Raw genomic sequence first — 56035 nt, 5'->3', positions numbered from 1 at the left:
CCAATCAAGGCATAACAAGGGAGCGTAAGCCGGTCTTCTTTTAACCAGCCTTTTAAAATCGGGTTCATCCAGGTGATCCGATACTCTTTCGTCACGAGCGCCAGCCCCGCGCCAATCCCGTTCACCACGACATTGAGCCTTTCCTTCTCCTGCTCAAGCAATCTTGATTTTTCGAGCAGCTCCTTGCTCATGTCGTTAAAGGAATCGGCGAGTTTCCCGAGTTCATCGGTACGCCTCATTTTCACAGGACTGATTTTACGTCCCTGCTTCAAATTGTTCATTTCCCGGTCAATCGAAACGATCGGCCTTGTAAAATAAAGGCCCGCCCATACACTGATCAGGCTCACCGTCAAAATCAGGAGGGCGACAGCACCTATGCCGCTTTGCAATATCCTGTTAATAGGAGCAAACGCAGTCGTTTTCGGTTGCTCCATCACGAGAATCCAGTTCAATTCTTTAATTTTCGCTGTCACGCCAATTTCATCATGGCCTCCAGAAGGCTGTTTATGCCAGATTTTGCTGTAATCCTGATGGGCGATGACACGGTCTTTATCATCAACCAGATAGATATAGGAAGAATGATCCTGGCGCATTGAAGATATTTTCCCGATGATTTTTTGGAGCTGGACTACTACCCCAATCGCTTTCTTTGTGCCATTTTCATAAAATGGGATCGCCAGTTTCATGACCGGCTGGCCATACTGGTTGAAGTCTACCTGGCCATATACCTTATCGCGGGTCTGCAGCTGGAACCACATATCATCCGCGAACCAGCGCTCCATGCTTCCAGCGATATTGAGATCATATCGGGACACCCGTTGCTCTACAAAACCTTTATCATCCGCGATCACAACCTCCTCGACAGATTCGCTTTGCTGCAAAAGCTCATATAAAGCACTTTGCTTTTTATCTAATAGATTGAGAGATGCAAGGACCTGGATCCGCTGAAATGTCTGGCTGAATTCAAATTCAATCTCACGGGACAAATTCTCAAGCACAAGATCCTGTTTTTCCATGATCCGCGTTTCCAAATCCGCTTTTACAAAAGAATAATAAAATAAGCTGATGAGCAGCAGTGGAATGGTCGACATGGCCACTCCAAACACAAGGACCTTATTCCGGATTGTCTGCGATTGCATAAAATCAGTCATTGCTTTCATTGACTTCGGCCTCCTTGCACTTCGGGATGGATCAGCTCCGCCAACTTCAGCAAATCGTCATTATATTTGACGCCAAGTGCGTCCTTTGTCTGCTGGTTGATGACAAAACGGATGCCATCCGGCAGTTCGACCGGAAGTTCTCCCGGCTTGTTTCCCTGAAGGATCAAGCTGACAAATCTTGCCGCCTGGTAGCCTTGTGAATGAAAGCTGGATCCGTAGCTTGCCAGGAGCCCCTTTTCCGCTTCAAAATCATATAATCCCATAGCAGGAATTTTTTTCTCTTCGGTCAGCCTGACAATGTCATCTGTCAGCGATTCGATCCTGAAACTGGGGAGGATCAGGATCGCCTCCTCATCTTTAACCGTTTTCCACAATGTTTCCAGGCATTCCTTCGAGCTTGCATCACATGGGGATATCTCCACGCCAAGTGCCTGGGCAGCAATCCTTGTTTCTTTAAGGCTTAAGTTGCTGACGTCAATCTTGCTGTCATATATGACATGCACCTTTTCAATTTTCGGAACCAGTGATGTCAGCATTTCAAGTCGTTTTCCAGAAATACTGGCATGATAGTTATTGATTCCGGTAAAAATCCCGCCAGGTGACTTGTAATCCTTTATCAAGCCCAATTCCTTCGGTGCAGCAATACCTGCAAAAACAACAGGAATTTTGATTTTCTCCTTATCCAACTTTTCCTTTAGACGCAGGGATTCGATCCCTCCAAGCGTAACAATTAAATCTGGCTCACTTTTTAGTAGATCATCGATTTGCTTATCAAGCAGCTTTTCATCATCATCCGCATTCTTCACTGTAAAATGGATCTCCTTGCCGCTGTAACCGAGATCCTTAAGCCCTTTTTCCAGGCCAGTGAACTTTTCATGGCGATTTTCCCCGATCATCAGGACCCCAATTTCCGCAGGACCATCGCCCTTGAACCCAAGAAAAGCATATATAATAGCCGAAACGGCAACTGTCGTCAGGAAAAAGAAATACCACTTTGTTTTCACGTTTCGCGCCTCCATTTTCCGTATTCACTTTCACTATAACGGAAAAAGCAATGTAGCCATCTTGCAAAATAGGATAATTTTATGAACAACAAAAAAGGTCCTCCTCTATTAGAGGAGAACCTGATTTCAAGCTTTTACTTTTTTTCGACAGCATGTCCGCCGAATTCGTTCCTTAATGCAGCAACAACCTTGCCTGTGAAGGTATCATCTTCAAGTGAACGGTAGCGCATCATCAGTGACAGCGCGATGACTGGAGCTGCTGTTTGCAGGTCTAGTGCGGTTTCGACTGTCCATTTTCCTTCGCCTGATGAATGCATGACGCCTTTTATGCTTTCAAGCTTTGGCTCTTTTGAGAATGCGTTTTCCATCAGTTCCATCAGCCAGCTGCGGATGACAGAGCCGTGGTTCCAGACGCGTGAAACTTCTTTGTAATCGTAATCGAACTGGCTCTTCTCAAGGATTTCGAAGCCCTCTGCGATTGCCTGCATCATTCCGTATTCGATACCGTTGTGAACCATCTTCAGGAAGTGGCCGCTTCCAACCTTCCCTGTGTAAAGATAGCCTTTTTCAATTGAAATGTCCTTGAAGATTGGCTCAACATGGGCAAAAACCTCTGCGTCGCCGCCGATCATTGTGCAGGCTCCATTGCGTGCGCCTTCCATTCCGCCGCTTGTTCCCACGTCCATAAAGTGGATGCCGGCAGCAGAAAGCTTTTCTGCACGTCTTAACGTATCCTTATAGTTGGAGTTTCCGCCATCAATCAGGATGTCGCCTTCTTCAAGGTAGGGCGTGAACTTCTCGATTACCTGGTCGATCAAATCACCAGCAGGAATCATCAGCCAGATAACGCGCGGCTTTGGCAGCATATCCGCCATTGCCTGATAGTCTGCTGCAATTTCAGCGCCTTCTGCTTTGATTTTCTGCATTGCTTCTTCATTTATATCATTCGCCACAACCTCATGGCCGTTTTCCATAAGATTCAATACCAAGTTATAGCCCATTTTACCAAGGCCAACCATTCCTAGTTTCACTTCGATGCACTCCTTTTTATGTAACTCTTTTCGTGCAGATTCTGCATAAGAAGAGAGCTTGAATATAATATGATAGTATCAAATATTTTTTCATATGTATATAAAATCGAAGAAAATAATTTTCGCGAGTTAATATCTTTTAATGGAAATCGCTTCCCTGATTTTCTGCAGATTTCCTAAAGTCTGTTCCTGCCTGCGCACTGATACTGCCACATGGAGCACATCAATCAGGCTCAATTGGACGAGTCTGGATGCGAGTGCCTCAGACCGGAAAAGTGTCTCGCGTGATGTTGTGTAGAGAACATAATCCGCTTCCTTTGACAGTGGTGACTTATAATGTCCGGTGATTGCGATGGTCGCTGCCCCATTAGCTTTTGCTATTTTTAACGCTTCTATGACATCTTTATTGCTCCCGCTATGCGAAATGCCGATAGCAGCCTGACCGGGTCCAAGCAGCGCGGCAGAAATGATTTGCTGGTGTCCATCACAATAGGAATTGCAATGGATGCCTGTCCGCAGGAATTTATGATAGGCATCCAGCGCAATGGCAGATGAGCCGCCTGATCCGTAAAAATCAATTTTCGAAGCTTGGACAAGAACATCGATAATCTTCTCAAGAACTTTGGCATCCAAAAGGTTTAGCGTTTCCTTCATGGCCTCGATATGCCCGGCGAACACTTTTTCCGCAAGCGTTACGACCTCATCCTCTTCTTTTATTTCTTCATGGATATTCTTGATCGGTTCCACGAGTTCACTAGCCAGGGCAATCTTGAAGGCTTGATATCCTCTGAATCCAAGCCGTTTGCAAAAGCGGAAAATGGTTGCTTCGGCAACAGAGGCATACTCCGCAAACTCGGTGATCGAGAGGTGGATGATTTCCTGGGTGTTCTTTAATATATAATCTGCGACCGCCTTCTCCTTTGATGAAAGCGATGAGTAGATAGCTTTAATTTTAACGATGACATTTTGTCCATTCAGTTCACTGGCCATGTTTTTGCCCCCTTTTTTAACCACTTTATTTTACCAAAAGATTTTCATCATTATTTAAGCAGGATGAAAATTTTTTTCACACTTCGCAAAAAGAAAGGACCGAATTTTGGTTCAGCCCCATACATTTTTTAATCCTGATCCGTTAAGATAATCGGACCATCCTTTGTGATTGCGATTGTGTGCTCATACTGGGCAGATAGGGTTCCGTCAACCGTTCTTGCTGTCCACCCGTTTGAGTCCATTTTCGTCGGCCATTCTCCGACATTGACCATCGGTTCGATGGTGAACACCATGCCTTCCTTGAGTCTTGGCCCCTTGCCTGGCAAGCCATAGTGAGGGATTTCCGGCTTTTCGTGAATGACCGAGCCGATCCCATGGCCAATGAACTCGCGGACAACTGAAAATCCTTCTGCTTCAACATATGATTGGATCGCATGGCCAATATCGCCAACCCGATTACCCGGTACGGAAGCAGCAATCCCGCGGTATAAGGCCTCTTTCGTCACATCCAACAGCTTTTGCGACTGTTCGCTGATTTCTCCTACAGCATAGCTCCAGGCCGAATCAGCAAGGGCACCGTTCAGGTTGACGACCATGTCGATCGTCACAATGTCGCCCTCTTTCAAAGCCTCTTTCCGCGGAAAACCGTGGCAAACCTCATCATTGATGCTTGCGCATGTTGCATATTGATAATTCCGGTAGCCTTTTTGCTCTGGTGTGGCTCCATGCTTTTTCAGATAATCCTCAACAAATTGGTCAATTTCCCAGGTCGTCACCCCTGGCTTGATGATCTTGCGAAGCTCTTTATGCACAGAAGCAAGCAATTTTCCAGCTTCCTTCATGTTCTCAATCTCTCGAGCCGATTTCAAAACAATCATTCCGTCATCTCCCTGATTCATTTCACCCTCTATATTATCTTATACGTAAAATTTCGCAAAATGAACCAGTTCCTCACAAGGTAAAAGCAAATAGGCTTAGTTTACTGGATGACTACCACAGAAAATCCACTTTAAACGGTTTTATCAAATCTCTGCAATCACTTTTTATAGCAAGAAACTAATTTTATAGCGAGTTTCACCTTTTTATAGCGACTTTCTCGTTTATATAGCGAGTTTCACCTTTTTATAGCGACTTTTTCTTTTATATAGCGAGTTTCCTCTTTTTATAGCGACTTTTTCTTTTATATAGCGAGTTTCACCTTTTTATAGCGACGACTTTTCTTTATATAGCAAGTTTCACCTTTTTATAGCGACTTTTTCTTTTATATAGCGAGTTTCACCTTTTTATAGCGACTTTTTCTTTTATATAGCGAGTTTCCTCTTTTTATAGCGACTTTTCCGTTTATATAGCGAGTTTCACCTTTTATAGTGACTTTCTCGTTTATATAGCGAGTTTCATTTTTTTCCAGTTTGCACACACAATAAAAAAACCCTTCTGCCTAAGCAATAGGGTTCTCAATCCATACTATTCCAGCACTTTAAGTGCTTCGCGATTGAACGCTGGAATATCCTTCGGTTCTCTGCTTGTCACCAGCTGGTTGCAGCAGACGACGACTTCCTTGTCCTGGTATTTCGCACCGGCGTATTCCATGTCGACACGAATGGATTTATAGCCTGTCGCACTTCTGCCTTCAAGTGTCTTGGCTGTCAATAACAGCTGCGGACCATGACATATTGCGAATACGGGTTTTTTCTCATCCATAAAGTACTTGGCGAATTGGACGAATCGTTCATCCTCGCGCAGCTGGTCTGGAGAAAAGCCGCCAGGTATGAATAATGCATCAAAATCTTCCGGCTTGACGTTGTCAATGCTTTCATCAATCTTGACTTCGGCTTTTCCCTGCTTGCCTTTTACCGTCTTCCCCTTTTCTTTTTCGATCGTCATAACCTCATGTCCGGCTTCTGTAAATGCACGAGAAGGCTCGAGATATTCTGCGTCTTCAAATAAGTCTGTTATTAAACAGGCAATTTTCTTACCCATTGATTCAACATCTCCTTTAATAAATTCTCCACTATTAAATCTTCCCTGTCTGGAGAGGACAAAACATCAATAAACACTTCCACTTTTTACAATAAAATTATGTAAATAGACCCATCTTAAGTTGAAAGCAAAAAAAAGATTTTATATTTGCGTAATTCGTCTATAATTTATTTAGGACATCTTTAGGGAGAGAAGGAGCACCATGAAATTTGGTTATATCAATGTAATGGAGGAAGTGGTTTCGACTCTTGTCAATGTGTTGATGATGAGCCCCGATTACCAGACTTTCTGCAATTGCCAGAAGTGCCGTAATGATATCATCGCCATCAGCCTGAACACTCTTCCAAGCCACTATGTCACTACGGAAGATGGCCGAAAGATGGTTTATGAACAGCTAAACACTCAGGAGAACAGGGCCTGGATCAATAAACGGATCATCAGTGCCATCCATCTAGTCGGAAAATATCCGAAACATTAATAAAAGCTGCCTAATGACAGCCTGGTCGCCCAGGCCTGTCAACGGCAGCTCTTTTTTATATATTCTGTGTATCCATACGTCTGGCGAAATCCACGAACCGGAACTTGTCGGGACGATGCCTTGACTCGGTATACTGGAAAAGTGTCGCATCATCGAAATAAATATAGTTTTTCACGATGACAATCGCATGGAATCCTTCCATATCCAGAAGCTCCCGATCCTCTTCACTCGGTTCCTCAACCGTGAATTCCTTTTTGGCAAAACTGATTTTTTTATCCAGTTCCTGCTCAATATATTCAAAAATCGAATTCTCGCATTTTTGGCGTGACAGGCCTGGCACATGCCTTTCGACGATAAAATCCTTATCGAGGATGACCCGTTCTTCATCAATATGCCTGACTCTCTTCACCTTCCAGACCATCTCATCATTGTCAACATTCAGTTCCCTCGCGATATCCGCTCCTGCCTGTTCGAGATCAAACCCATCCACAGTCGTCTTTGCTTTTCCGCCCATATTTTTCGCGAGTTCTTTAAAACTGATTAGCCCGGAAATCGGAAACTGGTGCCTTTTCAAATCGAGCACGAGTGAGCCTTTGCCGCGGATTTTTTGGATAAAGCCATTTTGTGCGAGAAGATTCAGGGCTTTGCGAATTGTTTCGCGTGATGTCTGATACATTTCGGCAAATTCATTTTCAGATGGCAAAATTGTTTTGGCGTGGTAATGCCCCTCCTGGATTTGTTTGGCGATTTCTTCATAGATCAATAAATACTTTTTCTGCATATCATCACCCGTACCTTGTCTGATTGCTACCATTTTACCTTTTTTTCGAATAAAAGAATATTATAGACTATCCTGTTTACTTTTTATAAAAATTCACCGTTAACCGCCGATAACTATAGAGACTATTTTTTTCCCAACCTTTTATTAAAAAAAACACCACAAAAATTGAGAAGATTGTTTATAATTGTTCTGTAAGGTGTTCTTAATATGGAACTATTTTATCAGATTTGTTATGATATAACTATAAATTGACAAGGTGTGTGGATACTGTGATTGGTGAACGCGTCAAAAAACTTAGACAAGAGAAAAGAATGTCCCTATCCGAGTTGGCTGAGCAAGCTGGCGTCGCAAAGTCCTATTTAAGCTCTTTGGAACGGAATCTGCAAACGAATCCTTCCATTCAATTTCTTGAGAAGATCGCTGGAGTCCTGAATGTCCCGGTTGATCAATTGATCCATGAACAAGTCGATAAAGAAAATATTGATTCTGACTGGGTTAATCTTGTGAAAGAAGCAATGGATTCCGGAATCAGCAAAGACCAGTTCCGTGAATTTCTCGAGTTCAACAAATGGAAACTCAATAATAAATAATCACAAGGGACAGCCATTTCGCTGTCCCTTTTTTGTAAAATAAAAAGCACCTCTGTAAGGAGCTGCCCGAGTATATAACGATTATCTTTATGTATCCTTTACTCCTGCCTATTGGTCATTAAAAATTTCCTGATTTCTTCTTTATTTATTCCCATCTCCAATGCTTCCATGATCAGCTGCATCCATTCTGTATCCAATTCTTCGAAAATTACCTGTTCTTTAATCAAGTTCTTCCCCCCAAAATACAGTTAGTATCCCAGGCGGCCCGGCCATCATAGTACTTTTGTACCTTAGATCCGTGACTTTGCGTCCTGGTTTTTCAACCAGTTTGCCTTTATCTGTACCTTTTTGCTTAATCGTTTACTCCCAATGTCATTGTACCTTGTTCTATATATTTAACATGTAAATATTTGTCGGCGAATTTCTGGAACTATCCTTCTTTTTCTTCCAAACAATTACAAATTTATGAATTAAAACATTATTTTTCTGAAAATTTAAATCTTTTTACTAGTATTTTTTGTCGCATCCTATCCTTAAATGTTGAACTCTTTTTTTACATTCACCCCCATAAATCTGAAGATAAGCCTTTGGACTGTGAAGTTTTTGGATAGGTTTGCCTTTTCCCGCGATGCTTTAGGACTACTTTTTCAAGGCTGATGGCATTGAAAAACGGGTACCTTGTTAAATCATTGCCACACACCGGACATAGCCATTCACCCTGTTCACTGCTGCTAAACGAGGGACGATTGCATCGATCGCAGTTTTTTCTGTACATTGCCATTTGCCTCCTTAACTCGGTACTACTACACTCCATTCGAGTATAGTTCAGAGGAACCATTTTTGAAAAAGTCCATAATAAGGCGAATTTTCTTAAAAAAGAACAATAATCGTTCTTTTTTAAGAAATTCCTTCCATTCTCATACTATTTCGTATTTTTTAAAGAATCTATTTGTTCGTTATAATGAATACAGTTGATTTTAAGGAGATAACTAGATGAAGGTTGGAGAGAAGATTAAAAGATTAAGATTGGAAAGAAACTATTCTATTACTGAACTTTCTCAAAAAGCGAATGTTTCCAAGTCATACCTCAGTTATATCGAAAGAGGCATTCAAGAAAATCCTTCGCTCCAGGTTTTATCACGACTTGCCCACAATCTGGATACGTCTGTGGAGAACCTGATGGGCCAGCAAACAAAAAGGATTGATTCGATCCCCGTTGATGAGGAATGGATCGGACTTGTTGACGAAGCAATAAAAAATGGGATCAGCAAAGAAGATTTTTCTTATTACCTTGATTTCATGAAATTCAAGAACCGTATTGATAAAGAAAAGTAGCGAGTATTATAAAATACAAATTAAGAATGCATCTTAGACCAAAATACCAAAAAAAACAGCCTTAATGGCTGATTCTCTGTTTGGAAAGGCTGGCGGCAATCTTCGCTCCCACCCTGGCGTTATTTTTGACAAGCGCGATATTAGCAACAAGGCTCTTTCCCTCGGTCAGTTCTTTAACCTTACCCAGCAGGAATGGGGTCAAATGCTTGCCGTCTATATGCTTTTTCTTCGCTTCTGCCAGTGCTTTTTCGATTACGTCAGCTATGAAACTTTCTTCCATTGCATCACCTTCAGGGATCGGATTGGCAACGACGATTCCACCATTGAGCCCAAGATCCCATTTAGTTTTGATCATATCCGCGACAGCCTCGGGAGTATCGAGGCGGAAGTTTACATTATACGGGCTCGTCCGTGTATAGAACGCTGGCAATGAATCGGTACCATAGCCTACAACAGGTACACCATGGGTTTCAAGATACTCTAGAGTCAATCCCAGGTCCAGAATCGACTTGGCGCCTGCACATACTACTGCTACATTTGTTTTTGCCAGTTCTTGCAGGTCGGCAGAAATATCCATCGTTGTTCCCGCTTCACGATGTACACCGCCAATTCCTCCTGTCACAAATACCTCTAGATTTGCCAGTTCTGCGCAGATCATTGTGGCTGCCACTGTTGTTGCTCCATTTTTACCGGTTGATAACAGATACGCGAGGTCCCGTCTGCTGGTTTTTTCTACATTCTTGCTTTTGCCCAGGTACTTCAGTTCTTCATCCGAGAGCCCGATCTTAATTTTACCATCAAGAATGGCAATGGTTGCAGGAACCGCCCCATTATCACGGATGATCTGCTCTACCTCCCTTGCTGTCTGGACATTCTGTGGATAAGGCATCCCATGTGATATAATCGTAGATTCCAGAGCAACGATCGGTCTGCCCGCGTTCTTCGCTTCTATTACTTCCTGTGAAAAATCAAGCCACTTCTCCAGCATGTTGTACCTCGCTTATTTAAAGTTTTGTTTGAAAGTTTCGAGTAACTGTTTATTATTCAAGATGGGGTTCACTGTTTCGATCGACTGTAAGGTAATAATCGAACAGGCCATCCCGATCTTACAGGCATCCTCAGTCGGGATTCCATTAAGATGGGCATAGATGATCCCGGCGACGAGCGAATCACCCGCTCCAGTCACATCGATGACAGAGATCGCTGGGGGTATCAGGACTCCAGCTTCACCTTTTCTTGTAAAATAGATCAATCCTTTATCTCCGCGACTGATGACAACCTTTTCGACACCTTTATGTATGATGATCTCTGCAGCCCTGAAAAAGTCGCCTTCGTTTTCAATTGTGATGCCCGAAATCGCTTCCGCTTCCTCCTTATTGGCAATCAGCCAGGTAACCCCCAGCAGGTTGTCAGGCAATTTCCTCGCTTTCGGCGATGAAACAGGTGTGATACAAAGCTCTATGTTTTCCTTGCGGCATCGCTCGATAATCCGCTCCAGCACATCTGCCGGAAAATTGGTGTCCAGCATGATGAAATCCGCTGAAGCAAAATAACCCCATTTGGGATCGATGAATGCTGGAGTGATAGAATCATAGACTGACATCTCGGCTAAAGCGACAGTCATTTCCCCATCATGGTCCAGGACTGCCGTATAGGTCCCAGTAGACTGACCATTGAGGAACTCGGACGGAGCGACATCGACGAACGCCCTTGTGTATTCCATCAGCCAGTGTCCTTCATGGTCATCGCCCACAACTGTCAGCACACTGACATTATTCCCGAGTCTCCCCAGATTCTCCGCAATATTCCTGGCAACCCCGCCGCAAGACTTTGAGCTCTCAGCCGGATTCGAAGTGCCGAGTTCCAGCACACCTTTCGCCCATATCTTTCGGTCTATATTTGCACCGCCTACACATAACACTTGGCGTCTCTCTGGCAACATATAGGCTCTCCCCAAAATTTTCCCTTGCTTTGTTAAGGAGGAGATATAGCCGGCAACTGCATCTTTCGGCACATCCGTCTTAGCGGCAAGATCATTCAGTGAAATGTACGGATCCTCTATTATCAATTTTAAAATAAGAGCCTCTACATCGTTCATGTCGAGCACCTCGCTATTTCCAAAATATAGCTATCATTTAAATCTTATACTTTTGTCCAAATATACTCAAGACTATTAAAATTCAGTTAAATTATCACAAAGACATGAATAGTGATATTCCCGCACTTTTTGAATTCCTGTCATAAAATCGTCAAAAAAAACCGGTGTATCTCACTTTTTCCCCACGTTTTTTTCGCATTTTAATCACAACTCCCTGATAGGATTATATTCGATCAAAGGAGGAGATTGTATGAAGAAATTCCTTGCTGTCATGATGGCAATAATGTTGATGACAATCGTTTCAGCCTGCGGTAATGACTCTGCCAAAAACGAGCCAAAAGATGACCAGGATACCGCAGCTAAAGAAATGAAACATGAAGAGAATGAAGCAGATGATCACGCAGACGGCCCACATGAGCCAGGCGCTGACGATGTCTGTGCTTTCTGCAATATGAAGGTATATCCTGAAAAAGATCCGATGGGCGTTTTCACGGCACAGGCGAAAACCAAAGACGGTGACTATGTGTTCTTTGATGATTCTGGATGTCTGTTGAATACACCCAGACGCGATGAAGTTGAATTCGAGGAAAAATGGGTGCGTGACTACCTGACATCAGAATGGATTGATGCAGATGCCGCCATACCTGTTAAAGCCGAGATTAAAACACCGATGAAATACGGATATGCTTTCTTCAAAGATCAGGGAAGCGCCGAAAAATTCATCGCAGAAAACAGCGATAAAAACGCAATGATGGCTTCATGGGAGCAAATCGACCAGATGGCGAATGAAAGATATATGAAGAAAATGAAGATGAATTCGGGCAGCCTGAATAAAGATAATGAAAACGATATGGAAGACATGAATAAAGATAGCGAAAACAATATGGAAGACAGCAGCAAAAAAGAAAGCGGTCATTGATAAGTTTTTTCCGATGCTTCAAAAAGGAATAACAGCTCACGTTTCGATAAGAAAGCCTTGATAAAACGAAGAAAACTCCCGGTACCATTTTACCGGGAGTTTTCTTATTCACCAGTGCCGCTAGTGGAACGGAGGAATGCTAATTGAAAAATACTTTTTCCAATGGAAGGTAGCTGCCGTTCTGATGGATAAGTGAATCGACGGCATCACAGACCTTCATCTTCCCTTCTTCCATGAAGGCAGCCCGGTCAGCCAATTCCTCTACAAGACTGAGAATATGGGTAGTGAAAAAAATCGTTTTTCCCTGCCGCTTCTCTTCCTGAATAATTTCCTTGAAGCGTAACACCCAGAGTGGATCAAGCCCATTAGTCGGTTCGTCGAGAATCCTTAATGGAACATCAGGGAGCAGTGCCTGCGCCAGGGAAAGCCGCTGCTGCATGCCTTTTGAATATTGTTTGATCTGCATATGACGCACTTCAAATAAACCGACCTGCTGAAGTGCTTCATTCACTCTTTCATCACTGATGCCTCTTAATCTCGCAAAAAATGTCAACACTTCAAGAGCAGTCAATTGGCGCGGGAATAACATTTCATCTGGCATATACGAAAACAGTTCTTTAAAATCATGGTTTCGCGGGTCGATTTCACTCCCTTCGAGAAAAACCTTCCCACTGGTCGGCTTCATGATGCCTGTCAGCATTTTAATCAACGTACTTTTTCCCGCACCGTTTCCGCCACAAAGAGCGAAGATTTCCGGCTTGTTGATGGAAAAACTGATATCTTTAACCTTTTTTGTCTCACTGTAATGCTTGGCCAGTGCTTCAATCCTGATCCATTCCTCATTCATCTGCAACACCCCTTTTCAGCCTGCGCACCGAAAAAACCACCGGCAAAACCATCCAGAGCAAGACAGCAAGAATAAACAGCATTTTTCCCATCATGCCATCCGCCCAGATCGTCAAATCATATAATCGCGGGCCAAATACCGATGCGCCATCAAGCGATAGGATCGACTGGACCCGGATCAGTTCTATCGGGTTCAGGAAAATCGACACTGTCAACATAGGCAGCAGCCATTGCTTCATTAGGAGCATGCTTAAACCCATAATGATAAATTCATAGAACAGGACCAGGAATGCCCAGACAATCAAACTGATGCCAAGCGCCTGGAATCGCGATTTGGCAATGGTCCCAATCACCATCGCCAGTGACAGACAAATCGCCGCAAGCAATATGGAGTAGAGATAAAATAATAACAGCAGTGATATAGAAACACCCGCGCCTAAAAAGAAAATCACCAGCAGTGCTGCTCCATATCCAAATGTCAGCACAGACCAGATGGCGACAAACAAACCTGTATATTTTCCGAGGATCACACTCCAGGGCGATACAGGATACGTCAGAAGCAGCATCAGCCACCGATCCTCCTTTTCACCAGACAGGAACAGGCTCCCAATTAAAAGTGAAAGCAGGGGGATCAGCAATAAATTGATATTCAGGAGGCTCGCTGTCATCCGGTTAAATCCATCGAAGCCTGAGCCTCCGGTGTTCCCGAGGAACGCAACCATGACGGCAAGAGATGAGAACAGCAAGCCAAAGCCTGCCAGCCAGTGGCTTCTCATCAACAGGGTCATCTGCCGCCTGGCAATATGCATCATTGCTCCCAGCTCCACTCATGTTTTTCTAACTCTTTATAATTCAGCACTTCTCCCACGCCCTGTTTTTTCACATATTGTTCAGCACTCTCCTTGTCCTTGAAGCTTACCACTCCATTTGCCATCGGTGTCCAGAAATCAGGATGGTAGGCATGGAAAGCGTTTTGAAGTTCCACCCATTCACCTGTATCCACATCTCGCACATATTTTTTGGCTGCCTTTTCATCCTGAAGATCTGCTTCCCTCTCAAGGAACTCATCCATACAGCCTATATCATCAAACTTATATACTTCCCCATCAGCGGCAACGACCTCAGTGGCATAGTGCTCATGGGCGAGACCCATATTGCAGACTTCGCACACATCAATTTCCGGGTTGATTTCCTCCGGCTCCATCACATTGTTGCTGCAGCCAGCAGCGGTCGCTGAAAGGAGCAGTAATAAACCAAGCTTCTTGATCATCTGAATTTCCTTCCTTTCACTATGACTAATAACGATATCGCAATAAATACCATTCCGATCACTCCGGACATCCACTGGTCCCCATTCTGCTGTGCAGCAGAGAGTTTGATTTCTGCCGGTTCTATCAGCGGACGCGCATCATAGACCTCTGCCGATCCAAAGCTTGGAAATAAGGATTCCGCCTTTGTCCACAGCTTGACAGACGGGCTTTCGAAAAAGAATTGCCAGTACGGTTGTTTACGAAGAATACGGTCATATAAAGAGCCAGCCTTATAGGCCTCTTCGCCAATGCCATCATCCGAAAGGTCAAAACTGCGGTAATCATCCCAGTAGTTTCCCTTCAAGCCATCATCCAGCCTCATGTCTTCTCCCGAAATCCTGGACTGGACCACATTGCCGATAAAATTGTTTTCAGCAAAAAGATTGTTTTTATTTTTTCCCACGAATTCAAGCCCAACCTGGTTGGCCGCAATCAGGTTCCTGTTTATTGATAGATTCACTCCGTTTTCCAGGGACAGTCCTGTGCTGTTCCGAAACATTTCATTGTGCTCAACCAGGACATTCTTCGTTTCATAAATGAGTATGCCAAAACCCCGGACATGAAAGTGATCGGTTACCCTGTTTTCAATGAATGTGATGTCTGCCGAATCCATCACCATGAACCCGGTCACATTCTTTTCGATATGGTTCCCCACTGCAGAAATGTCTTCACTGAACATGAAATGCATTCCATATCGTGAATCGCTGACATGATTTCCTGTTACTTTGACATGTTCCGTAAAATCATAGTAAATACCATCCTGGACAGCAGCAATTTCATTCTCCTTCAGCAAATGGCCGCTGCCCTTGAACATGTGGATCCCGTTTCCACGCTTCGAAAAATGGGATTCATAACTTGTTATGCTATTTTTCAGCACCCGATTATCCTTGCTGTTCGCTATATAAATTCCATTATGGGCATCTTTCAATGTATTGTTTTCAATAATATTTCCATCAGCTTTCTTAATGAAAATCCCGCTGTCTTCCTGCCCTGAACCGCTGTTTTGTATCGTCAGTCCTTTAACGGTGACACCAGGTGCGGTGATTTCGATGACATTGCCTTTTCCCCCGCCATCAATTATTGCCCCTTGTTCTCCTTTCAGTGTCATTCGCTTATTGATCACAATATTTTCCTTATAGGTGCCTGGAAAGATTGTGAGGATGTCTCCTGCTTCCGCCTGGTCAAGCACCCTTTGGATCGATTGGCCTTCCTCCACCTTAAAATCTTCGGCGCTGGCATCAACAGGCATAAGCCAAAGAAGCAAAAGTATGATAAACCAAAATGGCCCTGGCAGCCTGTGCATACTGTCGCCCCCTCCCGGAAAGTTTCTCTTTTAAAATTAGCAAATAAATGTGATGAAATCTTGAAATATTTGTTGGGAAACGTTGAAGTCCATACGGAGTCTTAAGAGAGGATATATAACGCAATGACAGATTCGGACTATAAATTCAGAATAATCAAAAATCAAATGTGTCTATTTTGTGACAAATGCAATATAATGTAAGTAATATGTATATCTAATTAATTCGAGGAGGTAATGGGCATGACGATTGTTCATATACTGAACTTCTCCATTCCGATTGTCATGATGCTAGTGATTGGCGTCGCCGTTGATAAAATGTGCCAGCCAGACCCACCTGGCAAGGAAGCCGAGTAATGAATTGACCGGCTTCTTTTTTTCGCCAGTTTTTTCCAAATCTCTATAAAAAAGAAATTCTCGCTATATAAATATGTTTTTCGCTATATAAATTATTTTCCCGCTATATATTTAGGGTTTCCGCTTTATTAATTATTTTTACCTATATAACATTCTGTTCGGATGATCCCTTTCCTAAAAAAACGCAAAAAGAACAAGATTCTCGATCGAATCTTGCTCTTTTTGCTAGTTTTCAATAGCAGGGGGTATTTTTTTTACAAAAATTCTGTTGCCCTGGACGAAAAACAGGATACTGCCAAGCACAGCCAGGGATATGAACATAAATAATATGGTTCCGCCTGCTTCCTTCAATAAATATCCGCCCGCAATCGGTCCAAGGAAATGGCCGATTCTCCGAAATTGTGCCGCTCCGAAATAGGTGCCCCTCAGCTCATCCGTTGCAAGCTGATCGACCAGATAACTGCTTGATGGGAAGATGAGTATCTCTCCAACTGTAATAAAAACAATTGCCGTAATGCCTGTGACCCAGCCAGTTACAAAGCTAAACGTCAGCATTCCCAATGACAGGAAGACCGCACCTGCCATCATCACCTGCATCGTTTTGAACCTTTCCGCAAAGTGGCTGATTGGCATTTGCAGCAGAACGACCAGAACTGCATTGATGGACAGCATCACTGAATAGACAAATACACCGTTTGCAATCGACGATTCAAGATATTGCGGCACAGTGGATTCCATTTGTGAATACCCAAAATTAATGATGATCGTTCCCAATATCAAATATCTCAATGCCTTATCTTTGCTGATGATTTTTAAGGAACTGGCAATCGTTACTTTGCTTGCCCCTCCACCTGCCGGGTTGCCCAGATCGTATTTCTTCATCATCAGTGCCAGGATCAAAACATAGATGAAATACATAATCCCCGTCACCATGAAAGCTGATTTGGCAGAAACCACTGCCAGATAGGCACCAAGCAATGGACCGACTGATGCTCCGATATTGATGGCCGTATATCTGAGTGAAAAGGCCCTCATCCGCTTGCTTTTTTCCGTCAAATCGGCAATCAGTGCCTGGCTGGTCGGTTCGAAGAATGATCCGCTCAAGCCATTCAATGCATTTAAAATAATGAACCAGCCCGGTGTCTCAGCGATCATGAAGCCAAAATAGACAAGCGACATCGCGAACAACGAACCGATCATGACTGGCTTACGGCCATATCTGTCTGACAAATGGCCGCCCAGAAAGCCGCCGATCACACCAGACAACGGGCTGATTCCAATCGTCAACCCAATCAATACAGGATGCAAATCCAGATTCCTAGAAAGGTAGATGGCCAGGAACGGCAGTGTTGCAAACGCGGATCCCCTCGCAAGGACAGTACCGCTCAGCAGCACCCAGACAATCGGATGGAATTGGCGGTAATAGTTTTTTAGTTTATTCATTTCTTTTTACCTCGGAAAGTTAGATTCCTAAATCATAGCAAATATCCAATATTATGAAAATACCCAAATTAAAAAACCGCCGCCATTCGTCTGGCAGCGGTATTGTCTATTAACTTGGATTATTGCTTGTACGCGGAAGGATTAGGATTTCTACCCTGCGGTTCCTTGCCTTGCCTTCTGCTGTGTCATTCGCTGCGACTGGCTGGAACTCGCCAAATCCTTTTGCGCTGAACCAGCGAGGGTCGAGCTGTTCATTTTTCAAAATAATTTTCATGAATTCCACTGCCCTCATTACGCTCAGTTCCCAGTTCGATTCATATCTCGCAGTCCTGATTGGCACATTATCTGTATGTCCGCTGATGATGATATTCCGTGGGGGCTCCATGATCAGCAGGTCCGCGATTTCATTTGCGATGTTGATATCTGATGAACGAACTTCTGCCCTGCCCGACTCAAACAGGACATTGTCACGGATTGTCAGCAGCAGTCCTTCATCCGTCAGCTTTGTATTCAGCTTGTCTGTCAGCTTTTTCTCAGCTATATAAGAGTTGACCTTCTCTTGGAGGGCCATAAGCTCCATCTGGTCTTTGGCGGCATCAGCCTTGTCTTCATCATTCTTTTCGACGTCTTCCTTGCGTTCATCAGGCGATTCCATCTGGCCTTCTGGCATCGGGCTCTGGAATTCAAATACCCCTGTCCCTCCGGAGAAAACATCATTGAACGCTTTCGACATCTGCTGGAACTTGACGGCATCGACCGAACTCATGGCGAACAGGACGATGAACAATGCAAGCAGGAGCGTAAGCAGGTCCGCATACGGGATCAGCCAGGACTCATCCATGTGTTCCTCATGATGCTTCTTTTTCCTTTTCTTACTCATCCTGAGTCACGACGCTTTCTTCAAGTATCAGCTTCCGTTCACCAGCTGGCAGGTAGGAAGCAAGCTTCTGCTCGATTACGCGCGGCGCTTCCCCTTCAAGGATTGAAAGAATGCCTTCAATCATCATGTATTTCACTTGTGCTTCCTGCTTTGATTTGCGCTTCAATTTATTGGCGAATGGGTGCCATAACACATACCCAGTGAAAATCCCCAACAACGTCGCAACGAACGCAGCACTGATTGCCCTGCCAAGCTCATCGGTATTGTCCATATGACTCAGTGCAGCAATCAGACCAACTACTGCCCCAAGAACCCCGAGAGTCGGCGCATAAGTACCTGCCTGGGTGAAAATGGCCGCACCTGACAAATGGCGTTCTTCCATCGCTTCAACCTCTTCCGTTAACACGTCCCTGATGTAATCGGCACTCTGTCCATCCACAGCAAGCGATAAGCCATTTTTCAAAAATTCATCTTCAATCTCACTTGTTTTTGCTTCGAGCGCAAGCAGGCCTTCCTTTCTGGCAAGCTGGGCCCATTCAGAAAACAGGCGGATCAATGACGGTAAATCAGTACTTTCCTGTTCCTTGAAGAGGATTTTAAACAGCTTGGGCACTTTCTTCAGTTCTTTCGCCGGAAAAGCGATTGACACCGCCGCAACAGTACCCACAATTATGATTAAGAACGCTGCCGGATTCACGAGCGCATTGACGCTTACACCCTTCAATACCATCCCGACTCCGACTGCAATGATCGCTAATATGACACCAATGATCGACGACTTATCCATGTACGACTCCCCTGTCTGCTTTACTTCTATTTCTGTCTCTAGCTCTAAACTGTCATAGTATCTCTTTTTATTTCGACACATTTTTATAAATCTTAAGTGATTTAGCGATCAAAAATAATTTTTAGCCAAGCGTTTAAAATTGAAGATTTCTATGCCGATATAACATAAGCAAAGACAATTGATTAGTTGAGGAGGATTTTACGTGGAGGCTATTGAAAATCTCCGCAGGCAGGATACAAGAAAAAAGAACGTTTTGATGCTAAGTACCTATTCGGTATCCTTGATTGCGACTTCTGCCTATACACTGATTGAAAAAGAACCATTCATTAAAACGATGGTTTATGTAAGTGAATTATCATTTTTCATCCTGTTTTTCCTGATTTTGCAGCTATGGCTTAAGAAAGAGGCTCTCTTCCCTTATGCCGCATTTGCGGCTATTTTCACCCACCATTTCATCTATATCGGAATGTTTGGCGGCAATGGGGCATTCTTGCTGGTACTGATATTCCTTGCTGTCTTCTCAGCCATCCATTTCAACCTGAAAATCTTCATTACCGGTTACAGCCTCGGCTTGGTTGCGGTCATCATGAACAATTTGCTGGCCAAAGAAAACCAGGACTTTTTAAGCAGCACCTTCGCCGCCATCGTGCTCTGCTATGTGTTGATGGGTGCAGTATTGTTTGTGCTGATCCGCCTGAACAGGAATTCCTTTCATTCCCTGGAATCCTTCCTGGCTGAATCCGAAAATGAAAAAGTACGGAAAGAGCAGCACAGTGCCTTGCTGCATAGCGAACTGCTCGTCGTGACTGAGAGTCTTGGTAAAATAAATGAACAAATCCAGACCCATCTGTCTTCACAAACAGAAATGAAAATCGCCGTCAATGAAATTTCTGCCGGAAGCCAGGTTCAGACTGAACAAATCAATCAGATTTCTGAGAATGCAGAGCTGACAAAGCAAAGAATGGATGAAATGTCGGAAATGTCTGTTCTGCTCTCAGATAATACTCTACAGGCTGCCAAAGCGACAGAAAGCGGTTCTGGAAAAATAAGCGAGCTCCAGGGTGATATGAAAGAGCTTGCTGCTTCAATTTCCGAATTGAGCCAGACATTCTCGATGCTGACGAAGAAAATCGAAGAAACCAATGGCTTCATCGTCAACATCCGCAACATCACTGAGCAAACAAATTTGCTTGCCTTGAATGCTTCGATTGAAGCGGCGCGGGCTGGCGAGGCTGGCAAAGGCTTCTCCGTCGTGGCCAATGAAATTCGCAAGCTTGCGGAAATGACGAAGGAAACCGCCATCCAGATTACCGAAAACCTTACTTCTGTAAATGAAACTAACTCGGCTGCACTGGAAAAAATGAATGACAGCAGTGAAAAACTGGCGGATAGCCGCACTGCTGTGGAGGAAGTTTCTGGTTTCTTCGCAGATGTCAGTTGTACCTTGCAAGTGCTGACAAATCAATTCAGCCAATTCGAATTGATGGTTGGCGATGTCCAGAATCAGACAGGCGATGTCGAAGCTTCAACACGTGAGCTGGCTGCAATCATCGAGCAGGCAACTGCCGGCCTTGAAGAGATGAACGCCACGATCGAAACATTGAACGATGATAACCAGACAATTGCCGCCTACGTCAGCCAGACAGCCGCTGCAGCTGAAAAAATCGAGAAACTTGGTGCGTAAGATACCTTACAGGCATCTTATCCTGCTGAAAAATTATCTCTAATAATCAAAACCACCAGTGTGAACTGGTGGTTTGCTCTGCGGCTGAAAGCCTCTCTTACCGGCCTTGGCCTTAAAGGCCCGCTGAAAGGGTTTCCCTTCTGCACCACATTCACTCACCAATTCTAAAGAATTTCTTTATTTATTCTTATTTTTTTGTCCTGTGAAAGGATCAAACTCTTCGAACAATGTTAACTGGTCAGCTTGATAGTCTTCCACGAGCTGATTTCGAATGTATTCTTGTATTTGCTTTTTGTTTCTGCCTACTGTATCAACATAGAAGCCTCGGCACCAAAATTTCCGGTTTCCATACCGGTATTTTAAATTGGCATGTCGATCGAAAATCATGAGGCTGCTCTTTCCTTTCAAGTAACCCATGAATTGAGACACACTCAATTTCGGCGGGATACTAACTAACATATGAATGTGGTCCGGACAGGCATTAGCTTCATGGATCACAACACCTTTTCGTTCACATAAATCTCTGATAATTTGGCCTATACTCTTTTTATATTTTCCATAAATGATTTGTCTTCTGTATTTTGGGGCAAATACTATGTGATACTTACAATTCCATGTTGTATGTGCTAAACTGTTCATGTCCTTCATAGGGCATACCTCCTTCTACGGTGAGATGAAGTGGTCGGGAAACCAACTTTATCCTACCATGAAGTGAGGTTTTTTTATTACTACCACGCTATAAGCTCTCTGGAACCCCCGGCATAGCCAGGGGTTTTCTAACACAGTAAATAAGATGGCCAGGTTGGATTTCTCCACCTGGCCATTTATTTATAATAGTTTCTTTTCAATTTTCCGTTCGTAATTTTTAAAGATAGAAGAATTTGTCCTGGCACCCCTGCTGGACATGATTTTATTGTACTTGAGCAACTTGGCGCTGAGTTCCTGGTTCAGCCTGTTTTTCTCTTCGGGATTTTCACAAGTTCGGATCAAGTCCTCGATTGACATCACTTCCTGCCTAAGCCTCTGTTCTTCTGGTGAAAAACCAGCGTTTTTCAGCATCTTGTACGCCATTCTAAGGTGTTCCGGCACAGCTGACAAATCTTCCAGAATCAGCGGTTTTCCGTAGCCTGGCAGATTTTCGAACTCTCCATCTTTATAAGCACGCTTGATACGATCCTCAGAAACCACTATTGAAAAATCCATCTGAACCACTCCAGTCCATTAAATTCATCATAACTACTATTAGTATATTACTTTCATCCATTTTTTTCTAATTTAAATATTTGGAAATAATATTTTATCGCGTTAATGGTTTAAAGAGACAGCAAGCAGGCTATTAAATAGTAAAAAATTACACATCAAGGGGTGTTATTGAATGAATGTTGGGGGAATTGGATTCACTCTGGTTTCGGCTGCCTTTTTCATGGGTCTGGTAGCCTGGTATTCTTATATAAAAACGAAAGGGGAGGTCAGTGATTCAGCCGGTTATTTCCTCGCTGGACGCGGCCTGACAGGCGGTTTCATTGCCGGTTCCCTGCTGCTTACCAACCTGTCAGCTGAACAACTGGTCGGCTTGAATGGCCAGGCTTACCGCACCAATATGTCAAACATGGCCTGGGAGGTTACAGCTGCCTTCGCGATCATTCTCATGGCTACCTACCTTCTGCCGAAATACCTCAGGGGCAACTTCACTACCCTTCCCGAGTTTTTGAGCAAGCGGTTTGATGAAGGCGTAAGGCAATACACTGTCCTCCTGTTCATGCTCGGATACATACTCGTGACTGCACCTTCCATGCTGTATTCTGGTGCCCTGGCTGTGCTGCAGCTTTTCAACGTTCCTGAACTATTTGGCATTTCTTATGAAGCATCGGTTTGGATTGTCATCTGGATCATTGGCATCATCGGTGCCATCTATGCAATTTTCGGCGGACTGAAAGCAGTTGCAATTTCCGATACTTTAAATGGCGTCGGCTTGATCATCATCGGACTGCTTGTTCCGATCCTTGGTCTGATCGCATTGGGAGACGGCAGTATCGGCGATGGCATGAAGCAAATCGCCACGACCGACACTGAAAAAATGAACTCCATCGGGACAAAGCAGGATTCCGTGCCTTTTGGGACCATTTTTACCGGTATGATTTTTGCCAATCTATTCTACTGGGCTTCAAACCAGTATGTCATCCAGAGAACCCTTGGCGCAAAGAACCTTGCTGAGGGACAGAAAGGTGTATTAATCTCCGGGTTTTATAAGCTGCTTGTGCCACTTACAATGATGATTCCCGGTGTTATCGCTTTCCATATGTATGGAGGCGGCTTGAAATCGGTGGATCTCGCCTATCCGGCATTGATTTCCGATGTCCTTCCGAAGTGGATGTCAGGCTTTTTCCTGGCCGTCCTCCTCGGAGCAGTCCTGAGCTCGTTCAACTCATTACTAAACAGTGCTGCCACAATGTTCGCACTCGATATCTATAAAGCGCGCTTTAATCGAGAAGCAGATGATGCAAAATTGATTTCCGTAAGCAAAATTTCCGGCACGCTTCTGGCAGTCATTTCATTATGTATTGCACCATTGTTGATGAACGCGCCTGAGGGCTTATGGGATCTGATCAGGAGATTCACAGGCTTTTTCAATATCCCGATCATCGCCATCCTGCTTGTCGGCATCTTCTCAAAACGAATACCAGCACTGGCAGCAAAAGCTGTGATCATCTTCCATGTCATCACATACTATATGCTTGTCTGGGGAACCCAGCATCTTTTCGATTATGCAGTGCCAATCCACTTCATCCATATATACGCAATCCTGTTCGTGGCTGAAGTCGCCATCATGGTCGGAATTGGAATCTGGAAGCCAAGAGCGACACCATATACCTTCCGATCAGAAGCAGCTGTTGACATGGTTCCATGGAAATACACATTGCCAGTATCCATAATCCTGCTTGCATTCGTTGCCATCACCTATATTGTGTTCTCACCGATCGGATTAGCCTACGACGGCGGTTATGTATCCACAGCATTTTGGCCAGTCATCGCTGGTATCGTCATAGTCACAGCGATTCTATCCTATGCTGCCATAAAAAAATGGAACAGATCCTACGCCAGATACCTGAAAAAAGAAAATACGGTTATTGAAAGAAATATCAGCACCAATGCAAATTTAAAAAGTACGGTTACGGACTTAACATAGAAATGTGACCTATTAGAGTGAATTCTAATAGGTCTTATTTTTGCTGTATTGAACGCTCTGTTCATGTATATTTCATTGGATATTTTGAGGTGAGTCTTTCTCTGAAATGTTCATGAACCCCCTTTTATTAGACATTTTGGAACGGAGCTTTGTTTGAAATGCCTAAGAAACTGCTTTTATTAGACATTTCGGAACGGAACTTGGTCTGAAATGTCCAGGAAACTGCTTTTCTTAGTCATTTTGGAACGGAACTTTGTTTGAACTGTCCAGGAAACTGCTTTTCTTAGACATTTCGGAACGGAACTTGGTCTGAAATGTCCAGGAAACTGCTTTTATTAGACATTTTGAAGCCAAACTTAGCTTGAAATGTCCAGGAAACTGCTTTTATTAGACATTTCGGAACGGAACTTGGTCTGAAATGTCCAGGAAACTGCTTTTCTTAGTCATTTTGGAACGGAACTTTGTTTGAACTGTCCAGAAAACTCTTTAACCCGAATGCCCAAAGAATCCCTGCTTAAATCGCTCCTTCAAAAAGAAGGCGTCTGGCAACCCAGACGCCCTTTCTTATTGGTATCCTTTCGCATTCTCTTTTAAGATTTTGTCTTTGAACAATGTGTAACTCCATGATTGGTAGGCAAGGATGATTGGCACGAAGATGATTGCGACAATGAACATGATCGTCAGGTTGAGCTTGCTTCCGGCGGCGTCAAATAGACTGACACTGTAGGTGCTGTCTATTCTTGATGGCAGCATGTTCGGGAACATCCCGATGAATCCGAACGCCATTTTTGTGAATATGGTTAAGCAGACTGAAGTGAACGCATAGCCGATTTTCTTTTTAAAGATAAAGTAAGCCGATGAAAGCATCGCGGCCAAGGCGAGAATTGGTACAATCCAGAGAACTGGATGCTCCGAGTAGTTATCCAGCAATGGAGTCCGGTTCACTGTTGCCAGGAAGAATAGTGACAGCATTGCTGGCGCCACTCCTGCCAACACACGCGAAATCCTGTAAGCCCGCACTGCCGTTTGTCCTGATGTTTTTAACTGGATCCATAATGACCCGGATAAAAGGAACAGCGAAACAAACAGGAATCCTCCCAAAATCCCATATCCATTGAGAAGGCTGAACAAATTCCCTTCGTAGCCATTTGCCCCGATCATCAGGCCGCGATACAAATTGGCGAAAGTGACTCCAAACAAGAAGGCGATCAGGAAGCTTCCGGCAAAAAAGCTCCATTTGCAGGCTGCCTGCCAGATTGGGTTGTCATCCTTATGCATGAATTCGAGCCCGACGGCCCTTATGAACAGGGCAATCAAGACGAGAAATAACGGTGTGTATAAAAAGCTGAACATGTCGGCATAGACGGATGGGAATGCGGCGAAGGTCGCACCTCCGGCTGTAATCAGCCAGACCTCGTTCCCGCCCCAGAACGGTCCGACTGCTTCCTGTAGCTGGTTTCTTTCCTGGCGGTTTTTAGCTGTGAAGGGCAATAGCATCCCTGTTCCGAGCGTGTATCCATCAAGGATGAAATAAACGGTCCAGATCAAGCCCCAAAGACCAAACCAAATAATCGCGAGTGTATCATGAGACATGCTTCACGCCTCCTTCAAGACCATATTGGGCCTCTGATTCCGGCCCTTTTTTCGCATACTTTATGATCAAATAGACATCTGCAATCAGGAGAACCGTGTAAAAAATGACGAGCGCTGCCAGTGAGAAGACCACTTGTGATACAGCAATCGGAGACACACCCTCTGTTGTCTTCATCAATCCATAAACCACCCACGGCTGCCGTCCCGCCTCTGCCACCATCCACCCAGCGTTAATTGCAAGGTATGGAAGGAGCACGGAGTAAAGGACGAGTTTCAAATATCGAGGGGAGCTCTCGAGCTTATTTTTCCGGTGCAAATACAATCCATACCATGATACAGCCAGGAAAAAGACGCCGAGCGCGACCATCACCCTGAAGGCGTAAAATACCAATTCAACATTCGGCCGTTCATCCTTCGCTATATCATTCAGGCCCGTTACCTCGCCATCGAAGGAATTCGTGTAAAAAAAGCTGCCAAGTTTAGGAATGCTGATTGCTTCAAACGCATTCCGCTCATTTTCCTGGTCAGGAATCTGTATAAGATGGAAAGGCATGTCCTTCTGGGTTTCCCAGACTGCTTCCATCGCCGCTCCTTTAGCCGGCTGCATCTTTGCCGCGAATACCCCGGATTGGTGGCCGATGAATGGAGTCAGCGTGGCAGAGAACAGTGCCATTGCCAGCCCGTATTTGAAAGACTTTTTATAGAACCCTGTTTCATTTTTCCTCAGTAAATGATAGGCACTGATGGCCATCATGAAAAACGCGCCAACGATATAGGCACTGACGACTGTATGTACGAACATATACCATGCATAAGGATTGGTAACGAGCTCCGTAAAGCTGTTCAGCTCTACACGGCCATTTTTCAGGACATAGCCTACAGGATTTTGCATGAACCCATTGGCAGTGATGATCCATAGTGCAGAGATATTCGTGCCGAGCGCAACCATCCAGATTGAGATAGCCCGCATTTTTGGCGAAAACTTGTCCTTGCCGAACAGCCAGATGCCCATGAAGGTCGATTCAAGAAAAAAAGCGGCCAGTGCTTCAATCGCGAGCGGCGAACCGAAAATGTCCCCCATATACTTCGAATACTCGGACCAGTTCGTCCCAAATTGGAACTCCATTGTAATGCCGGTGATGACTCCAAGAACAAAGTTGATCGCAAACAGCTTTCCCCAGTAATCCGCCATCCGTTTATACGTCTGGTCAAGGGTGCGAGCATACTTGGTCTCCATGATGGCTACAAGAATGACCAGTCCAAGCGTCAGCGGTACAAACAAGAAATGATAAAACACGGTGACAGCAAACTGAATCCGGCTTAATATCAGGACCTCATCCATTTTGATTCCTCCAAAATTCATTAGTTTGTGAAAAGATTAACATAGTCGTAATTCTATTTTAAAAAAACTTTGTGAGTGATATCGAAGATTTTTGTAGATATTTTGTGACATCTTTCCTATATTTTGTGATGCGCGTCACAGACATAAAAAACAGGCCCTGTATTAAGGACCTGCACTCATTAAATATTTCCGATATTCGAGGGATTTGTACTGACTCCAGGCTGCCCGGGCACCCAGTTCGCCGGTACGCCTTTCCCTGTTTGCTTCGCATATTCCAGTGCCTGGAGAATTCTCAGATGTTCCGGGAGATTCCTCCCCACGTTTCTTGGATAAGTCAACTTGGCTCTGATAATGCCTTCGGGATCGATAAAAACTGAAGTCCTGAAGCAGGCACCTGTCGTTTCATCCAGCACCCTGTAGGCACGGCTGATGACCTGTGTCCTGTCACTGACCATCGGGAACGTCACATTTTTCAGTAATGGTGAAGTTTCTTTAAAGACGCGATGGCTGTAAACACTGTCCGTGCTGATGGACATCAGTTCTGCACCAATCGACTTTATATATGGATAAATAGCGGCGACCGCCGCCAGCTCTGTCGGTCAGACAAAAGTGAAATCGCTCGGATAGAAAAATAAAATGACCCAATTCCCACGATAATCCTCCAGATTGATTTTCTTGATATCACCATTGATCAAGGCATCTGCCGTAAATAATGGTGCCTGGTCGTCACGGTTTGCACAAAAAACAGTCGGGCATTCCACTAAATCTTTGGCATACACTTTTTCATCCATTCCAGCGCCCTCCTTTCATAAAATTTGTATCTATACAATCATATGCCGTTCATTTTTTATAAGGCTCTTTTCTCAAACTTTATTGCTATTGACTTCATATTGGGATTGAATGAGCTAGTTTTCTACACAAAATTAAAGCTCGTTATGAGAAAAGAGCTTGCACACTTAAAAACGAACTGCAAAATGGCTTTATAGCACGTTAAAATCGGCTTTAGGATTTTAACATAAATCTTTACGAAAACAGCCTCTATATTTCAGGTTCCCTCAGGAAAAACTACATGAGACAAGAAAGGAGGGTTCACGAATGGGCAGAGGAAAAGAATTCAACCATAAGAAAAAAGGCCATCCAGGAGACTTGCCTGCAGATGCACTGAAAGCAAAACGTCCTGAAACCGAAGCACAGGAAGACGAGGAATTCCTGGTTGTCCAGGAAGCTTTCAAAAATCGGATTGAGGAAGATGAAGTATAAGTTATTCCTGAACCTGGCCAATAGCCGGGTTCTTTTTGTGAAACTTTTTCCACCGAACATCGTATAGTTATCCATACACAATCTTTTCACAGTCAGCACATAAAATTCGGGGAGGAATAAACATGATCGTAAGCACTACATCGACACTGCAAGGCAAGGAAGTTGAACAATACATGGGGGTTGTTTCTGGAGAAGCGATAATGGGCGCGAATGTCGTGCGCGACTTTTTGGCAAGTGTCACCGATGTGATTGGCGGCAGGAGTTCTGCATATGAGAACAAACTGGCGGAAGGCCGTGAAATCGCGCTTCGCGAAATGGAGGACAAAGCACGCCGCCTGGGAGCAAATGCCGTTATCGGTGTAGACCTTGATTTTGAGACCTTGCGTGAAGGCATGATGATGTGCATCGCAACAGGGACAGCCGTCAGGATTAAGGAATAAGGTTGTTGGGCTTCGTTTTCAAGAACCATTGTTTAAAATAAGGTATAAGGTTTATGTGCATCACTTCAGATAAAGGACCAGGCACACTGCCTGGTCCTTTTTATGATTCTTTTTTAAAATTAGCGATTACCAGTCCGTTTCCGACTACTGAGTCATGTTGGTGCACAAAGCCAAGTTTTTCATAAAGCTTGATGGCAGGCGTATTGGCGGCCCCGGTGGAGACAAGGATTTCTTGGCAGTCCTGGCGCTCAATCTCGGCCAGCAGCTTCCCGGCAATTCCCCTGCGGAAAGAGTCTGGGTGGACCATCATCCGATGAATATCCAGTACCTTCCCTTCCTTCTTAAAGGAAACCGCCCCTGCCAGCACACCTTCAATATAATAACCCATAAATGTTTCACCGCAATTCTGCAGTTGTTCGAATGTTTCTTTTAACGGAGGGATCTCGTCCGTGCCAATCAGATCCGCTTCAATCCTGTACGACTTTTTCTGAAGATCAAGAACTTCAGCAGCTGCCATGACGTCATTTAGTTCTATTTCCCTAATGATTGGCAGGATTCCATAGTCCTTGATTTTGTTTATTATCAATTCCGGCCTCCCCTGGAGTGAAGGCAGATTGTCCAATGCAAAAAAGCGCAGCTCCTTGCTTTCGCCATCGAGCATCTGCAGCTCTCCGCCCCAATCAGTACAGGCATACAAGGCAATCGCATTATAAATTTCATCGCCATTCGGATATTGAAAGTAATATTCCTTACCAGCGATAACATCCAAAAACTTCAATGTATTCAGGCGCAATCCCGTTTCCTCATATAGTTCTCTGCGGGCTGTCACTTCAAAACTCTCGCCAGGTTCCATCGCACCCCCTGGAATCCCCCACCTGCCAGTATCAGCGCGAAGCTGCAGTAATACTTCAAACTCCCTATTAAAAACAAGTACCGCAGAACCAGCCAGGATGAATGGACGGCTGCCGATCAAGGTACGGATTTCTTTAATATAATCGCTCATGGTTCCCTCCATTACAAAAAATCGCTTTTTTCTATTATACTAAGTAAAGCATAAGCAAAACTGTTTTGTTTTGAAAGGAGCAATCATGAAATCATTAGTCCTTGCAGAAAAACCAAGTGTTGCCCGCGAACTGGCGCGTGTGCTTGGCTGCAATAAAACGCATAAAAGTTATTTTGAAGGAAATCAATACATCGTCACCTGGGCACTTGGACACTTGATCGAATTGAAGATGCCGGAGAACTATGATCCGAAGTATAAAGTCTGGAAGCTTGAAGAACTCCCAATCATCCCTGAAAAAATGGGGCTGAAGGTCATCAAGCAGACGAGCCACCAATTCAAGGCGATTGAACATCTTGCTGAGCGCAAGGATGTAGGTGAATTCATCATCGCGACCGATGCCGGGCGTGAAGGTGAGCTTGTCGCAAGATGGATCCTTCAGCGCATCAACTGGCGCAAGCCGATCAAGCGTTTGTGGATCTCGTCCCAGACAGACCGCGCCATAAAGGAAGGTTTTAAAAACCTGAAGCCTGGCAAGCAGTATGAAGATCTGTACGAGTCGGCTGTCTGCCGTGCCGAGGCTGACTGGCTAATCGGCTTGAATGTCTCCAGGGCTTTAACAACCAAATATAAGGATCCATTATCTGCAGGGCGGGTCCAGACTCCAACACTCGCAATGGTCCTTGAACGCGAGGATGAAATCAATAAATTCGTTCCGAAGGATTACTGGACCATCCAGGCAAAGGTTGGATCTCTAAATGCTGAGTGGGACCATAAAGGCGAAAAGCGTATTTTTTCACAGGAAAAAGCAAACCAAATTCAAAAGAAGCTATCCAATAAGAATGCAGCGTTGAAGTCACTCGATCGCAAACAGAAATCCGAACCGCAGCCGCTGCCATATGACCTGACAGAATTACAGCGTGACGCCAATAAACGCTTCGGCTTCTCGGCAAAGAAAACATCCAATGTGCTTCAGGGTTTGTATGAGCAGCACAAGCTCGTCACCTATCCGCGGACAGACTCGCGCTATTTGACGACCGATATGGAAGCCACGATGCTCGACCGCCTTCAGGGAATCATGTCAGGTTACCGGGATGAAGCGAAACCGGCAGTCGCTCAAAAAGGCAAAGTCGAGGCACGCCGGGTCTTCAATAATGGAAAAGTTACCGACCACCATGCCATCATCCCGACAGAGGAACGGCTTCATCTGGCAGATTTGTCACCTGATGAGCGGAAGCTGTACGACTTGATTGTCCGCCGGTTCCTGGCTTTATTTTATCCAGCTTACCAATACGAGGTTGTCCATGCCAGCTTCGAGGTCGAGGGAGAAACATTATCTGCCCGCGAAACGAACATCCTTGAGATCGGCTTTAAAAAGGTACTTGGAAAAGATGAGGATGACGCCGCTACTCAATCCCTTGGCCATCTGGAAAAAGGTAAAAGCTACAATGTCGGCCAGGTGACTGTGAACAAAAAGAAGACTGAGCCGCCTTTGCGTTTGTCTGAATCAGATATTCTTTCAAAGATGGAGAAATTCGGCCTCGGTACGCCGGCAACAAGGGCAGAAATCATCGAACGCCTGATTTCATCAGAGGTAGTCGAGCGCCAGAACGGCCGCCTCTTCTCAACGCGGAAAGGGAAACAGCTTCTTGATCTTGTCAACGAGGAACTGACCTCCCCTGAACTCACCGCGAAATGGGAGAAAGAACTGGAGGAGATTGCCCGCGGCAAAGGCGATCCAAAGGCATTCAAAAAACGGATACGTGAACAAACCTCCCTCCTTGTTTCCGAGATCAAGAAAAGCGACAAAACCTATCGTGCCCATAACCTGACTGGCTCAAAATGCCCTGAATGCGGAGAATTCATGAAGGAACGCAAGACAAAAGAAGGACGCATCCTTGTCTGCTCAAGCCCTGAATGCAACTTCCGCAAGCATAAGGACCCTAAGCTGTCCCAGCGCCGCTGCCCGCAATGCCACAAGCGGATGGAAATCCATAACGGCAAGGCAGGCGCCTACTTCCAATGCCGACGCTGCAATGTCGTCGAAAAAGCTGAGGATAAGAAAAAAGGCGTAACGAAGCGCGAGGAACGCAAGCTGAAGGAAAAATACGCTCCATCCCAGGAAAACTTCGGCACAAGCCTTGGAGATCTGCTGAAAGCAGCACTTGAGGATAAGGAATAGTCTTAGAGCAGCACCCCAGACCATCATCTGGCGGTGCTGTTTTTATGGAAGCGAAGGATGTGACTTGTAAAAAATTCCTTGGGAGTAGTATGATATTCGTTAGTTGTCATTAAAATCGAAAAGCGCAAGCTCCTCGAGGGCCAGGCGCTAAGAAAAGCTTATATTTTAAAAGGAAACTAAGGAGCAGCATCATGAGAATAAGAGATTGGGACCGGAACCTGAAGATTCGCCTGTTTGGCGAAGCGTTGATGAATATTACATTTTGGATGTTTTTCCCGTTTTTAACGATTTATTTTGCCGAAAGCTTTGGGAAGGACAAGGCTGGATTCCTGCTGATTTTTTCCCAGTTGTTCTCGGTGTTCGCCAATTTGCTTGGGGGCTATACCGCAGACAGATTCGGCCGCAAGAGGATGATGGTGATATCAGCATTCGGACAGGGCATCGCGTTCCTTATTTTTGCCTACGCGGTCTCACCGTGGTACACCTCACCAATGCTTGGTTTTATCTGTTTCGCGCTTGTTGGCGTATTCGGCTCCATCTACTGGCCGGCGAGCCAGGCGATGGTCGCCGACGTCGTCCCTGAAAAAGACCGCAGCAGTGTGTTCGCGATTTTTTATACACAAATCAATATTGCCGTCGTTGTCGGCCCGATATTGGGGGCAATTTTTTACGTGAAATACCGATTTGAATTGATGATTGCCGTGGCGATTATCTCGATCCTGCTTGCGCTTGTCCTGGCAAAATGGACGCGTGAAACGGTGCCTGCTTCCGCGAAGCAGGCACGTGCGGAAAATGGGAAATGGTATGATTTCCTCAAAGAACAAATTGCTGACTACAAGGTCATAATTCAGGACAAAGTTTTCCTCATGTTCATCATCGCCGGGATTTTAGCAGCACAGACTTTCATGCAGCTCGATTTGTTATTCCCTGTTTATACAAAAGAAATGGTGAATAATCAAACCGTTTTAGAATTTGGCAGCAAGGTGTTCACCGTGAATGGCGAGCAGGCCTTTGGCTTGATTCTTTCCGAGAACGGATTGCTTGTCGCTCTCTTCACCGTCGCTGTGACAAAGTGGGTGACGCGCTTCCCTGAACGGAATGTATTTGTGTTATCTTCATTTGTTTATGCCGTCTCCATCCTGATGTTCGGCGCGACACACTGGATCTGGGGGTTGATTTTAGCAATGGCGGTCTTCACACTGGCTGAGCTGATGACGGCCGGTTTGCAGCAAACCTTCATTTCGAATCTGGCACCCGAAAAAATGCGCGGCCAATATTTCGCAGCAGCTTCGTTGCGCTATACCATCGGCCGGACGATTGCACCAATCAGCATCCCGCTCACCGTGTGGATCGGTTATGGCTGGACCTTCACCATCCTGAGCATCCTCGCTGTTTTAAGCGCGGTGCTGTTCTGGGTGATGTTCCGAATGTATGAGAACAGGAAGGCAGCCGATGTTTAGGAAGTCTAATCTTCTGAAACAACCCATGCAGGGAACTTGGCCTGCATGGGTTTTTCATGACGGAGATTACAAGCATATTTGTAGTTGCTAACAAGCTCTCCCATTGTCTTCAAAAGTCGAATATCTTAAGTTTCTTTTTTTTGGTGAAATCGGTACAATATAAAAGAAGATTCAGAAAAGGGGCGAAATATATGAGTGATTTCCAAACGAACTTAGAAAAATATGCGGACCTTGCTGTCAAGGTTGGCGTGAACATCCAGAAAGACCAGACGCTTGTAATCAATACGACGATTGACTCTGCTGAGTTTGTCCGTCTTGTTGTTAAAAAGGCATATGATGCAGGTGCTAAAAACGTTGTCGTGAACTGGAATGATGATGTTGTAAACAGGACAAAATACGATCTTGCGCCTGATGAAGCATTCAACGAATATCCTGAATGGCGCGCACGTGAAATGGAAGACCTGGCTGAAAATGGTGCAGCATTCATGTCAATCGTGTCTTCAAGTCCTGACCTGTTGAAAGGTGTTAAGTCCGAGCGCATCGCAAACTTCCAGAAAGCTGCTGGAACAGCACTTTCAAAATACCGCAAATACATACAATCTGATAAAGTCAGCTGGACAGTTGTTGCTGCTCCTTCTGAAGGATGGGCAAAAATGGTGTTCCCTGAGGATACTCCTGAAACTGCTGTCCAAAAGCTTTGGGAAGCAATTTTCAAGGCAGTCCGCGTAGATACTCCGGATCCGGTGGCTGCATGGAAACAGCACGACTCTTCCCTTCATGAAAAAGTTGACTACCTGAACAGCAAGCGTTACAAGAAGCTTCACTACAAAGCACCTGGCACAGACCTGACAGTCGAGCTTCCAGAAAAACATATCTGGGTTGGCGCCGGCAGTGTGAACGAGCAAGGTCACGAATTCATGGCCAACATGCCGACTGAAGAAGTCTTCTCTGTTCCATCAAAAACAGGCGTGAACGGTTATGTTTCTAGCACAAAGCCACTTAGCTACGGCGGAAACATCATTGACAACTTCAAGCTTACTTTTGAAAACGGAAAAATCGTCGGCGTCGAGGCAGAAGAAGGCGAAGAAATCCTCAAGCAGCTAGTCGCGACAGACGAAGGTTCACACTATCTTGGTGAAGTTGCCCTTGTACCATTCAACTCGCCAATCTCTCAATCAAATGTACTGTTCTTCAACACATTATTTGACGAGAACGCATCCAACCACTTCGCAATAGGAAGCGCTTATGCTTTCTGTGTAGAAGGCGGCAAGACGATGTCTTCCGAAGAACTGGCTGAAAACGGCCTGAACGAAAGCATCACCCACGTCGATTTCATGATCGGTTCTGATAAAATGGATATCGACGGCATCACAGCCGATGGTACAGCTGAACCAGTATTCCGCAATGGTGACTGGGCACTGTAAGATTGTGATTAATATTCAAGGTAACAGCCGGACATTTTTGTTCGGCTGTTTTTTGTGAGGACTTTCCGGACTTCGGCTCTGCTTCGGACAGCTTTCCTGCTCTTGCCCTCCAACCTGTCCGAACTTGACTCTGTTTCGGACAGCTATCCTTCTTTCCTCACCAAACCTGGCAAAATCATGGGCTTTTCTTGACAGCTTTAACCCTCTTCCCATCAAACCTGTCTAAATCACGCTCTTTTCTTGATAGCTTTAATCCTCTTCGCATCAAACCTGTCAAAATTACATGCTTTTCTTGACAGCTTTTCCTCTACTCAGTCAAACCTGTCAAAATTACATGCTTTTCTTGACAGCTTTTCCTCTTTTCTCATCAAACTTGGCAAAATCATGGGCTTTTCTTGACAGCTTTAACCCTCTTCCCATCAAACCTGTCAAAATTACATGCTTTTCTTGACAGCTTTTCCTCTTTTCCCATCAAACCTGTCAAAATCATGGGCTTTTCTTGACAGCTTTAACCCTCTTCCCATCAAACCTGTCAAAATTACATGCTTTTCTTGACAGCTTTTCCTCTTTTCTCATCAAACCTGGCAAAATCATGGGCTTTTCTTGACAGCTTTAACCCTCTTCCCATCAAACCTGTCAAAATTACATGCTTTTCTTGACAGCTTTTCCTCTTTTCTCATCAAACCTGGCAAAATCATGGGCTTTTCTTGACAGCTTTAATCCTCCTCTCATCAAACCTGTCTAAATCACGCTCTTTTCTTGACAGCTTTAACCCTCCTCTCATCAAACCTGTCTAAATCACGCCCTTTTCTTGACAGCTTTAATCCTCCTCTCATCAAACCTGTCTATATCACGCCCTTTTCTTGACACCTTTCCCCCTCCTCCCATCAAACCTGTCAAAATCACAAGCTTAATATAGTTTTACAAAAGATCCTGCTAAAATTAAAACTTCCTTTTCCCTTATGCACCCTATATCACTGTGCTATAATGAAGTTATCAAGGAAACTTTACATATAATATTAGATATATTGTTAACCTAATTGTTTATCTGGGGGCGACGTCTTGATTCAATTACAGATTATTGTGTCAGGAGAGGTTCAGGGTGTTGGGTATCGGTACTATACACAAATGAAAGCTATTCAGTTTGGAATTACAGGCTGGGTAAGGAATCTTCGGGAAGGCGGCGTTGAGATTCTTGCTTCAGGTGCTAAAGTTGATCTCGAGAAGTTCATTGATGAGGTGCGAAGGGGCAATCCTTTTTCCACTGTTGACCACATAGAGGTGAACGAGATTGAAAATACCGAAACCTATAAATCTTTCGCAATAAAATATTAACAGGCAGAGGAATGATCCTCTGCCTTTTCTGTTAGTCAAAATCGATGATTGATCCATCTGGTTCCTTTAGAATGGCTTCTCTCATCTTCTTCAGCTGTTCTTCCTCGCTCGGTTTCAATCCCAGCAGGTTAAGCAGGCCCAATGAATCGAGCAGGCCTTCCGTCAAGCTTTCAAGCTGATCTGTCAGGGTCTTATCTGTTGGACAAAGTTCATCCAGCATCTTGTTTTCCGCCAGGGCTTCGTCGATCAATTCCAGGCCCAGTTCTTTGGTAATTTCACCATTCGCAGCTTTAAGCTTTTCACAGGCAGATTTTGCGGTGGCGTCAACTGTCCCTTTCACTGGTTCTGTCACGGGATCAGTCACTTTTTTGACGGTGTCAGTCGTTTCTTTGACAACCTCTTTCACGGGCTCTGTTACTTTGCCCACCGTCTTATCCACAGGTGACACTACCTTGTCTACTGTATCTTTGACCGGTGTGGTTACCTTCTCAACAGTATCTTTCAGCGGATCGGTCGCCTCCTTGAGTGGGTCGGTCACCTTTCCAATTGTGTCATCCAGTGGGTCGGTCACCTTTTCAATCGTATCATCGAGAGGATCGGTCACTTTCCCAATCGCGTCATCGACTGGGTCGGTCACGTCGTCAAGAAGCTCATCGGCTGGATTTGTGATGGATCCGACCGCATCCTCACTTTCCTCCTCTCCCTCGCATGTAAGCGGAAGCTGGCCGCTGGTGATTTTTCCAATCTCCTTCTTCATCTGTTCGAATGGCATCGATCCAAGTTCCTGTAAAATTTGCAAGGTGCCTGGTTTCTGGACTCCGCCATTGCCGCTGACTGTCTGAAGCTGCAGCTGGTCGAGGCTGCTGTTGGCGGCTTTCATGGAATGGGCGACCATCGTCACTCCTTCGAGCGCAGCATTAGGTATGATTTTAGATGCGTGCAAGCATGCTCCCTGGAAAGAAATCGCACTGGCATCGACCTGCATCCCTTTAATATGGACAGGTCCGCTCGCTTTCATTGTGATGCTTACAGTTCCTCCTGGAGTCGCGAATTGTTTAGTCAGTCTCATGCCATAAATCTGTGCGGAATCGTAGGTGATCCGCAGCATCGGCTTTGCCTTCGAGCCGGACGTCTCGCCAGCCACGATCGTTGCCTTCATATTCTCTCCGACGACTCTGTCAGCCTGGATGATGAACCCGTCGCTGTCACTTCCCGCTGCATTCGCTTTTTCAATAAATGGGAGAAAGGATAATGCAGCCAGTTGAATGCACATTCCGATTAAAAACAATCGATGTTTGACAATCTTCATTTTTTCTCCCCTTTACCCCGTTTTGGCTGGCTGCTCTGTAACGTCCGAGCGTGGCGATTTTGATGACTCTTCTGCTGGTACGATTCGCCATGCAGTAAGCAATGCACCGCCAATAATGCCGAATATTGTTCCGAACAGAAAGCCTCCCAAAGCGCCAATGACTGATAGAATGGATAAAAAAATGACGATGATGCCTAATGCTTTAGAGGCACCTGGCAAAAAGAATGACAACAATCCCATCAGCGTGATCAATCCGCCAAACAGCAAGCCGATGACTGCGACCGACCCTGGGAGGAATGTGCTCATATAAAGGTTCAACGGCACCCATAGAATCATCAGCCCGCTTAGTACGGTCAATATCGATCCGAAAAAAGGCCTTGTATGCCTCCATTTTTTAAAAACCATATCTATCACCTCGATTATTTCTTATCGATTTTTTCTACGGTCAATTTCATGCCCGCCATATTAATAGTTTCCTGGAATAAATAATGCGTTTTCAATTTTGCATTCTCAAGAGTGATCGTGCTTGAAGTCTGCTCGAATTGCTTTGTCCAGTCCGTACTGTTGTTTTCCTTAAGCGCGAGGTTCTGGAACTTGGCATTTGCTTCAATCAGCCCGGCATCATGCTGGAGACCTGAAATCTGTACTGGCTTTGAAGCCTGGATTTTTACGCGGATCCACTCCCCGCCTACCTGAAAATCCTTATATAACTTCAGATTGTCGATTGTCAGGGTATCGATGATATTGGTTCCTTGCGGTGCAGCGTCTGAGCTGCTCGTCTCGCCGAGTTTTGGGTAAAATTTATAGCCTTTTCCCTCAAGCTTATCGAATTCAACATAAAAATCCCCTACTCCGGCAATCGGTACAGCATACGCTACTCCGGATACCCCGAAGGACACCAGCAGGATTCCAAGCGCTAGCAATCCTGATGCGAGCGCACCCCAAAACACCTTTTTATTCGTCTTGCTTTCCATTACGACAGCTCCATTCAAGGAAGCCACCTCCGTTAAATATTTTTAAAATTCAAAATTAATTCTCCCCATACTATACCCCCGAAAAATGAGGCGAACAACTCCGAAAAAAATCGTTAACAACAAGTTAACCCCGTTAAATGTCGGGGTATAAGAAGATGACGGACAAAAATCTGAATTTTTAAACGAATGATATTTTACCAGAATCTGAGAGTGGGGTTGCCTGATGGAACATAAAATTGAGGATTTAGCCATAAGAGGGTTATTTCTCTTAAAAGAGTACGAGAAACCTTTTCTTAAGGAATGGTCCTTTTTAAAGAAGGATTTAAGGGCCTGGCAAAACGACCTTGTATCAGAGTTTGAGCGGATGATTGTTTATGGCTTCAACAGTCTTTCGAAAACTACCTTTGTTTCTACAAATGATTTCATCCAGTTGCTGGTCCTGAAATGGCAAAAGCGGCATCACGAATTTGTCGATGATTTTGATGCGATCTTCCTGATCAGCGCAGTGGAAAATCTATTTCATAAAACATTAAAAAGAAAGAATGCTGGATTCCTTGATCACCAGGCAATTCAGGTTTTTTTCACGAGGATCATCGATAAGGTCCTGCGCACACAGCGGCTGGAATACCAGGATGACAAATGGCTGAAGACCATCGTCGGGCTGCGGACTGTCCGAAGCAATTGGCTCGCGGTGATCCGTAATGAAAAAAACCGATACAAGGTTAATAAAGTCGTCTGCGCTGAAGCTCAGCCGGCAACCGAACAGCTTGTCACCATGTGTGAGAGCCTTCAAGCAGACCATCTGGCTGATTTGTCGACGGCCCTTAGCAGATTGCTGTCTCCAGGCCAGGAAGCACCTCAGATCATCACAATTCCCTGCTTGACTGAAACCTTGATGATTTGTATAAAGGACCCGGCTGAGACAATCACAGATGGGCAAAAAGAAACTCTGAGAAAAATGTACTTAAAGCAGATGAAACTCAATCATCTAGAAAGCGAGCTTGAGTGGAAGGATGCCACACTACTGTTCCAGCAGCGGCTGATTCATTCGCAAAGCGCCTCGGAAGCAGTCAAAATGATCACCCAGGGTCTTGTTGATTACCTTCCATTTTCGCGCTGCGCCCTTTTCATCTACTCACCAGGCGAGCACAGCGGTGTTGGCGTCCACGCACATAATGTTAATACGGGCTCGGTCCAGCATATTAAGGAGAGTATCGCCGAATTTCCGCTTTTGCGTAAATATTTAAAGCATTTCAGCCACTCAAAGCCGATTTTCATCGAAGCCGCCGCCGAAATTTTGCCAGGAAAATATGTAAGAGAGTATAGTTTGAAGTCCCTTGTCGTCCTGCCGATTTACGTACCGGCTGAGAATAAACTGATTGGCCTCGCGCTTCTTGACCGCGGAGAAAATAAGTCATTCACCGTCAACAATCAGACTCTGACGGCTCTCATCAAGTTCGGACAATATGGCGGCGAATTATTGAACCAGTATTACGAGGATGCCGTCCAGCTCTTTGGCGTCCAGCACGCCGTCTTGACCATACGTGAACGAGAAGTACTCAAGCTCATCGCGGAAGGTGCCTCTATCAATGAAGCAGCCGACGCACTTCACCTCAGCGCCTATACGGTACGTGACTATATTTCTGCCATTATCCATAAACTGGACGCCAAGAATCGGACCGATGCTGCTGTAAAAGCTTTGAAAATGAGACTGATTCAATAAAAATAGTTAGGTCTGCTCCCACTAGTGGAACAGGCCTATTGCTTTTTCCCTCCCCTTCTCGCAAAATATAATAGATATTAGTTTTAGGGGGTACATATTGAATGTGGAATGAATTCAAGAAATTCGCCTTCAAAGGCAATGTGCTTGACCTTGCAGTCGGGGTCATCATCGGGGCAGCTTTTGGAAAAATCGTTTCCTCACTTGTAGATGACATTATTATGCCGATTGTAGGTCTGCTTTCATTTGGAGAGGATTTCTCAACACTTACTTACAAAACGATAAAATACGGCGCGTTCGTCCAGTCCATTGTAGACTTTTTCCTCACGGCCTTTGCCATCTTCATTTTCATCAAAATCATCAGCCGTTATCGTAAAAAGGAAGAGGCTAAGCCTGTCGTTCCTACACCAGATGTAAAAGAAGAGCTTCTAAAAGAAATCCGAGATCTTCTAAGGGAAAAAAATAGCATTTAAATTTTTTCTCTCTGGATGAAACCAGCGATGCCTGTCACCCGTATACATAATCAAATAATATTATGAGGTGACTTGTTCATGTACGCTTACTCTGATCATTCCATGATGCCATCGGTAATGAGAACTTTCGCTTTTTCCCTGGCAATCGCCTTCATTGGCACAATGGCAGGAGTGTTCGTTCCGCCAGCACTGTTCCTTCCGCTCGTTATCATTGAGCTTGCGATGCTGATTGGGGTGTTCTTTTTACGAAAAAGGAAGGCGATATCTTATGCATTCCTCTATGCGTTTACGTTCATCTCCGGAATGACGATGTATCCGGCCATTGCCCATTACATCGCGGTTTCTGGTGCCAATGTCGTGATCAACGCGCTCGGGGCTACAACAGTTGTTTTCGCTGGTCTTGCAATTTATGCGACAAAAACAAAGCGTGACCTCAGCTTTCTTGGCGGCATGCTGATGGCAGCCTTGCTTGCTTTGATTGCGGTTAGCATTTTTAACTGGATCTGGCCGCTTAGCTCAACGGGTATGATGGCTTATTCCTTCATCGGAATACTTGTCTTCAGTGGGTATGTTTTATTCGATTTCAATAGGATGAAACATTATGGAGTGAGTCCGGAAGAAGTGCCGCTGATGGCTTTGAACCTGTATCTGGATTTCATCAATCTTTTCCTATATATCCTTCGTTTCTTCGGGATCCTATCCAGTAATGACTAAATATGATTCAAAAGGCAGTCCACTGCGGCTGCCTTTTCGCTTGCTCCAATATTTGGTTAAATTACCATGTTTTTATCAAGTTTTAAGAGTTTTCTGTGATTTCATCCGGGTATATATATAGTGCAAGGCCAATACAAAAACTAGAAGGGACTGGTTAAAGTGCAAAACTTTACGGCGACTTCGGAATATGTCATTGGCTTAGCACATGGAGGAAGATTTGCGTTGCTATCTCAAGGAACGCTGGTCTTAAATCGATGGACTTAACATCGATTGACACCATTGTTTTTGAATAGCTTGAGCAGGACACTCCTCTAAGTTAGTCCGCAGGATTGGAGCAATGCCAATACTAGTAAGGAAGGGACTGGTTAAGTTGAAAGACTTCACGGCGACTTCGGAATACGTCATTGGCTATGCAAGCGGAGGAAGATTCGCGCTGCTGTCTCAAGGCACGCTGGTCTTAAATCGATATATTTAATATCGATTCACCCCAGAGCGCAAAATTGAATAGCAACAGCTGAGATACTCCTCCCATCGTCCGGATGTCGGACTCAAAAAAGGTGCAGGCCAAGCGGCCAGCACCTTTTTTGATTAAACTCTTTTGGGTTGTATTACACACAGGGCAATTTCGTCACCTTGTTTCTAAGCTCTACTAAAGTTTTAAAAACCACTTCATCACATACCAAAAGAGCTTCTAAGTATTAAACCAATCGGCGTTTAAACACATGAAAAAGAGCGGTCACTATATGCTTCATTAACCTTCCAACCTTGAATGTGCTCCCAAATGTTTACTAGATTCCGGCAACAGGGTATTTAATAACTATCTTTAACGAGGAGGTTTTTACACATGGAAAAAGATCATATGATTCATAAAGATGGCGAAGTGGATACGAGCAAGGTAGAGGAGACTCTTGATCGCATGGATACGCAGCAGGCGGATGAGATCCTTGGTGATTTCAATGAGTTCAGGACCTATTTAAGCAAACGGATCAATCTTGGTAAAACAGCTGGTTTAAATGAGGAGCAGTTGGCAAAGACCGCCGAAAAGGTAGCCGGTTATCTCGCGGAGAACGTAGCACCTCGCAATAAAGAGGAGCAGCTTTTGCAGGAGCTTTGGAAGGTTGGCAATAAAGAACAGCAGCATGCCCTTGCCCATATGCTTGTGAAATTGGCTGAATAGAAAAAATCGCCCTCGGGCGATTTTTTATTTTATCCGTATTAATTCTTACCCAAAGAATCGGTTCTTCTTTTTCACCTTCAGAATATCACCCATCCAGCCTTTTACCTTCAAATAATAATATAGACCTGCTGTTGAGGCGATGATTAATACTCCTGCAAATAAATATCCTAACTTCCACTCCAGTTCCGGCATCACTTTGAAGTTCATTCCCCACACAGCACCCCATGCGGTCACTGGCGTGAATAGAATCGTCATGACTGTCAGGGTCTTCATGATTTCATTGCCGCGGTGGGTGGACACGACTTCTTCGAGATTGATCATCGTATCAATTGCCTGCTGGTATTCGCTTAGCAGCATCCTTATCCGTTCTACCCTCGTCTCTACCCGGTTGAATTCGGAGTTTTCATGGATTCCTTGTCCATACGCTTCCTCAGCGATGAATTTTATCTCCACGATCGGGACAACCAGGTTTTTCCAAATGAGGAGTTCATGCCGATTTTCATAGATTCTTTCGAGGATTTTCAGATTGTTCTGTTCCTTCATTTCCCATAGTAGATTATGAAGACGTTCTTCATAGCCATCTATTTTTTGTAAATAGGTCGATAAAATTTCTCCGAGAAGAATAAAAAAGCCTTCTATCCCATTTTCTGCCTGATCCATCTGTTTCTGTACTCCGATTGGACTTGCATCAATAATGGAGAAATCAAAATTAACTGTTATGAAAAAGTCCTTACGGATGTAAAAATGGAAGATATTTTTTTCACCCTTATCCTCGATATCCTGTTGGTAAATCAGTGAGCCCCAAATGTATTCCTCTCCCCTTATTTCGGTGTTAAGGTTGAGCAGGTTGGCTTTCCGGTCTATAATATTTTCAAACCATTCACCACAGTTTGAATTTTGCGAGACCAGCTCCTTGACTTTCTCCTCGTCTCCCTCATCGAAATCAAACCATGTCCATTTTTCCTGATTAAATGTATATTTCATATGGTCTCAGACCTTTCATATGATTATCAACTATTAATCTTCCCCTTATTAGCCTGCTTGAAACGGATAGGCTAATACTTGGCAGGACTTCCATTTTAAAAATGTTTCTGAATTTTATCGACAGGGTAAATACGAATATAGACAAAAGAAAATTGAAACCATTACAGGAGGGAAAAACAATGCAAACCAAAACTAAAAATGCTGTCATGTTAGGTGTTGGAGCTGCAGCCTTGTGGATGGCGATGAAGCCGGAAAATAAAACAAAACTTACCGAGATGGCTACGCAAGTGAAAGAAAAAGTAATGCCATCGAAGACAGATGTCTTACCAGTCCAAAAAGCCGGCAACCCTGATCCTCTGGACGTTGAAGACAATAAAATGGTCAGCGAAGGTGCAATGTACGGAGTGAATTATTACAACGAGAATCTTCAGGAACAACGATAAAATTGTCCGGGGAATTACTTCCCCGGTCTATTTTTGTTTAAATCACACCTCGGCAATCAATACTAAATAGTGCGAGGGGGATGGAGGTAATGGGCATATTATTCATTTTCATATACCTGTTCATCGTTTTTACAGTGATTGAAATTAATGCATCCATTTTTGTGGCAACTGGTTTGGAACGAAAAGTAGCCAGATTCCAGGTCATCTCGATGTTAACCGGAACTGGATTTACAACAGGGGAATCCGAGCTGATTATTGACCATCCTGTCAGGAGACGACTTGGAGCATTTCTGATTTTGTTCGGAGCTTTCTCGCTGGCTGTCATTATCTCGGCCATCAGCAAACTTTTAGAGGATGAATTCTATACAATGGAAATCGGCTATGTTGCCGGAGGACTTTTGGTCCTTTTGTTAATATTGAGAGCGCCAATAGTGCAGCATTTGATGTCTGGGAAATTGAAAAGCGAGTTAAAAGAAAACTATGAGCTGGCTGATTTGCCGATTAGCGATGTCCTTGTAATGGATGAGGACGATGAGGTAAGGGAGATTGCCATTAAAGAAGATTCGCGCTTGGCTGATATGACATTCGATGATATTGTCGATATGGAAGATGACATCATCCTTTTATTCATTAAAAGAGGCGAAATCAATATCCGCAACAAAGCACATGAGACGAAATTGGAGCCTGGCGACAAACTGGTTTTATACGGCAATAACCCTAAAATCGAAGAAAAATTTAAAGATGCCTGACACTTTGCTTGTATGCTGCAAACACAGATCAGGCATCTTTTATTGTTCTTTCAGATTTATTCCACTGAGACCCTTGCGGTATTCTTCTCACGAAGTTGCGCGATCCCTTCCTTGCATACCCCATATTGCAGCCAGGAGCAATTTTTGCAAAGTTCATCAAGGTCATCGGGTTCAACTTTTTCAGCGGTCCAATTTACCAGCTCTGACTTTAAATAGCGCTCGCCGGGCACAAGTCCTAAATGGCGGATGACTTTTCCGTCCATCGATAAAACATGCTCATTGGAACCCTCGCTTGCCTCGCAAATCTCAAGCCCGCGGTGCGGACACGACATGCAGGCATCATCGAAAGCAGCAACCACTTTTATGTAGAAATCCTGACCGGGATCACGGATATCCTTCACGATCCCTTCCATTTTCTTAACAAACTCAACACTATAGCCCATCCCCCTGAAACCATGCACACAGAGGAGATGGTGCCCACGCAATACTTTTCCCACACCATCACTCCTGAAAATATCTTCTATCTATTAATTCTTCGAAAATGTCCAAATACCTTTTACAATCGGGAATCTCTGATCGTGTTCCTGGACAGCCAGGTGATGCCAATCTTTTTGCAAATGGTCATGTAATGCATCAGCAAGATGACCATACTGCCAGTATTCATGCCAATGATAACACCCTCCATCCCCCATTCTGGCCTTGATCCGACCAGATAGATGAGCGCAAAGGTAACAATGGTTGCATAGACGGAATGGATAAAAGCATCCTTTACCAGACCCAGCCCGATTAAATAGGCCTGCATCGGGATGGTAAAATAATGGAACAGGAAATATGGTGCCAGCAGCTGCAAAAAGACAGCCGCTTGTTTTGAATGGAAAAACGTCATCGTCAATGGCTCAGCCAAAAAGTAAAAGGCTGTTACAGAAGGCAAGCCATAAAACAGGGTCAGCAGCATCACCTGCTGAAGCAATTTTTGCAGCTTCACGAATTCTTTTTCCGCATAGGCCTTTGAAACAGTCGGAATCAGTATGATCAGGAAAGAATGAGCAATGAATGCCGGGAAAAAACCAATTGTCATCGCAATCCCCGCCATCATCCCGAATTGTTCCGTTGCCATATCCGGGGTCAGTCCTGCGCTTACGATCGCAAATTTGATCAAGAAGGGCTGCACTGCATGGGTCAGGGAATGGAAAATCCTCAATCCTGTCGTCGGAACCGACACTTCCACCAGATTTTTTCTGACTTCCCGGCCGCTTACATGCTTACCTGGCACCTTCTTGATTTTTTGATAGGACATGATGAAATGGTGCAATAAATACAGGAAGACGACGAGTTCACTCCCGGCAAGCGTGCAAAAAGCCACAAGCAGAGCGGTTTCACTGCCAAACTCGAAATACTGGAAAACAGCCGATAACAGGACAAGCTGGACTGCGCGCCGCAGGAAATGTGAAACCGCGATCCTCCCCATTTCCTGTTTTCCCATGAAAAACCCCCTGGCAATTGCCGTGATCGTCATGACAGGGATGAGCGACATAACCACCCATTTCAGCAATGGATGGTATTCATTGAAAACCGGAATGATTGGAATCACGATAGCAGCCAAAATCAGCAGAACCGTTGTAAACACCACTGCCAGCCTGATGGCATGGCGCATCATGCTCCGATGGTAGGACTCATCATGCTCAGCAATCATCTTGGATATCGACACAGGCAGTTCAAAATTTGCCAGCAGCATGATCAGGAAAATCGTCGGCAAAATCGTCATGTAATGCCCCATCCCGCTTTCACCAAGCTCGCGCGCAAGAATCATATTAACGAGGAATTCCACTATTTCGCCTAGAAAATTAGCGACCACGAGGATGGACATCCCTTTTAAAAAAGTACTCATAGCTTCTCTCCCAATCCTGTCTCATTTACTTTTATAAACATATGAGACAAGTCCGGACAATATTAAAGAAAGTGCAAATTGGCGGTGAGGGAGGCTAAAAAGTCGATTTCAACGGTAAAAGTCTTAGATTTGGAGTGGATTTTTTCAGCAAGAGTATAGGTTTATAGCGGAAATTCTGATTTCATAACGAGTTTTGGTTTTTTTACGGAAGTTTTATAGCAAGTCTTGCTCTTTTAAAGCCTTTTTCAAAATTATATAGCGACTTTTCAATTTATATAGCGAGTTTCAATTTTATATAGCGAGTTTCAAATTTATATAGCGAGTTTCAAATTTATATAGCGACTTTTCGATTTTTATAGCGAGTTTCAAATTTATATAGCGAGTTTTAATTTTTTATAGCGACTTTTCGATTTTTATAGCGACCTTCACTTTTTTATAGCGAATTGGAAACCCACTCGTTTTTTTCCAATATAAAAAGAACTGCCGGCTGCCAGCAGTTCTTATCTAATCACTATGAGATTTCCTCCAGTTTTTCATAAAGCTGATTGCATTTACTTTCCAGTTCTTCTTTTTTCGTGTGAAGCTCCTGCAATACAGCTAAGTCTGAGACAAAGGACATTTGGTCTACAATCAAAGCAATTTCCGCTTCCTGTACTTCTATGTTCTCGAGCAGTTCCTCTTCGTTGGGAGCAGCAGTAGTTTTTTTATCAGCCTTTTCCCTTACTATAGGCTCTTTAACGGGACGGATAACCTCTGAATCTCCATCCTCAAGCTGCTTCCGTTTTTCTTCCATCTTAGCCCTCGCCCGGTCGTAGTTACCGGGTATTTCGGTCAACTCGCCGCTTTCAAGCCAGTATACCTTGTCAAAGAGTTTATTCAGGAAATAACGGTCATGGGAAACAGCCAGCAGCGTTCCCTCGAATCCATCAAGGGCTTCCTCCAGCACCTCCCTGGAGTCGATATCCAGATGGTTGGTCGGTTCATCAAGGATCAGGAAATTGAGATCCTGATGCATCAATTGGGCGAGCCGCAGCCTCATCCGTTCTCCTCCGCTCAGCTGGGAGACTTTCTTGAAAACCGCTGGCCCGTAAAAGAGGAATCCTGCCAGAACATTCCTGGCTTCCCCCTCATTCATGACAACTTCATTCCTGAATGCGTCCAGAACGTTTCCCTCTTTGCTGGAAAGCTCCATATGCTGGGACAGATAGCCAATCTTGACATTGCTGCCAAGCCGGACTTCTCCCTTGTCGGGTGAAATTTCATTCCTGATGAACTTCAGCAGTGTCGTTTTACCGGAACCATTCTCGCCGACAATTGCCGCACGGTCCTGATATTTAAGCTGCAGATGTATGGTGTCAAAAAGCTCCCTGCTGCCAAAGGACTTACTCACATCCTTGAGAACAAGCACATCTTTTCCGCTGCGAGCTCCAGTCTCGAGTTCAAAGCTCATTTTTTTCCTGTTCAAAACCGGCCGGTCGAGCTTTTCAATCCTGGCAAGTGCCCTCTCCATATTCGTCGCCCGCTTATGAAGCGCTGAGCTTGGAGGATTGGACCGGTTCGCCCAGTCTCTCAGCCTCTTGATCGCTTCCTTCATTTTCTTGATTTTTCGCTGCTGCTCTTCGTACGCTTGGAATTCACGCAGCAATTTCGCTTCCTTCTCCTTAACGAATCCTGAGTAATTTGTGTGATAGAGATCGATTTCTCCATCCTCCATATCGAGGATCTTGGTCGCAGTTTCATCTAGAAAATAACGGTCATGAGATATGATGACCACGGTGCCTTCATATTCTTTCAGAAATTCTGCCAGCCACTCGGCAGCCATGATATCAAGGTGGTTGGTGGGTTCATCTAGAAGCAGCAACTCCGGATTACGCAGCAGGCTCAGTCCCAGGCCCACCTTCGTCTTCTCTCCGCCGCTCAATCTGTTGAAATTGGAATCCAGCAGGCTTGCAATCCTCAAGCCGTTGGCAACTCTGTCAATATTCGCTTCCATTTCATAACCGCCGCCAAGAGCAAACCTCTCCTGGAGAACTCCGTATTTTGCCAGCAGCCTTTCAAGCTTATGCGAGTCCTCGCCAGCCGCTGCCATCTCCATTTCCATGTGCTTCATCTCACCCTGGACATCCAGCAAGTCTTCAAAAGCTGTCGCCAAAACATCTTTCGCAGTCATGCTTGCATCATATTCCGGTATCTGGGCCAGATAGCCGATCTTCAGGCCTTTTTTCCAGTGAATCTTTCCATTGTCCGGCTCTTCCATTCCGGCAACAAGACGCAGCAATGTGGTCTTGCCGCATCCGTTTGGTCCAACCAGGCCAACTCGGTCTTTTTCATTTATTTCAAACGACATATCTTCGAATATGAGATTGCCGCCGTACATTTTGCTTATTTTGTTCACACTGCATGTAATCATTATGATTTCCTCCTAAATCGATCCCCCTCTTCACCTGAACCTGTCTATCGGTAAACGCAAAAAAGCCAGGGGCAGATGGCTCTGCTCCTGGCTTTTGAATTCCATGAATACAAAGGAGGACAAATGTGCCCTCCCCATTCACCTAAGCGGGAAAAGAGATGATCGTACCGTTTGTTTTTGATATTGAGCTGTTAAAAAAGGGCATACGTATCCCGTTGACAGCTGCAACAGCAAATTTTGCACGACAAAAATATAGGAACTCATTCCAAAATCCGCGTACAAAAACAGTCTTGATCATCTCTCCTCACCTCCGTTCATTAATAGTTAGTTTCATTCTACAATCTCATTATTATTTTAGCAAGTTTTTCCTGAATTGCATGCAGCCCATTTTCCGCAAATTCCAATAATCAAACGTTTGATTGAATTGTGCAGGAACCCACCAGGGCAGGCTTTTTATCAATTTTTCCCATGCTGATATTCTTGTGGATAAAGCGTTTAAACTGGCTTGGACCGCGGGTAAGGATAACTAACGAAGGAGTGGGTGACAATGCTTAGACACGTGGAACTTTCAGATTACCAGCTCTGGATGTGTAAAAAAATCAAAGAAAAGTTAGCTGAAAAGCATAACTATATAAATTGTGCTTCCCATTTTCCAAATGAATTTGAAGAACGGGAAGTCATATCCATTGCGCTAAGCGAAATGCTTATGAAATTAGATGTAATCGAAGGGAAAGCAAATTAGTTTTAACAGGGGCCATTGGCCTCTTTTTGTTTTTCTAATGGCTTCTGGTTGTGTTTTTAACGATCCAAATAGCTTTTATCTGATTGATTCTTCCTTAGCTCTTCAAGAATTTCCTTCATCAAAGCTTCCTGTCTTTTTGTGCTCGTCACCAGCATGACGAACAGGATGATCATGGCCAGTGGAAGTACAAGTGAAATTAATACTCCCAACAGAGGGAATACACCAAACAATGGTTCCATATCCGGGACCTCCTTATCTTAGGCTGTTTTCGTATGCTTCTCAGCAGAACCCATTTCCGCAATCAGTTTCCATTAAGAGCCCAATTGAAAATCATAACTTTTTCAGCAAAGCTTCATTATTTTACAAGTGAATGCCTGAACGCGTAGATCACTGCCTGGGTGCGGTCCTGAACCTGCAGCTTGCTTAAGATATTGCTGACATGCGTTTTTACGGTTTTCAGGGCAATGAACAGCTCATCGGCGATTTCTTGATTCGTTTTGCCTTCGGCGATCAGCTTCAATACTTCCATCTCGCGCTCGGTCAGCTCTTCATGCAATTCGACGCTGTTCTTCTGTCGCATTTTCATCATCATCTTCCCGGTCACTTCGGGTTCAAGCACAGGCTGGCCGGAATATGTAACCCGCACCGCATTGGCAATTTCGCTGGCCTTAGAGGTTTTCAGCATATAGCTTGTCGCACCGGCTTCAAGTGCAGGATACACTTTTTCATCATCGAGGAAACTGGTCACGATAATGATTTTTGCTTCCGGCCACTGCTCAATGATCTGCCTTGTCGCTTCGATGCCATCCATTTCCTTCATGACCAGGTCCATCAAGATGATATCCGGCCGCAGTTCGAGTGCCATATCGACTCCCGCCTTGCCGTTATCCGCTTCGCCGATTACCTCGATATCCGGCTGGGCTGATAAATACGATGAGACACCGATCCGAACCATTTCATGATCATCTACAAACACTACTTTAATCATTTTTCCTCACCTGCCGCCACTAATATTGGAACTTTGACCTCAAGCCTGGTCCCTTTATTTTCAACACTTACAATCTTCAATGTCCCGCCGATTTCCCCCGCACGTTCGTGCATGTTTTGAAGCCCGTATGATCCCGCTTTCGCTTCTTCAACATTAAAGCCTATTCCGTCATCAACCACTCTCAATATGACTTTACCATCACGATGGATCAGCAGAACTTCCAGCTGATCCGCCTTTGCATGGCGCAGCGTATTCGAGATTGACTCCTGCAAAATCCGGAACAGATGGTCTTCGACGCCCTTATCAAGCGGAAACGGCTCGACCTTCCAGTTGATATTCATGGTAACTTTTTGTCTTAATTCGAGCAGCAGTTCCTCAATCCCTTCCTGCAGGCTCTTCCCTTTCAACGCGACCGGCCGGAGATGCAGAAGCAGCGCCCTCATTTCAAGCTGAGATTGGTGGATCATTTCCTCCACCATCTTCAGCTGCTTCGCTTCCCGTTCCTCCGACGGCCCCTTCGTTTCATTTATCGCCGACATCAGCATCGATGCCGCAAACAACTGCTGGCTCACCGAGTCATGCAGCTCCCTTGCAAGCCTGTTCCGCTCCTGGGAAATGATTTCCTGGATCCGCGATTCCTGCTCCTCCGCTTTTTCGGTTGCGAGCCTTTGGGATAGCATCGCTTTTTCTGAGATTTGTTTATACAGTTTGCTGACACGTTTCGAGATTGAAGTGATTTCTGCGTATGCCTGGTTTGCTTCTATTTCAGGCTGCTGCCCTTCCTCAAGCTGGAAGAGCCAGGTGTCCACTGTCTTGAATTGCTTGCGCCAGTATATGCCTGAAGCCATGCCGAACGCAATTCCAAGCACAACGCTGATGCTGAAAGTGAAGATAACAAACGGAATGTCCATCAGCTCACGGTTCCATAAATCGGAAAAGCGAGCTGCCGGGAAAGCCAGCCAATAGGACAGTGTCAGCGCGATAAACGATATGATTCCAAGGGTGAGTCCCCATAAAATCTGGCGCGTGGCAGTTGTCATATGCGTTTCACCTCGATATTCCCGACGATCATCGAGGTGAAGATTTTCACCTTTTGCCCGGCCTCTTCGTAACCAGGGGTCTGCACGTACAGACTTTGGTTCAGCACCCTGCCTTCCTGGTGTCCGAAAACTTCGGCAGAGCCAACAATCGATGAATGGCGGAGAGTGACTTCCACATCATATGGCACATATACCTTTACATTTCCGATGATATTCCGGATGAAAATTACCGTCTCGCCTTTTGGCAGCACCGTCATGCTCAAGTCGATCACGCTGTCGCCAATTGCGGTCTGGATGTTGACATCATCCCACTCATACACATGTGAGGGTGTTTCCTGATGTCCAAACAAGCGATTTTTAAAAAGCGGCGGTTTCTCAATCACCATTTCCTTGCTGACTTCCTTTTCAGGCTTCTGTAAAACTGGCGTAATCAGTTCAGGCTTCTTTTTTGATTGGATATATTGATATACCAGATAGATCAGTACCGCCAACAGGAAAAACCTGAAGGTCATCATGCTGAAAACGCTGCTCAGGAAAAAGAATAATCCCGCCCAGAACAGCACCTTTCCTGATTTTTTCGGCATTAAAGAGCGTCCAAAGTAAATCATCGCTCCACTTGCCAGAAGGGAGAAAATCAGCCCTTCGTTGAAAAAAGAAACTTCCAGCAAAAGGAGGATCACTCCGGTAATCACAATCCAGCTGACATAATCATTTTTCATCTTGTTCAACACGGTGTTTTCCCCCTTCCTTTTTAAATATTTGGGATTAAGTTTACTGTGGAATGAAGTTGAAGTTCAATAGAGGTGATATCCAAAAGGCGCAGCTGCCTGCGCCTTTATAGAATACCATGTTTTGCCTATTAAATAGTATGGGTTTCTTTATTTTTGAACTCTTTTTCGAGCTGGGCAATCCTTGCGTCAATCGTATTACGGTGATAGTTGCTGTTCACCTTTTCTTCTAATTGATCAAGATAGGCTTCCATATCCGTGAACCTAGAATAGGCTTTGTCGGAGCCATCGCTGTGGTCAAGCACCTGGTCCATCCGGTAATTGGCACGAGTAACATTCTCACGGCCCATCAATTCGAGTCGTCGGATGTGCATATCCTTCAATTTATGCTTCATGTCTTCATATTTATGTTCGAGCTCCACCTGCTGCTTGCCTGCATTTTCCATCGCTTCCTTCAGTCGGGCTGAGCGTTCTTCATATTGAACCTGTTCCCTGCTGGCGAACTCCTGAAGTTCCGCTTCCCCCGCTCTCATCGCGATTTCCGTCTGATGTCTCCGTTTGTCTGCCATTTCAATTGCCTGCTGGTATTCCCGGGCAAACTGTTCCTTAAGCTGGCCCTGGCGTTCAAGCAGCTTCGCGACCTTTTCAGTCTCCGCTTCACATTCACGAAGATACTGGTTCAACAGTGCAATCGGGTTCTTTCTTTCCTTCTGGTCAAGTGCCTCATGAAGATCTGCCATTACAGTGTTTTTGATTCTTGTTAATAGATTAGCCATTTACAATCTCTCCTTTTTTTTCGCATATAGTAGTGTTTCAGCAGCCTAGTTGTTTTTCATTTCTGCCCATTGCTTCTCGAAGTTGACAAATGGATCGTTTGCTTCTTTCATTGCTACTTCTTTTTTGTCCCAGTTCTTGTATACAAGGTAAAGGACGTAAGCTGCTGCGATTCCCAGGATTGCTGGCACATTTGAAGCTGCAGCCATCAAGATGATGAACCCGGCTATTCCCCAGCCGATTTTTCCGGCTGTCGAGTGAGCCTTTAAAAATTGCTTTACGACAAAGTAAAGCACCAGCAAGCTCACGCCGAGACCCACAAGCGGACCAAGGTTTGACATCAGTACCATTGCAGCGATGAAGCCGGCAAACAGTAAACCAAATTTTTTCATGTTCAATTCCTCCTTATCTCTTATGTACTCATCTTACCTTTGCCGTAAAAAATCCATAACGTGCCTGAGCTTGATTTTCAGGTAGGTCCTGAGGCTTAGCACCATACCGGACCGGTCGTCACTCTTGCGTTTTCCTCTCATAAAAATACCCCGGTGACAGCTTCACCGGGGTATTTCTTCCGTTCCTTATTTTGTGATGAACATCTGAGTCCAATAGTGTCCATAATCCCCGCCTGCAGCATGCCCGACACCAATGTGGGTGTATGCAGGGCTAAGGATATTTTTGCGATGTCCAGGGCTGTTCATCCATGATTGGACTACTTCGTGGGGGGTCCTCTGCCCCGCTGCTATATTTTCAGCCGCGCTCCTGTGGTTGACTCCAAAATTCCTCATCATGGTGAATGGACTGCCGTATGTAGGGCTTGTATGGGAAAAGTAACTTTTATCTCTCATTTCTGCAGATTTGTAACGCGCAACCCTTGAAAGCTGCCAGTCAGCTGCCACTGGCTTAAGTCCATTCTTCGCCCGCTCGTGGTTCGTCAACTGGATGACCTGGCTTTCAATACTCTTTGCGGCGCTTAAATTAGGGATATTGACTCGCTGGCCAGGATAAATCAATCTAGGATTCTTGAATTGCTGGTTAGCACCGATAAGTTCCGAAAGGCCAACCTTGAACCTGACCGAAATTTTCCATAAAGAGTCCCCATTCTGAACCGTATAGACTTGTTGCGCGAATGATGCGGTCGGAATAGCCATACTCATTAAAACAAGGGCCAATATGATTTTTTTTACCATCTTCACTCCTCCTCAACTGATAGGATGAGAAGATTTGATAAAAATATACAGTTGAATATTGAACTAACAAGAAAACATCACTTTAACAATGCATATAGTTTTATCAAGGGAGGAATGAGGATTATGGGATATCTATGGGTTATGACGATCGGTTATGTCATTTGTCTCGGCCTGCTTGGCGGTACTTTAATGTTTTTCATTACCTCTGCTTTTGATTTCGATGATGCAAGCCGGATTGATTTACTGGATACTAAAGAGAAAGAATAGCAAAAGCTGGCTGCTAAATTGATGCAGCCAGCTTTTGCCGTTTGAAACAGGGAAAAGGGCATCGCGGAATCGTAAATTGTCATTTTCAGAGACAGTAAAAAAAGCTGCCAATGGCAGCCTTTTCTATCGATTAAAAATCACGTGTGTTGTCAAAACGAGTGTTAGCCGGGTTGTCCGATGTTAGAGGTGCATCAACCGGGTTGGTCGTTCTTGTTCCATCCAAACCAGTGGTTGTTGTACCATCATTCAGGCCGACTCTGTTCTCTTCACGCTCGACGACTACAAGGATTTTGCCTTCTTTTACATAGCCTTCGTAACGTTCTGCTTCATCTTCCGGAATACCCATTCCGATTAATGCTCCGGCCAATCCGCCGGCACCTGCGCCTACTGCAGCACCAGTAAGTGTCGCAGCAATCGGGCCTGCAGCTACGATTGGGCCGATTCCAGGAATCGCTAGGGCTCCGATGCCTGCCAGTAATCCTGTAAGGCCGCCTAATATACCGCCTGTTGCCGCACCTGCAGCAAGACCTTCCTCAGTCTTTGTACCGGTTGCTTCGTTGACGTGATCAATCTCATCGTCGTTTTTACTAATAACAGAGATATCATCGGTATTGTACCCTTGCCTTTTCAGGTCCTCTACGGCCTGGATTGCGTCTTGCTCGTTATCATATACTCCAACAAGATGTTTTTCATGTTCAAACATATTAAAAGCCTCCTTTAGACGAGTAGTCCTTTTTAAAGATACCCGCATACAGGATGTGTAAACCTGATGTCGAAGGATTATTGACTGTGTGTATAGACGGATACGGTCTTGTTCAAGACCGAAGAAACTTGTGTCAGGTTCTCAGCCGTCAAGGTCAATTCCCTGACCGTCTCTCCCTGATTCTCAAACCCTGCTGCCATTTCGGCAATCCCGGCTGCATTTGTTTGTAAAATGACATTCGTTTCATTATTCATCGTCAACAATTTATCTGTCTGCTGATTCAAATCTGCAGTGTACTGGCTGATGGTGCCAATTTCCTTCTGGATGGACAGAATCCCATCCCGCATCTCATTATATTGCATTTCAACATTACCGAATAACTTGCTGCCCTTTTGTACTTCCATGCTTCCGCCAGACATGACATCCACCATCTGTTTAATGTCACTGCGGACAACCTCGATTGTATCCTGGATTTGCCGGGATGCATGCAGCGATTGCTCTGCCAATAATCGCACTTCACCGGCTACGACAGCAAAACCCTTCCCTTGTTCCCCTGCGCGTGCAGCTTC

At 44.7% G+C, this 56035-nt stretch carries 62 protein-coding genes, 1 pseudogene and 1 riboswitch (2 of these 64 cut by a window edge); of the genes and pseudogenes, 21 read left to right on the top strand and 42 right to left on the bottom strand.

Features of this window, described 5'->3' with window-relative positions; all coding sequences use genetic code 11:
• The 6 genes from QNH36_RS04990 to QNH36_RS04965 form a co-directional block, all read right to left on the bottom strand.
• Positions 1–1160 carry the 5' portion of an ATP-binding protein gene (locus tag QNH36_RS04990; RefSeq protein ID WP_283904875.1) on the bottom strand. It extends 934 nt beyond the left edge of the window, so the window shows 1160 of its 2094 coding nt (coding positions 1–1160); the start codon lies at positions 1158–1160; its stop codon lies beyond the left edge, outside the window.
• Complete coding sequence (locus tag QNH36_RS04985; protein ID WP_251543972.1) at positions 1157–2164, bottom strand: ABC transporter substrate-binding protein; 1008 nt, start codon at positions 2162–2164, stop codon at positions 1157–1159. The genes QNH36_RS04990 and QNH36_RS04985 overlap by 4 nt, the downstream gene beginning before the upstream one ends.
• Positions 2165–2298: 134 nt before the next feature.
• Positions 2299–3195 carry a phosphogluconate dehydrogenase (NAD(+)-dependent, decarboxylating) gene (gene gnd, locus QNH36_RS04980; protein WP_144475190.1) on the bottom strand — a complete coding sequence of 299 codons (897 nt, stop codon included), beginning with the start codon at positions 3193–3195 and terminating at the stop codon, positions 2299–2301.
• A gap of 129 nt (positions 3196–3324) precedes the next feature.
• Positions 3325–4185: a MurR/RpiR family transcriptional regulator gene (locus QNH36_RS04975; RefSeq protein WP_283904874.1), complete on the bottom strand. Its 861-nt coding sequence runs from the start codon at positions 4183–4185 to the stop codon at positions 3325–3327.
• 128 nt (positions 4186–4313) lie between these two features.
• On the bottom strand, positions 4314–5063 hold the full coding sequence (gene map, locus QNH36_RS04970) for a type I methionyl aminopeptidase (RefSeq protein ID WP_283904873.1): 750 nt from the start codon (positions 5061–5063) through the stop codon (positions 4314–4316).
• Between the two features lie 586 nt (positions 5064–5649).
• Positions 5650–6165, bottom strand: coding sequence for a type 1 glutamine amidotransferase domain-containing protein (locus QNH36_RS04965; RefSeq protein ID WP_144475193.1), 516 nt, complete (start codon positions 6163–6165; stop codon positions 5650–5652).
• A 202-nt stretch (positions 6166–6367) separates the two neighbouring features.
• Between QNH36_RS04965 and QNH36_RS04960 the strand changes: the two genes are divergently transcribed.
• Positions 6368–6643, top strand: a complete 276-nt coding sequence (locus tag QNH36_RS04960) for a late competence development ComFB family protein (RefSeq protein WP_251543978.1) — start codon at positions 6368–6370, stop codon at positions 6641–6643.
• A 55-nt stretch (positions 6644–6698) separates the two neighbouring features.
• Here the strand turns inward: QNH36_RS04960 and treR are convergent, their stop codons facing one another.
• Positions 6699–7424 carry a trehalose operon repressor gene (gene treR / locus QNH36_RS04955; protein ID WP_144475537.1) on the bottom strand — a complete coding sequence of 242 codons (726 nt, stop codon included), beginning with the start codon at positions 7422–7424 and terminating at the stop codon, positions 6699–6701.
• A gap of 269 nt (positions 7425–7693) precedes the next feature.
• Between treR and QNH36_RS04950 the strand changes: the two genes are divergently transcribed.
• Positions 7694–8014, top strand: coding sequence for a helix-turn-helix domain-containing protein (locus tag QNH36_RS04950; RefSeq protein ID WP_144475194.1), 321 nt, complete (start codon positions 7694–7696; stop codon positions 8012–8014).
• A 98-nt stretch (positions 8015–8112) separates the two neighbouring features.
• On the opposite strand, the gene QNH36_RS04945 is transcribed toward QNH36_RS04950, so the two are convergent.
• Positions 8113–8241 (bottom strand): anti-repressor SinI family protein, encoded by a 129-nt coding sequence (locus tag QNH36_RS04945; RefSeq protein ID WP_144475195.1) that lies wholly within the window; start codon positions 8239–8241, stop codon positions 8113–8115.
• 29 nt (positions 8242–8270) lie between these two features.
• A riboswitch (cyclic di-GMP riboswitch) is annotated at positions 8271–8357 on the bottom strand.
• Between the two features lie 216 nt (positions 8358–8573).
• Positions 8574–8789 carry a hypothetical protein gene (locus QNH36_RS04940; RefSeq protein ID WP_251543980.1) on the bottom strand — a complete coding sequence of 72 codons (216 nt, stop codon included), beginning with the start codon at positions 8787–8789 and terminating at the stop codon, positions 8574–8576.
• 218 nt (positions 8790–9007) lie between these two features.
• Between QNH36_RS04940 and QNH36_RS04935 the strand changes: the two genes are divergently transcribed.
• Positions 9008–9349, top strand: a complete 342-nt coding sequence (locus QNH36_RS04935; RefSeq protein ID WP_144475197.1) for a helix-turn-helix domain-containing protein — start codon at positions 9008–9010, stop codon at positions 9347–9349.
• A 61-nt stretch (positions 9350–9410) separates the two neighbouring features.
• On the opposite strand, the gene QNH36_RS04930 is transcribed toward QNH36_RS04935, so the two are convergent.
• Both QNH36_RS04930 and QNH36_RS04925 read right to left on the bottom strand, forming a co-directional pair.
• Complete coding sequence (locus QNH36_RS04930; protein WP_283905375.1) at positions 9411–10334, bottom strand: pseudouridine-5'-phosphate glycosidase; 924 nt, start codon at positions 10332–10334, stop codon at positions 9411–9413.
• A gap of 15 nt (positions 10335–10349) precedes the next feature.
• Positions 10350–11447, bottom strand: a complete 1098-nt coding sequence (locus QNH36_RS04925) for a carbohydrate kinase (RefSeq protein WP_283904872.1) — start codon at positions 11445–11447, stop codon at positions 10350–10352.
• A gap of 250 nt (positions 11448–11697) precedes the next feature.
• Here QNH36_RS04925 and QNH36_RS04920 point away from each other — a divergent pair, with 250 nt between their 5' ends.
• Entirely contained in the window at positions 11698–12366 is a 669-nt protein-coding gene (locus QNH36_RS04920) for a nitrous oxide reductase accessory protein NosL (protein WP_283904871.1), read from the top strand.
• Positions 12367–12505: 139 nt separating this feature from the next.
• On the opposite strand, the gene QNH36_RS04915 is transcribed toward QNH36_RS04920, so the two are convergent.
• From QNH36_RS04915 to motA, 7 genes are all read right to left on the bottom strand, one after another.
• The gene (locus QNH36_RS04915) at positions 12506–13213 is read right to left on the bottom strand and encodes an ABC transporter ATP-binding protein (RefSeq protein WP_144475201.1); all 708 of its coding nucleotides are present in this window, start codon (positions 13211–13213) and stop codon (positions 12506–12508) included.
• Positions 13206–14024, bottom strand: a complete 819-nt coding sequence (locus QNH36_RS04910) for an ABC transporter permease (protein ID WP_283904870.1) — start codon at positions 14022–14024, stop codon at positions 13206–13208. Before QNH36_RS04910 ends, QNH36_RS04915 begins: the two co-directional genes overlap by 8 nt.
• The gene (locus QNH36_RS04905; protein WP_283904869.1) at positions 14021–14482 is read right to left on the bottom strand and encodes a nitrous oxide reductase accessory protein NosL; all 462 of its coding nucleotides are present in this window, start codon (positions 14480–14482) and stop codon (positions 14021–14023) included. The genes QNH36_RS04910 and QNH36_RS04905 overlap by 4 nt, the downstream gene beginning before the upstream one ends.
• A complete protein-coding gene (nosD, locus tag QNH36_RS04900) occupies positions 14479–15825 on the bottom strand; it encodes a nitrous oxide reductase family maturation protein NosD (protein WP_283904868.1) in 1347 nt (448 codons plus the stop codon). Before nosD ends, QNH36_RS04905 begins: the two co-directional genes overlap by 4 nt.
• A gap of 579 nt (positions 15826–16404) precedes the next feature.
• The gene (locus QNH36_RS04895) at positions 16405–17622 is read right to left on the bottom strand and encodes an MDR family MFS transporter (protein WP_283904867.1); all 1218 of its coding nucleotides are present in this window, start codon (positions 17620–17622) and stop codon (positions 16405–16407) included.
• A gap of 109 nt (positions 17623–17731) precedes the next feature.
• Positions 17732–18502, bottom strand: a complete 771-nt coding sequence (motB, locus tag QNH36_RS04890; protein ID WP_283904866.1) for a flagellar motor protein MotB — start codon at positions 18500–18502, stop codon at positions 17732–17734.
• On the bottom strand, positions 18495–19289 hold the full coding sequence (gene motA / locus QNH36_RS04885; RefSeq protein WP_144475207.1) for a flagellar motor stator protein MotA: 795 nt from the start codon (positions 19287–19289) through the stop codon (positions 18495–18497). Before motA ends, motB begins: the two co-directional genes overlap by 8 nt.
• 202 nt (positions 19290–19491) lie before the next feature.
• On the opposite strand from motA, the gene QNH36_RS04880 reads away from it, so the two are divergent.
• Positions 19492–20973: a methyl-accepting chemotaxis protein gene (locus QNH36_RS04880; RefSeq protein ID WP_251543990.1), complete on the top strand. Its 1482-nt coding sequence runs from the start codon at positions 19492–19494 to the stop codon at positions 20971–20973.
• 177 nt (positions 20974–21150) lie between these two features.
• Here QNH36_RS04880 and tnpA read toward each other — a convergent pair whose 3' ends face one another.
• Together tnpA and QNH36_RS04870 are read right to left on the bottom strand one after the other, a co-directional pair.
• Entirely contained in the window at positions 21151–21621 is a 471-nt protein-coding gene (tnpA, locus tag QNH36_RS04875) for an IS200/IS605 family transposase (protein WP_144481521.1), read from the bottom strand.
• A gap of 180 nt (positions 21622–21801) precedes the next feature.
• Complete coding sequence (locus tag QNH36_RS04870) at positions 21802–22176, bottom strand: DnaJ family domain-containing protein (protein ID WP_283904865.1); 375 nt, start codon at positions 22174–22176, stop codon at positions 21802–21804.
• Between the two features lie 172 nt (positions 22177–22348).
• Between QNH36_RS04870 and QNH36_RS04865 the strand changes: the two genes are divergently transcribed.
• Positions 22349–24160: a solute:sodium symporter family transporter gene (locus QNH36_RS04865; protein WP_283904864.1), complete on the top strand. Its 1812-nt coding sequence runs from the start codon at positions 22349–22351 to the stop codon at positions 24158–24160.
• Positions 24161–24724: 564 nt separating this feature from the next.
• Here the strand turns inward: QNH36_RS04865 and cydB are convergent.
• From cydB to QNH36_RS04850, 3 genes are all read right to left on the bottom strand, one after another.
• Positions 24725–25753, bottom strand: coding sequence for a cytochrome d ubiquinol oxidase subunit II (gene cydB / locus QNH36_RS04860; protein ID WP_283904863.1), 1029 nt, complete (start codon positions 25751–25753; stop codon positions 24725–24727).
• Positions 25743–27095 (bottom strand): cytochrome ubiquinol oxidase subunit I, encoded by a 1353-nt coding sequence (locus tag QNH36_RS04855; RefSeq protein ID WP_144475212.1) that lies wholly within the window; start codon positions 27093–27095, stop codon positions 25743–25745. The genes cydB and QNH36_RS04855 overlap by 11 nt, the downstream gene beginning before the upstream one ends.
• Before the next feature lie 179 nt (positions 27096–27274).
• A complete protein-coding gene (locus QNH36_RS04850; RefSeq protein WP_251543999.1) occupies positions 27275–27886 on the bottom strand; it encodes a peroxiredoxin in 612 nt (203 codons plus the stop codon).
• 304 nt (positions 27887–28190) lie between these two features.
• Between QNH36_RS04850 and QNH36_RS04845 the strand changes: the two genes are divergently transcribed.
• Both QNH36_RS04845 and QNH36_RS04840 read left to right on the top strand, forming a co-directional pair.
• Complete coding sequence (locus QNH36_RS04845) at positions 28191–28355, top strand: hypothetical protein (RefSeq protein ID WP_186326657.1); 165 nt, start codon at positions 28191–28193, stop codon at positions 28353–28355.
• A 122-nt stretch (positions 28356–28477) separates the two neighbouring features.
• Positions 28478–28795 carry a YbjQ family protein gene (locus QNH36_RS04840; RefSeq protein ID WP_144475215.1) on the top strand — a complete coding sequence of 106 codons (318 nt, stop codon included), beginning with the start codon at positions 28478–28480 and terminating at the stop codon, positions 28793–28795.
• 100 nt (positions 28796–28895) lie between these two features.
• Here the strand turns inward: QNH36_RS04840 and QNH36_RS04835 are convergent, their stop codons facing one another.
• On the bottom strand, positions 28896–29312 hold the full coding sequence (locus QNH36_RS04835; protein ID WP_144475538.1) for a GNAT family N-acetyltransferase: 417 nt from the start codon (positions 29310–29312) through the stop codon (positions 28896–28898).
• 54 nt (positions 29313–29366) lie between these two features.
• Positions 29367–29798, bottom strand: a pseudogene (locus tag QNH36_RS04830) (NUDIX hydrolase); the annotation flags it as partial.
• Positions 29799–29883: 85 nt separating this feature from the next.
• Between QNH36_RS04830 and QNH36_RS04825 the strand changes: the two are divergent.
• The 4 genes from QNH36_RS04825 (at position 29884) to QNH36_RS04810 (ending at position 36196) form a co-directional block, all read left to right on the top strand.
• A complete protein-coding gene (locus QNH36_RS04825) occupies positions 29884–31977 on the top strand; it encodes a DNA topoisomerase III (protein WP_283904862.1) in 2094 nt (697 codons plus the stop codon).
• 191 nt (positions 31978–32168) lie between these two features.
• A complete protein-coding gene (locus tag QNH36_RS04820) occupies positions 32169–33437 on the top strand; it encodes an MDR family MFS transporter (protein ID WP_283904861.1) in 1269 nt (422 codons plus the stop codon).
• Between the two features lie 191 nt (positions 33438–33628).
• Complete coding sequence (locus tag QNH36_RS04815; protein WP_283904860.1) at positions 33629–34861, top strand: aminopeptidase; 1233 nt, start codon at positions 33629–33631, stop codon at positions 34859–34861.
• A gap of 1062 nt (positions 34862–35923) precedes the next feature.
• Positions 35924–36196, top strand: a complete 273-nt coding sequence (locus tag QNH36_RS04810) for an acylphosphatase (RefSeq protein ID WP_144475219.1) — start codon at positions 35924–35926, stop codon at positions 36194–36196.
• A gap of 31 nt (positions 36197–36227) precedes the next feature.
• Here QNH36_RS04810 and QNH36_RS04805 read toward each other — a convergent pair whose 3' ends face one another.
• Genes QNH36_RS04805 through QNH36_RS04795 form a run of 3 tightly spaced genes read right to left on the bottom strand, consistent with a single transcriptional unit; the run spans position 36228 to position 38497 of the window.
• Positions 36228–37505 (bottom strand): hypothetical protein, encoded by a 1278-nt coding sequence (locus tag QNH36_RS04805; protein ID WP_283904859.1) that lies wholly within the window; start codon positions 37503–37505, stop codon positions 36228–36230.
• Between the two features lie 12 nt (positions 37506–37517).
• On the bottom strand, positions 37518–37910 hold the full coding sequence (locus QNH36_RS04800; protein ID WP_283904858.1) for a DUF6114 domain-containing protein: 393 nt from the start codon (positions 37908–37910) through the stop codon (positions 37518–37520).
• Positions 37911–37924: 14 nt separating this feature from the next.
• Complete coding sequence (locus QNH36_RS04795; protein WP_144475222.1) at positions 37925–38497, bottom strand: DUF6230 family protein; 573 nt, start codon at positions 38495–38497, stop codon at positions 37925–37927.
• A 205-nt stretch (positions 38498–38702) separates the two neighbouring features.
• Between QNH36_RS04795 and QNH36_RS04790 the strand changes: the two genes are divergently transcribed.
• The 5 genes from QNH36_RS04790 to QNH36_RS04770 all read left to right on the top strand — a co-directional run bounded on the left by QNH36_RS04790 (position 38703) and on the right by QNH36_RS04770 (position 42563).
• Positions 38703–40202 carry a response regulator transcription factor gene (locus QNH36_RS04790; protein ID WP_283904857.1) on the top strand — a complete coding sequence of 500 codons (1500 nt, stop codon included), beginning with the start codon at positions 38703–38705 and terminating at the stop codon, positions 40200–40202.
• A gap of 101 nt (positions 40203–40303) precedes the next feature.
• Positions 40304–40672 (top strand): large conductance mechanosensitive channel protein MscL, encoded by a 369-nt coding sequence (gene mscL / locus QNH36_RS04785; RefSeq protein ID WP_251544665.1) that lies wholly within the window; start codon positions 40304–40306, stop codon positions 40670–40672.
• 78 nt (positions 40673–40750) lie between these two features.
• A complete protein-coding gene (locus QNH36_RS04780; protein WP_186326658.1) occupies positions 40751–41386 on the top strand; it encodes a Bax inhibitor-1/YccA family protein in 636 nt (211 codons plus the stop codon).
• A gap of 337 nt (positions 41387–41723) precedes the next feature.
• The gene (locus QNH36_RS04775; protein ID WP_176167229.1) at positions 41724–41861 is read left to right on the top strand and encodes a hypothetical protein; all 138 of its coding nucleotides are present in this window, start codon (positions 41724–41726) and stop codon (positions 41859–41861) included.
• Between the two features lie 369 nt (positions 41862–42230).
• Positions 42231–42563, top strand: coding sequence for a DUF3243 domain-containing protein (locus tag QNH36_RS04770; protein WP_144475226.1), 333 nt, complete (start codon positions 42231–42233; stop codon positions 42561–42563).
• 45 nt (positions 42564–42608) lie between these two features.
• Here the strand turns inward: QNH36_RS04770 and QNH36_RS04765 are convergent, their stop codons facing one another.
• On the bottom strand, positions 42609–43547 hold the full coding sequence (locus QNH36_RS04765; RefSeq protein ID WP_283904856.1) for a magnesium transporter CorA family protein: 939 nt from the start codon (positions 43545–43547) through the stop codon (positions 42609–42611).
• Positions 43548–43726: 179 nt separating this feature from the next.
• On the opposite strand from QNH36_RS04765, the gene QNH36_RS04760 reads away from it, so the two are divergent.
• The gene (locus QNH36_RS04760) at positions 43727–43990 is read left to right on the top strand and encodes a hypothetical protein (RefSeq protein ID WP_144475228.1); all 264 of its coding nucleotides are present in this window, start codon (positions 43727–43729) and stop codon (positions 43988–43990) included.
• 89 nt (positions 43991–44079) lie between these two features.
• On the top strand, positions 44080–44739 hold the full coding sequence (locus tag QNH36_RS04755; RefSeq protein WP_283904855.1) for a TrkA C-terminal domain-containing protein: 660 nt from the start codon (positions 44080–44082) through the stop codon (positions 44737–44739).
• A gap of 56 nt (positions 44740–44795) precedes the next feature.
• On the opposite strand, the gene QNH36_RS04750 is transcribed toward QNH36_RS04755, so the two are convergent.
• The 4 genes from QNH36_RS04750 to QNH36_RS04735 form a co-directional block, all read right to left on the bottom strand.
• Positions 44796–45182 carry a DUF1284 domain-containing protein gene (locus QNH36_RS04750; protein WP_481825317.1) on the bottom strand — a complete coding sequence of 129 codons (387 nt, stop codon included), beginning with the start codon at positions 45180–45182 and terminating at the stop codon, positions 44796–44798.
• 113 nt (positions 45183–45295) lie between these two features.
• A complete protein-coding gene (locus QNH36_RS04745; protein WP_283904853.1) occupies positions 45296–46627 on the bottom strand; it encodes a polysaccharide biosynthesis protein in 1332 nt (443 codons plus the stop codon).
• Between the two features lie 511 nt (positions 46628–47138).
• Positions 47139–49037, bottom strand: coding sequence for a ribosomal protection-like ABC-F family protein (gene abc-f, locus QNH36_RS04740; RefSeq protein ID WP_283904852.1), 1899 nt, complete (start codon positions 49035–49037; stop codon positions 47139–47141).
• A gap of 142 nt (positions 49038–49179) precedes the next feature.
• Entirely contained in the window at positions 49180–49335 is a 156-nt protein-coding gene (locus tag QNH36_RS04735) for an RAxF-45 family protein (RefSeq protein ID WP_283904851.1), read from the bottom strand.
• A gap of 249 nt (positions 49336–49584) precedes the next feature.
• On the opposite strand from QNH36_RS04735, the gene QNH36_RS04730 reads away from it, so the two are divergent.
• Positions 49585–49779 carry a hypothetical protein gene (locus QNH36_RS04730; RefSeq protein ID WP_251544672.1) on the top strand — a complete coding sequence of 65 codons (195 nt, stop codon included), beginning with the start codon at positions 49585–49587 and terminating at the stop codon, positions 49777–49779.
• Positions 49780–49835: 56 nt separating this feature from the next.
• Here QNH36_RS04730 and QNH36_RS04725 read toward each other — a convergent pair whose 3' ends face one another.
• The 7 genes from QNH36_RS04725 to safA form a co-directional block, all read right to left on the bottom strand.
• On the bottom strand, positions 49836–50018 hold the full coding sequence (locus QNH36_RS04725) for a hypothetical protein (protein WP_144475234.1): 183 nt from the start codon (positions 50016–50018) through the stop codon (positions 49836–49838).
• A gap of 116 nt (positions 50019–50134) precedes the next feature.
• A complete protein-coding gene (locus QNH36_RS04720; protein WP_144475235.1) occupies positions 50135–50767 on the bottom strand; it encodes a response regulator transcription factor in 633 nt (210 codons plus the stop codon).
• Positions 50764–51807 carry a sensor histidine kinase gene (locus tag QNH36_RS04715; protein ID WP_283904850.1) on the bottom strand — a complete coding sequence of 348 codons (1044 nt, stop codon included), beginning with the start codon at positions 51805–51807 and terminating at the stop codon, positions 50764–50766. Before QNH36_RS04715 ends, QNH36_RS04720 begins: the two co-directional genes overlap by 4 nt.
• A complete protein-coding gene (liaF, locus tag QNH36_RS04710; RefSeq protein WP_283904849.1) occupies positions 51804–52538 on the bottom strand; it encodes a cell wall-active antibiotics response protein LiaF in 735 nt (244 codons plus the stop codon). Before liaF ends, QNH36_RS04715 begins: the two co-directional genes overlap by 4 nt.
• A gap of 128 nt (positions 52539–52666) precedes the next feature.
• Complete coding sequence (locus tag QNH36_RS04705) at positions 52667–53311, bottom strand: PspA/IM30 family protein (protein ID WP_144475237.1); 645 nt, start codon at positions 53309–53311, stop codon at positions 52667–52669.
• 45 nt (positions 53312–53356) lie between these two features.
• The gene (locus QNH36_RS04700; protein ID WP_144475238.1) at positions 53357–53701 is read right to left on the bottom strand and encodes a lmo0954 family membrane protein; all 345 of its coding nucleotides are present in this window, start codon (positions 53699–53701) and stop codon (positions 53357–53359) included.
• Positions 53702–53887: 186 nt separating this feature from the next.
• Positions 53888–54496 carry a SafA/ExsA family spore coat assembly protein gene (safA, locus tag QNH36_RS04695; protein WP_283904848.1) on the bottom strand — a complete coding sequence of 203 codons (609 nt, stop codon included), beginning with the start codon at positions 54494–54496 and terminating at the stop codon, positions 53888–53890.
• A 123-nt stretch (positions 54497–54619) separates the two neighbouring features.
• On the opposite strand from safA, the gene QNH36_RS04690 reads away from it, so the two are divergent.
• The gene (locus tag QNH36_RS04690; protein ID WP_186326696.1) at positions 54620–54763 is read left to right on the top strand and encodes a hypothetical protein; all 144 of its coding nucleotides are present in this window, start codon (positions 54620–54622) and stop codon (positions 54761–54763) included.
• A gap of 130 nt (positions 54764–54893) precedes the next feature.
• On the opposite strand, the gene QNH36_RS04685 is transcribed toward QNH36_RS04690, so the two are convergent.
• Both QNH36_RS04685 and QNH36_RS04680 read right to left on the bottom strand, forming a co-directional pair.
• The gene (locus QNH36_RS04685; RefSeq protein WP_144475240.1) at positions 54894–55466 is read right to left on the bottom strand and encodes a YflT domain-containing protein; all 573 of its coding nucleotides are present in this window, start codon (positions 55464–55466) and stop codon (positions 54894–54896) included.
• A gap of 77 nt (positions 55467–55543) precedes the next feature.
• Positions 55544–56035 carry the 3' end of a methyl-accepting chemotaxis protein gene (locus tag QNH36_RS04680; protein ID WP_283904847.1) on the bottom strand. The gene runs 804 nt beyond the window's last position, so the window shows 492 of its 1296 coding nt (coding positions 805–1296); the start codon falls outside the window, past its right edge; the stop codon is at positions 55544–55546.

The organism is Mesobacillus sp. AQ2, from assembly GCF_030122805.1.
In the GTDB taxonomy this organism is placed as follows: domain Bacteria; phylum Bacillota; class Bacilli; order Bacillales; family Cytobacillaceae; genus Mesobacillus; species Mesobacillus oceanisediminis_A.
Note: the sequence above shows the minus strand (reverse complement) of the source record. Positions and strands in the feature narration are given on the sequence as shown.

Excerpts from the sequence above, each read along its gene's own strand:
- QNH36_RS04715 (WP_283904850.1), bottom strand. The coding sequence starts at position 51,807 with ATGACAACTGCCACGCGCCAGATTTTATGGGGACTCACCCTTGGAATC.
- QNH36_RS04765 (WP_283904856.1), bottom strand. The coding sequence starts at position 43,547 with ATGAAATATACATTTAATCAGGAAAAATGGACATGGTTTGATTTCGAT.
- abc-f (WP_283904852.1), bottom strand. The coding sequence starts at position 49,037 with ATGATTACATGCAGTGTGAACAAAATAAGCAAAATGTACGGCGGCAAT.
- QNH36_RS04725 (WP_144475234.1), bottom strand. The coding sequence starts at position 50,018 with ATGGAACCATTGTTTGGTGTATTCCCTCTGTTGGGAGTATTAATTTCA.
- QNH36_RS04760 (WP_144475228.1), top strand. The coding sequence starts at position 43,727 with ATGCAAACCAAAACTAAAAATGCTGTCATGTTAGGTGTTGGAGCTGCA.
- QNH36_RS04770 (WP_144475226.1), top strand. The coding sequence starts at position 42,231 with ATGGAAAAAGATCATATGATTCATAAAGATGGCGAAGTGGATACGAGC.
- QNH36_RS04775 (WP_176167229.1), top strand. The coding sequence starts at position 41,724 with ATGCCAATACTAGTAAGGAAGGGACTGGTTAAGTTGAAAGACTTCACG.
- QNH36_RS04825 (WP_283904862.1), top strand. The coding sequence starts at position 29,884 with ATGAAATCATTAGTCCTTGCAGAAAAACCAAGTGTTGCCCGCGAACTG.
- motB (WP_283904866.1), bottom strand. The coding sequence starts at position 18,502 with ATGAGTAAGAAAAGGAAAAAGAAGCATCATGAGGAACACATGGATGAG.
- QNH36_RS04870 (WP_283904865.1), bottom strand. The coding sequence starts at position 22,176 with ATGGATTTTTCAATAGTGGTTTCTGAGGATCGTATCAAGCGTGCTTAT.
- QNH36_RS04790 (WP_283904857.1), top strand. The coding sequence starts at position 38,703 with ATGGAACATAAAATTGAGGATTTAGCCATAAGAGGGTTATTTCTCTTA.
- cydB (WP_283904863.1), bottom strand. The coding sequence starts at position 25,753 with ATGTCTCATGATACACTCGCGATTATTTGGTTTGGTCTTTGGGGCTTG.
- QNH36_RS04815 (WP_283904860.1), top strand. The coding sequence starts at position 33,629 with ATGAGTGATTTCCAAACGAACTTAGAAAAATATGCGGACCTTGCTGTC.
- QNH36_RS04865 (WP_283904864.1), top strand. The coding sequence starts at position 22,349 with ATGAATGTTGGGGGAATTGGATTCACTCTGGTTTCGGCTGCCTTTTTC.
- safA (WP_283904848.1), bottom strand. The coding sequence starts at position 54,496 with ATGGTAAAAAAAATCATATTGGCCCTTGTTTTAATGAGTATGGCTATT.
- QNH36_RS04835 (WP_144475538.1), bottom strand. The coding sequence starts at position 29,312 with ATGGCAGCTGCTGAAGTTCTTGATCTTCAGAAAAAGTCGTACAGGATT.
- nosD (WP_283904868.1), bottom strand. The coding sequence starts at position 15,825 with ATGCACAGGCTGCCAGGGCCATTTTGGTTTATCATACTTTTGCTTCTT.
- QNH36_RS04755 (WP_283904855.1), top strand. The coding sequence starts at position 44,080 with ATGGGCATATTATTCATTTTCATATACCTGTTCATCGTTTTTACAGTG.
- QNH36_RS04745 (WP_283904853.1), bottom strand. The coding sequence starts at position 46,627 with ATGAGTACTTTTTTAAAAGGGATGTCCATCCTCGTGGTCGCTAATTTT.
- QNH36_RS04855 (WP_144475212.1), bottom strand. The coding sequence starts at position 27,095 with ATGGATGAGGTCCTGATATTAAGCCGGATTCAGTTTGCTGTCACCGTG.
- tnpA (WP_144481521.1), bottom strand. The coding sequence starts at position 21,621 with ATGAAGGACATGAACAGTTTAGCACATACAACATGGAATTGTAAGTAT.
- QNH36_RS04940 (WP_251543980.1), bottom strand. The coding sequence starts at position 8,789 with ATGTACAGAAAAAACTGCGATCGATGCAATCGTCCCTCGTTTAGCAGC.
- QNH36_RS04920 (WP_283904871.1), top strand. The coding sequence starts at position 11,698 with ATGAAGAAATTCCTTGCTGTCATGATGGCAATAATGTTGATGACAATC.
- QNH36_RS04685 (WP_144475240.1), bottom strand. The coding sequence starts at position 55,466 with ATGTTTGAACATGAAAAACATCTTGTTGGAGTATATGATAACGAGCAA.
- QNH36_RS04845 (WP_186326657.1), top strand. The coding sequence starts at position 28,191 with ATGGGCAGAGGAAAAGAATTCAACCATAAGAAAAAAGGCCATCCAGGA.
- QNH36_RS04840 (WP_144475215.1), top strand. The coding sequence starts at position 28,478 with ATGATCGTAAGCACTACATCGACACTGCAAGGCAAGGAAGTTGAACAA.
- QNH36_RS04805 (WP_283904859.1), bottom strand. The coding sequence starts at position 37,505 with ATGAAGATTGTCAAACATCGATTGTTTTTAATCGGAATGTGCATTCAA.
- QNH36_RS04800 (WP_283904858.1), bottom strand. The coding sequence starts at position 37,910 with ATGGTTTTTAAAAAATGGAGGCATACAAGGCCTTTTTTCGGATCGATA.
- QNH36_RS04960 (WP_251543978.1), top strand. The coding sequence starts at position 6,368 with ATGAAATTTGGTTATATCAATGTAATGGAGGAAGTGGTTTCGACTCTT.
- QNH36_RS04820 (WP_283904861.1), top strand. The coding sequence starts at position 32,169 with ATGAGAATAAGAGATTGGGACCGGAACCTGAAGATTCGCCTGTTTGGC.
- QNH36_RS04780 (WP_186326658.1), top strand. The coding sequence starts at position 40,751 with ATGTACGCTTACTCTGATCATTCCATGATGCCATCGGTAATGAGAACT.
- map (WP_283904873.1), bottom strand. The coding sequence starts at position 5,063 with ATGATTGTTTTGAAATCGGCTCGAGAGATTGAGAACATGAAGGAAGCT.
- QNH36_RS04965 (WP_144475193.1), bottom strand. The coding sequence starts at position 6,165 with ATGGGTAAGAAAATTGCCTGTTTAATAACAGACTTATTTGAAGACGCA.
- mscL (WP_251544665.1), top strand. The coding sequence starts at position 40,304 with ATGTGGAATGAATTCAAGAAATTCGCCTTCAAAGGCAATGTGCTTGAC.
- QNH36_RS04975 (WP_283904874.1), bottom strand. The coding sequence starts at position 4,185 with ATGGCCAGTGAACTGAATGGACAAAATGTCATCGTTAAAATTAAAGCT.
- QNH36_RS04935 (WP_144475197.1), top strand. The coding sequence starts at position 9,008 with ATGAAGGTTGGAGAGAAGATTAAAAGATTAAGATTGGAAAGAAACTAT.
- QNH36_RS04750 (WP_481825317.1), bottom strand. The coding sequence starts at position 45,182 with ATGGGCTATAGTGTTGAGTTTGTTAAGAAAATGGAAGGGATCGTGAAG.
- QNH36_RS04690 (WP_186326696.1), top strand. The coding sequence starts at position 54,620 with ATGGGATATCTATGGGTTATGACGATCGGTTATGTCATTTGTCTCGGC.
- motA (WP_144475207.1), bottom strand. The coding sequence starts at position 19,289 with ATGGATAAGTCGTCGATCATTGGTGTCATATTAGCGATCATTGCAGTC.
- QNH36_RS04705 (WP_144475237.1), bottom strand. The coding sequence starts at position 53,311 with ATGGCTAATCTATTAACAAGAATCAAAAACACTGTAATGGCAGATCTT.
- QNH36_RS04700 (WP_144475238.1), bottom strand. The coding sequence starts at position 53,701 with ATGAAAAAATTTGGTTTACTGTTTGCCGGCTTCATCGCTGCAATGGTA.
- QNH36_RS04735 (WP_283904851.1), bottom strand. The coding sequence starts at position 49,335 with ATGATCAAGACTGTTTTTGTACGCGGATTTTGGAATGAGTTCCTATAT.
- QNH36_RS04905 (WP_283904869.1), bottom strand. The coding sequence starts at position 14,482 with ATGATCAAGAAGCTTGGTTTATTACTGCTCCTTTCAGCGACCGCTGCT.
- QNH36_RS04720 (WP_144475235.1), bottom strand. The coding sequence starts at position 50,767 with ATGATTAAAGTAGTGTTTGTAGATGATCATGAAATGGTTCGGATCGGT.
- QNH36_RS04730 (WP_251544672.1), top strand. The coding sequence starts at position 49,585 with ATGCTTAGACACGTGGAACTTTCAGATTACCAGCTCTGGATGTGTAAA.
- treR (WP_144475537.1), bottom strand. The coding sequence starts at position 7,424 with ATGCAGAAAAAGTATTTATTGATCTATGAAGAAATCGCCAAACAAATC.
- QNH36_RS04915 (WP_144475201.1), bottom strand. The coding sequence starts at position 13,213 with ATGAATGAGGAATGGATCAGGATTGAAGCACTGGCCAAGCATTACAGT.
- QNH36_RS04925 (WP_283904872.1), bottom strand. The coding sequence starts at position 11,447 with ATGAACGATGTAGAGGCTCTTATTTTAAAATTGATAATAGAGGATCCG.
- QNH36_RS04895 (WP_283904867.1), bottom strand. The coding sequence starts at position 17,622 with ATGAATAAACTAAAAAACTATTACCGCCAATTCCATCCGATTGTCTGG.
- QNH36_RS04910 (WP_283904870.1), bottom strand. The coding sequence starts at position 14,024 with ATGATGCATATTGCCAGGCGGCAGATGACCCTGTTGATGAGAAGCCAC.